Below are 56,121 nucleotides of genomic sequence, written 5' to 3' on the forward strand. Positions count from 1 at the left end.
CCAGTCTACACGACCGCTTCGGATTAAGGTCTTTAACCCGGGTCACGGTCGGGAAACCACACTACGTGATGTAGCAAGTTAAGCGTGTTGACGGGCTTCACCCTCGGGGTCAAGCCCCGAGGCACTCGCCTTTCCCCGCCTGTAGATGGACTGCCCAACCTCCGAGTAGACAGACAGGTGGCTCTACTGACTTTACGACGGTTTCGAGTTCATTTTTAGAGAACTCTGTGACGTCGTTGACGTAGTAATGTCGCACCATTTCAGTTTTCCCCGTGGTATTTAGCTATGAGCTTCTCGGCGGCTTGCGTACATGGACCTCCTTCATTAAGCAAATCAAGTATCAGCTGAGGGGTAGAAACTACTTGGAAATCACCCAATTGCTGGGAGTTGTAGAAGACGTGTTCATCGGTGACACGGATACGCGTATTCCCTCCGCCTATCAATCCCTTGTTCTCTATCAGTTCTTGCCACTCTTCGGTTTCAGTTGGGTCTACGTAGAAATCGGTGGTGGACACGAAGAGAAATCCCTGAACCAGGTTTTCGGCTTTATACGTCGTAAGCCTATACGATAACTCGGTATCTTGGAGAACTTTTTCGGGGTTCTGTAGTGAGACCTCTGTCTGGTTAGGATTGATTCGTATCTCAAGCCATTCCTCATAGAGCTGGGCTGGATCAAGAACCTCTGTGTCTTTGAGTAGCCCATTTTTTTCAAGCTTTTCGGTGTATTCTCTACACCACGGCTCGGATACGTCAGCTTCTTTTGCCACTTGATACTTGGTTATCTCTTCACCGGTATGGCAGAGTAGAACCCGCAGTATCCGTTCTTTCTTGTAGCCGCGTTTGCGTTCGGGTTTCCTGAGGAGCATATGCATAGGTAGTCTCGGATACTTATAAAGTTAGCCTATGCATAGGCAGTTGTAAGCCTTTAAATAGCTAACCTATGGTGGGTTGGGAGAGTTAGTTCAATAGGTCGCCATGATGCATTCAATTTCGACAATGATATTGACGTAACGGATTCAATCAGTCCCGATTATGATCCGCCACAAGCATTGATGGAAATTCGAGGAGGGAGGAAGTCAGGTTTCATCGGTGGTGGTGAGAGGCATGATATCTACTTAAACAATGTTGTTTATCAGGGGGATGTGCAAGAACTTTGGCTAGGCAAGGCAATTTTCAAAAAAGGAGAACACGATCTGAAATACCAGGTTTCCTGTAAGGAGCATGGACCCAGAAGCGGAAAAATCTCATTTAGGGCCACCGACGAGAGCCTTGAGATAACCAATCGAAAATATCCCACGTATCGCCGGGCATTGAAAACCCGCTTGATGGGAAGAGTCGAACGAAGAAGTAGAGAATATTGATGAAGATGACGTTGAGTTTAGTTTTGAGGTTCGCTGACTGCGTCAATCAGTCGATATAGTAGATACTCGGAGACGGCTGTCAAACAGCGGACAAACTATTCACGCAAAAGACTACTCCGCCGCTTCATCGATTAACGTCTCAGCCTTCCTGAGTAGGCTGGCGCTGAACCGCGCCCCGACCTCGTCCATAGCGACGACGAGATCCTTCGCCTCCTCGGGCTCGAGAACCCCTGTCTCCACGGAAGCGACGACAACACCGACGGAACCGGAGAGCGAGATTCCGAGAGCCTTACACGCGTTCCTGAGAGGCTTGTCGTCCGTGACCACGACAGCCTCATCGTACCCCGTGGCGAGTGCGAGGAGCGCGGCGTCCCCGCGCGGCTCTCCGTCCCTGCCGAGTCTCTTCATAGCCTCCTTGACCTGCTCCTCGTCGGCGGATTCGACGCGTATCCATCCGTCTCGTGCCCTCTCCAGTTCGGACCGTGCAGGCTCGTCCTGTATCTCATCGGCGACTAACTCAGGCATCACAACGTCTCCGTCGAGTTCCTTGAGAAGGTAAAGCGCGTCAATCTCAGCGAGGGTTATCAGGACGCTCGCGTCCACAAGTATCTTCATACGAGTGACTCTACGTCGGACTCCAGATCCGTCTCGTCGTAGTTCGAGAGAACGCCGCGGTCGTTCGCCTCAGCCATCATCTCGGAGACTGTCGTCCCGACGAGTTCGGCAGCGTCACGCATACCTATTTCGCCCTCCTGGTAGCGTTGAAGCGCGATACGGACGAGTTCATCCTTCGCGCCGCCGCGTACCGCGATACGTATAGCGTCACTCCTGCTCACACCCATCTCGTCAGCGAGGCGCTCCACCATATTTATCTCGTCCTCGTTCATCCGGGTGGTCACGTTCTCCATATACGATACAATGTAGTGCAACGTATTAAGAATTCGGCTACGTTTACGATTGAGTATGAGAGTGCGCACGCGGAGGTCGAGAATCGGTTTTACCTGAGACACCTAGGAGTCCACGCTGAAAGCCCACCCCTTTAGGGGTGGGTTAGCTTACACGCACAATAGCGCGTGAAGATCCGGGGAGCATACGCGAGTTAGCGCGTCTCGTCGATCGCGACGTGCGACAGGTACACGACGCGGTGACGGAGCTAGGATCGCTCGGTCTTGTCGAGTTCCAAGAGGAGGGACGAGCGAAAAAGCCGACGGTCTGGTACGACAGCATCTCTGTCGACATTCCCGTCGCCGTTTAGGTTTCTGTAAAGAAATCGACGGCCGGTCGGCTTTGAGTCCGTATACGCTACGACGATAGGGGTAACGGGGTATCGCCCTTCATACTAATCTCGAGGTCGTGTAGTGGAGAAGTAGTGGCTACGCTGTTTAAACCAGTAGTGGAGAGCAATTGGGATGAGCTTGTTCGGTTGGTGATTTCAAGTGAAGGACCCCAACCACCTATGTCGATAATTTGGAAGATTGCGGATTGTAAAAAGGTACAAAAACCTTTATTTATTCACGGATACTTAGACATGGTTGAGGACGCAAGTCAAGTCCTTGCCTCTGTGGCGGGGCTTGGCTTGGAAAGCATGTGCGGTCACAGCGCACGTGTGTTGACGTCCGGATCTTTAATTTATAACTGATTAAGTAGGTACTGCCTGACTGTATCGGATTCAAGACGGTCAACGAGCATTTCAAGGTTTCCGCTTCCCCAGCCCTCAGTATCTAGTGGTCGCCTATCTTCAATCCAAGCGGCAGCTCTATCTTCTTTTGTCAGCTGACGACGTCTGTTTCGGGTTCGGAGCTCGTATAGAGGTCGAGGAGGATCATGGTCGGAGACCTTCCAAGATTGATCTATCCTTCCTACCGAGTAATCAACCTCCTCCACTGCTTGGGTAGATGGGTACGTTACCACGGGCGAGTACGAAGAGCGCGGCACGTACAGCCGTTCCCGTATCTATGACCACTGGGAAGGCTGGGAGGAAGCGGTCAAGGACGTTCTCGGGGTTGAGAAGCCGTTGGGTTTCAGCGACGACGACGAGTACCTAACCGCCAAAGGTACGACGAGAACGAGGACAAGGGTCGCTCATATAAACGACGGGGGCGCTCCAGTCTGTGGTAACTATATCTCAAAGGAGGACTTGGTAGGTATATCGGACGAGGAAGAGCTACAGAGGAAGGGTTTGGATGTCTGTGAGAGATGCGAGAGGAAGCTCTGATTAGATCAGTCGCTGATTTCGTGATTGATATGTAAGTGGTACCGAATCATGTCGTAGAAGGAGAAGGCGGTAGAGCGCGTAGCTTACGCGGAGGGACGACGTACGTAGCGCGGTTCGGCGCTTCGAAGAAACCGAGTATACCGTTGCGCTCGGGTTCTACGTTGAGATGCTCGCCGCGCATCGCTTCTTGCATCTCAACGAAGTCATCGATGCTCTTCATGAACCCGACGAACTCCATATGCGCATCCCCCGCGCTCGTCGAGTTGAAGTCTCTGCGTAGAACAGTCGCCTGAAAGTCGTCATCACGGGCGGCGGCGAGCTTCTGTGCGTGTCCCACAACGCCGCGGTCGCGGGCGTCCTCGTCTGCGGCGTCCGCCATCTCCTCGTTCACACGGCTCGACGCGGCGAGCGACTGTCCCGTCTCGCCGACCTTCTCCTTGTCGTGGCGCGGGCTGTACATCATCTCGCTCACGTTCACCGTCGATAGTACGATTCCTACGGGGGCGGAAGTACTGCGCACGTTTCGTGATAGATACGCCGAAGGGCTTTTGTTCAGCCGGAAAGTAGGCGGAGGTATGGAAAGCAGACGGTTGGGTGTGCTTGTCGCTCTTGCGCTGACGGTTTCTGTGGTAGCTGTGGGTGCCGGGTATATCTCAGGCGGAGGTTCGGGCGAGGCTCCGGAAGGCGAACCGCCTGATGATATCTACACAGGTCCTGAGGACCTAAACGCGAGCAACGGAAACGCATCCAGCCTCGGTTGGTTGTGTGGAGCGGGTGCGACGGACGCGTACGGAAACTACTCGCCGGACTCTTACGCGGACTACGACTACGAACTCGCAAACAGTTCGGATGGACCGACCGACGAGAGGTATGTCAACGTCTACGAACCGGGCGAACCGCCCGAATGGATACCTGAGAGCGAGTTCTCTATGGAGAACCACAGAGCCGGAACGTACGAGGTGACGCGTTACCCGAACGCGGAGCCTACGCAGGAGGATCTCGACGCGGCGTGGAGGCTGTACAACCGGAGCTTCGAGGCGGCTAAGGAGAACGGGTGGTTTGAGTTTGAGGAGGCGAAGGAGGATGGGTACAGTAAAGAAGGGGCTCATCGCCATTGGTCAAATGTCGAGAATATTTCCATGCATGCTGAAGAAGATATTATACCTGGGATCCCAGAGAACTTAGTATACTATCAAGATCCCGACGGAGAAGGTAAGATATTAGCCGGATTCATGTACCACAAGCCGATAGGGTCGGATGTGGAGGGGGAACAAGTAGGCGGTTCACTAACCGTCTGGCACTATCATCCACAGAGAACCGCGAGGTATCCTGAATATATGAGGAGGTGGGTTTCCTCAAACGATGACCTAACTGGGGAAGAGGTATTCAATTACCTAGGTGCTGACTTTGAGAGCATCGAGGAGTACGAAAAAGAGCGCGACAGAACATCCGAGATGATGCATGTTTGGTTTGTGAGGCATCCGGAGGGTCCGTTCGCTACCAGTATGTCCGTACCACAGAGTTCGTTAAAAGAACCGGAGAAGATGAATCAGAAAAGATTTAATCGGTATGCTGCGCAGGCGGGTGAAAGCGATAAACAGACAGTGTTAGAAGAGTGATTGGAATTCAGTATGAAGATCCCGAAGGTAGGTATAGGTACGTGGCAGGAAAGTAAGTATCAGAAGAATATAGTAACCAAGCAAACCGGATCTGAGGGACAGTCAATTTATCTTCATAAGAACCCAGATGGTCTCGTAGAGGATCTCCAACAGGCGCTTGAGATCGGATATAGACATATTGACACAGCACAGATATATGGTCTTGAGGATTTTGTAGGGGTAGCTATAGATAATTCTTCGGTAGATAGGGACAAGTTGTTTGTTTCAACCAAGGTCTGGAGCACAAATCTCGGATATAAAGAGGTGATAAGCAGTACGCGTACATCTCTTTCCCGTTTGGGTTTGGAATACATTGACCTACTATACATCCATAAGCCGTCTTCCAGTTACGATCCGTATGAAACCCTTCGCGCTTTTGATGAGCTTTATCAAGATGGCGTTGTACGTAACGTTGGAGTCTCAAACTTTACTCCTGAGCTTGTGATTGAAGCAAAGAACTACCTAACTGCTCCTCTTGTAGCGAACCAGATAGAAGTACATCCGCTGTTACCTCAAGAGGAAATGGTCAGCTTTGCGGAAACGGAGAATGTGACTATAGTCGCATACTCACCCTTAGCACGTGGCAAGGTATCTGAGATCACACAGATAGAAGAGGTGGCGAAAAGGCACGGTATCAGCGAGGCACAAGTTACGCTCGCGTGGCACATAGAACGCGGAACCAAACCCATCCCTAGCTCGTCTAGTGCTGAACATATACGCGAGAATCTGAGCTCTACCAGTATTAGTTTAGATGGCGAAGATATGAGAAAAATAAACTCAATAAGCGAACGCGATCGAATTATCGATACTGACCGCGATCAGTAAATGAGGTAGATATCTTCACTCACACCCCTCTTCCCTTTCGCCACCGGTAACCCTGTTAACATCCTGCAACATCTGATGTCCGTCGTTCAGTTTTTTTATTTTTCCTTCAATACCGCTAAGATATACTCCGGGCAGTCCGTACCCCTCCGTAGCGAACGGTAGATATGCGAATCTACCCTCGCCTTCGTATTTTAGCTCTTCATCATCTTCGTCATATATGAAGTTCATCTGAGCGTCAAACGGTAGATCGAATCCGGTTACCCCCTGTACTGTTCTTTTTGCGGCTGACATCTGTGGATACTCTGTTTCACCATACAGGTCACGGACGGTAGCGGTGTTCCCGATAATCTCCTTTAGATCCCCTGACAAGGGACGACCGGCGTTGATGAACAGATCCAAGTCCAACTCCCCTCTTCTCATTGAGATCCCTACCTTGCCTATGGTAAGTAACTGGGCTGGACCTACGACCACGCTGTACTCCGCCGAGTTTATGTGTTGTATAATGCGCTCCGCCTCTTGTTTAGCCTCTTTCGCACCTCCTGTCTCAATACTCTTTATACTCACCAGAATAGGATCCATACCCACAGTAGTTCTGAACTCTTGAATCGCCATCTTACTCAGCTCTTCGTGTCCACCTTCCATGACGGAAACTGAGTTCGTTCTCTCAGGCTCCAACCCCTCTTCGTCGATGATCTTGTGAACCGTATAGATGTTCTGCATCAGATAGGTGGCGGCGTCGTTTCTGGTCATGCTTCTAACCCATGGGTCGCCTGTTGTCCCTGAGGTATACAGATCAAGAAGAGGCTCTTCACCGTGATCTTCGACCCACCGAGGAACCAAGTAGTTCTGATCTTTTTTCTTTTCGTCTATCCAACCACCCTCGACGCTGTACTCTTCACGTAGGTCTTCTTTACTCAGTACCGGTAGCTTCTTTCTCTCTACGATGCTTTCTATACTCGGTACCTCCTTGTTCAGTACTTCAACGTCAGAGGCATCTATCCGTTTGTTATGCTCTTTCTGATAGTAACTCTCTACTACCTCCCTTGCGCCAGCCGAGTCGGATATATTCGATAAGAAGGTACCGAGCCATCCGTCTGCAATCTTCTTCTGTTCTTCCAAACCGCTCACCCTCAACTCGCTTATCTCGTCAGCATCTTGTTTATCCCTCAGTGTATCCAGATACTCTCCGGGAGAGGGATTGGTGTCGCTGACTAGTGGTTTTGTCGACATAACGCGCTTACGGAGTAGATGGGCATAACACTTACGCTGACCTCAGGGTATGGGTACAGCCATACTGATTGAGTATGGATTAGTATAGACTCACCGCTTGTTCCATAGACATAGCTTCAATGTGTTGTGTTCAGTTATCCGATTCAGGTACCAAGGTTTTTATATAACCGAATCGTAAGGAGTCCGATGGACGATGAGATGACGGAGCGTGTAGACAGTATATCACGCCGTGAATTAATTCTGACGGCACTCGCTTCCGGCAGTCTTTCCGGATGTATAGAGTCAGGCGAGGACACTGGCTCAGATACGGTTGGTGTAGGCTCGCAGGGTGGGACAGAATCCGGAGAGGTTAATCCAAATAATCTACTTCCCGATCTTTCTTGGGAGTTTGAGACACAGGGTAAGGTCATGGGGTCACCTGCAGTTACAGATAGTTCAGTCTACGTAGGTTCGTTTGACGGCTACTTGTACGCACTTGGGGGGGTGAGGGGGGACGGACTAGATGAGGTAGAGTATACGCAGTTCGGTTATAATCACCGGAACACCGGCTCTGTGGACGCTACACCACCGACAGAGTTGGAAGAGAGGTGGAAGATATCGACCGAAGGGGCGGTGTATAACGCACCCGCTGTTGTTCAAGGAAACCTATACTTCGGATCAGAGGATAGGTATTTTTATTCTGTTTCTGCAGAAACCGGAAGAGAAAACTGGAAAATAGATGCTGGAGGTGTCGTGGCAAACGCATCACCTACTGTAGTGGGAGAAGTGGTCTACTTTACTTCCGGTCACTCCGGCGTTGAAGGTGTCAAGCCTAACGGGCGTATTAATGCGGTTAACTCAGACACCGGGGAGTACCTGTGGAGAAAGGAAAGGGAGGGTTCTATAGCTTCGGCTCCCACGGTGCATAACGGAACCCTCTACCACGGGTGTCAAGATGAGAAACTCTACGCTGTTGATGTAGAGTCAGGTAAAGACATGTGGAGTTTTCAGGCGGATGGTGTCTTTTGTGGTTCGGTACCTGCTGTAATGAACAACATCGTGTACGCGGGTTCCGAGGATAACTCGATGTACGCGCTCAACGCCGATGACGGTAGTCTTGTCTGGGAGTTCGAGACCGGTCACATCATCGTGAGTAGCCCTGTTGTGACAGAGGAGGCGGTCTACTTCGGTTCGTACGATGATAACCTGTACGCGGTTGACCCGGAGACGGGCGACGAACTGTGGCGGTTTAACGCCGGGAGTTCTATATTCTCCTCGCCCGCGTACCGCGACGGAGTCGTCTACTTCGGTACCGAGAGCGGCTGGCTGTTCGCCGTAGACGGTCGGACGGGCGAGGAAGTCTGGTCTATAGAGCAGTCGGCGGACAGGCACCACGCGGTAAAGAGTAGTCCGGTCGTCACCGAAAACATGGTGTACTTCGGAACCGAAGGAAACAGCGTTTACGGTGTACGTAACAGGTCGGTGGGCGAGGAGGAGTACGAGGAAAGCGAGAGTACGCTTACTATCAGAAACGGGTAGTTAGTACCAAGCGTTTCTCCGACCTTTTTATCAGGTTGTACCGTAAAGCTCTATCCGCACGGGTCCGTCGTGTCCTTGTCGTCAGTAGTACCCGCGTCTATGGTAAACCCAGTCGGTCCGACAATTTCACCCTCCCCACCGTTGCTTATCTCGGGTTGTCCGCTGTCCTCGTCAATGTCCCAGTCGGGGTTGGCGTTGTCTGCGTCGCCTTGGTAGTCGTCACAGATGGCGGTGTAGGTGAGTGAGACGCCGTTCTGTGTACTTCCGGAGTCTATGGTGGCGGTGGTCGTATCAGAACCAAAGATGTTATTTTCCAAGCCGGGGTCAGCCGTTCCGGTTATATCCAGATCAAGCGCCGTCGTATCACGGACATCGGCGTTGTTGGTAACGTCGACGCTGACGGTGAGGTCGTTGTCGCCATCGTCACCGTCCGCGACCGAGATTCCGTTCGTAACCCCTCCCCCGCTGTACGAGAAGTCCTCGGGGTGGTCGGTGCTGAACGTGCTGTCAGTAACGGTATAGTACGGAGTTTCAATAGTGAACGGGTTGACGGTAGCCGTTAACGTGGGAGCATTCTCGGCGTTGAGTTCATCGTCGGGGTCAAGTGGTTGCCCTGTCTGGGTTACGGATGCGGATTCGTCTGGGGAAAGCGGTCCGAACGACGGTCCGAGCTCCGTCGTAGCCGTCTCAACTATCTCCGTATCCGCAAAGTCGTCCGGACCATCAGCACCACCCTCGTTGCTAATACTGATGTCTATGTCGACGTCCTCAGCATCTGTTCCGGGATCCGTGTTTCCTATCTGGGGTGAGTTGGGTGTTACGCCCGTCACGCTGATCTCGTAGAACGGCGCGTTGAGCGTCGTCGTATCCGTCCCGCTACCCGGAACAACCGCAGGGTCGCCCTGCTCTAACCTACCGCGGACTGACATGCTGTCACCGTCCTCGTTGTTGGGCGCGCCGGAGTCGCGGTCTATGTTCGTCGAGAGCGTGACAGTCTGTGTGCCCGGACTGACGGAGACACCCGTCTGACTGTCGCGCTGGCTGAACCCGCTACCGGTTCGATCTATATCGAGGTAGACGTCGCCCGATATGGCGCTGTTCGCGTTCGATCCCGCGGTGTTCTCTATGACGACATCGGTTCCCAACGCGTTGTTGTTCGTCCCCGCGCCGCCCACGTCGACGCTGTTGTCGGCGTTGACGTTCACGAGCTGTAACTCGGGTGCGAGTATCTCCTGTTCCTTCTGACCAAGCCCTGTGTTGACGGTATCGTTCCCGGTCGAGACGACGTACGCGTAGCTGTCCTGTGAATCGCCGTCGGTCGTCGCCCATTCGAGGTCTACGGTCGTCTCGTCGGGTCCTCCGGCGCTACCGTCGTCGGCGGCGAGTGAGACCGACCGCGTGTCACGCTGTACGACGTTGTCGTTCCCGTCGACGGTCTCGAACACCACGTTCTGTGTACCCGACTGCACACCGACGTTGTTGACCTTGACCGTGACGTTTGCCGTTTCGCCCTCCGTAACCTGACTCTGCTGGTTACCGTTGAGACCCCCTGTGTTCGTATCCTGTATGCTAAGCTGGAAGTTCGGCGTGTTCGACAGCACGGTGAAGCTCCCGGAGATATCCGCGGTGTCGTCCGTGGCTACCTGTGCGGTGTAGCTTCCCGCGTCACCCGAAGATGTCTGCCATGTGAAAGGCGGTGCGTCGGTGCCGTCGAAGTCGCGCGTGTTCCCGCCGGGTATCTGTGCACCCGTCGAGGAGTCGGCGTTGGCTACCTGTACGAGGTTACCCGAACCGTCGAGTATGTTGAGGACGATATCCTGATTACCGGTTATCGTCCCCGTGTTCTGAACCATGGCGTCGACGTTCACCGCGTCGCCCTCTGCGATGTTGGTACTTGTGACCTGTACACCGCTAACGTCGTAGAACGGTGCATCGCCGATGGTAGCCGTGGCTGTCGAACTGTCGTCGGGGCTTTCGACAGTAACGTCGTAGAAGCCGGGTGACGCACCCGCGTCGACGGTGTCGCTAAACGTGACCGGATCTATCCCACTACCGCTTCTCGAAACGGACTGACTGTCCTCCCAGATGATATTGTCGTTGTCGTCACGCATCGTCGCCGTAACCGTACCGTCCGTGAAATCCGCACCCGGATTCTCGATCGTGGTTTCGACATCGAGCGTGTCACCCGGACCGACGCCCGTATCCTGAACATCGTCTATGGTGACGAACAGACCCGGACCGACGATGGGGCACGAGCCTTCGGCGATATCGAGGTTGTCCTTGTCCTGTATATACTCGATGCTCAGGTCGAACTCCCTCAGTTCGTTCAGTTCGCTGAACCTCAGGAAATGTGCGTTGGCGTTGGCGTTCTGAATATCAAGCGTACCTCCGAAGGAGCCGTCGACTATAAACTGACTGCCCGGGTCGTCGCTGGTAAAGAAACGCGAACTTCCGAACCTCGGTCTGTCCCCACCGATGAGGTACTGTCCGAATATCTGCTCGTTGCTCCCATCGCCCCTGTACCTGTCGTTTATGATAAGGTCGAGGTTGAATCCGTCGACCGAACCTCCGCCGAGATCTATCCTGTCCGCCTTTACGTCGGTGAAGCCGATGGTTGCGTCACCGACGGTCAACGGGGTGGAGACGTTCGATTCGTCGCGTGTGATAATGATACGGAACCCTGCCATACCGGGGATAGCATCGGGGACTTCGATATCCTTCGTAAACGATAGCTCGGCGTTCTCCGGTATCTGTGCGTCGAGTAGTTCGAGATAGACCTGTGGCAGAACGCTCTCACCAACCTCAGGGTCGGGGCTTGGGGGATACCCCGCCCTCGTGTCGGGGCAGTTCGACGAGCCCCCTGCACCGGGGTATATGTAGAGACCTTCGCCCGTCGCCTCGTCTATCTGGAGGTTGAACCCGCCTACGTCCGAAACACCGATGGGCTGTATGAACTGCTGAGCGAAGGCGGCGCTCGTCAGAAGGAGGTAGACGATTATGATCACGACGACGAGGCTCGCCGTCGCGGTTACGAGGAACCGTCTGCGCGACGTCTTACCCTCAGGCGGTCTGTCGTTGGAACCCCACCAGCCTCCCCCCTCATCCTCGTCATCGTCGCGCAATCAGACCAACCCCCGGTTAGCGCCGTATCCGTCTCTCCCGGAACGACGGCTAACGGGATACACCGACCGCACACGACCTTCGGTGAGGCGTTCCTGTACCATGGTTATCTATGTACGTCGTCGTACGAGCCTTGCGACTCTGTCCCGCCCGTCGGCTTCTGACCGGGGCTACAGTCGTCGTCGCCGTCGGGATTTCCGTCACACTCGAAACCCTGACCGACGCCGTGCCTGTACGTCTCGTCACCCGCGCGCACAACCGGCTCCTGCCAGTTAGCCGAACCCGACCTCGTGTTCGAAGTATCGAGTACGCGCGACCTGTCCGCCCCTTTACCGTGCCTTATCTCAAGGTATCCGTCCTGGATCGTGAGTAGCTTGTCGTACTCCGTTCCGCCCCCACTGCTCGCCGGGGACTGAACAGCGCGCGCGTAATGCGTTCTCACCATAAAGTTGTACAGGGTCAGATCCAGCTCTTTTATGAAACCTTGTGTAAGGCTACCGTCTTCTATAAGCGAGAGGCACACCTCTATACCGCTAAGGCCAACCCCAGTGCACGTATCTTGCTCCGGGTCGTCGACCCAGTAGTTGGTTGCTGTCGGGCTGAGTTCAAGGTCGGGAAGAAGAGACCCTGTGTTAATACTCGCCGTTTCGACGTTGAACTCACCCGCGCTAACCTCTCCGCCGTACAGGAGTAGGTCACAGCCGTCCCTAAACCCGTTGCCGCCGCCGCATGTAGCCGACGGATTCCGCGCATCGCCCTTGTCAGTACGGCTCTCCGTAACGAGGTTCGCCGTCCCCGTCCCTATCCAGAGATACACGTCGGCGTTGTCTTCGGTCGGCGAAACCGACGTATCCTCGTACTTCCAGCTCTTGTACAGGAAGAAGCTGTCCGCAGGGTCGAGGTTGTTTATACCCAGAGGTACGGCTTCGTCGGTGTCGACCGGTCGTCCCGGCGGTAGGAATGTGTCGGGTGCGTTCCCGACGTTGAACGTCGTAGCTCCCTGACCCGAAAGCCGTCCGACACCCAGAACTATACCGCCACGGTGCGCCTCCGTCGGGAACATACAGTTACCAAGACTCGTGTCACAGTGCGTCGCCTCGGCGTTCTGCACCAACGAGACCTCCGGGAGACCGTACACGGAGACGGCACCTACACCTACGGCTAACCACACGAAGAGCACGACCGTGAGACGTTTCTTCGAGTACGTCATACCCTACCTCCGAAACGTGCGCTCTTACCTACGTCCGGTTTTTCCTTGTACATTACTGATCCTCCACAGGGAGACAGTCGAAGTAACCCTCATCCCTGTCGCTGTTGAAGTTGTTGTCCGTGGGTTCGTCGTACCCGAACAGGTTGTCTCCATCGGGCGGTCTGTAGAAGTTCTCAAGCCCGTTGTCGGTCGGGAACGATATATCCAGCTCTATCGCCGATAAGCCACCCGACTCAAACGTTATCTCACGCGCCGTGAGACCGTGTAGCCAAGCCGCGGCGGCGTAGTCCTCGTCAACCTTGCTGGCTACCAGACCGTCACGGTTCAGGACGGGGGGACCGAACCCCGCCTTGAGGTAGAACTCCCCCGAACCCGGACCCCATTTTTCGTTCGTTACCTGAGTCTGATCCTCCGGTGGTTCTTCAGCCGGTTCAAACGAGCCTACCGGAGGACGCGCCTCCCTTATCAGAACGTTCCTCAGATCGAGCCTGTCGACGAACAACTGCGTTACGAAGAAGGTTATCTCTTCGCCGTTTATACTGCTACCGCTACCCTGACTTATCTCTATACTCATCCATCTGTCGGAAAGATGTGGTAGCTTTATATCCTTCCTCGCCGTGAAACCATCAACGTTCGCCTGCTGAAGGTCGATGGCTATCATAGGTCTGCTCTGACAGACGGGCGTATTCGCATCGATAGGCTGACCCGTGGACGAACCCTTGACGGGGTACGCTTCCGCAACCTCGCCGCTGAACCCATCCGCCTGAAAGTACAAGCCTCCTATACCGACGACATCCGCGAGCGGAAGGTTTGCCAGAACAGCAGGTGTCGCAAACACGTATCCAAGAACCACCACGGATACAATAAAGGATACGAGAAGCGTAGTGGCGAACGCCGACCTGCTATATACCATGTATCACGAGTAGTACGGATTCGTACCAATATAAAACTTCGGTTGGGCTACCACGGTACCGGCGGTCGTGGGAGACGTTACCAACCGCATATCCCACTACCACAGTTTTATATAAAGTTAATCACTATACCCACAAACGATGGATAGTAGGGGCGGTATGGAGGATGATGGATACGGGAACATACCTCAGGTGGAGGGGACAGATAGCCCGCAGTCCTCCGTTTCGAGGACGAGGTTCCTCACAGCATTTCTAACATCTATAGCACTCCTCGCGCTTCTTATCCTCATCGTCTCGCAGGGGTTCGTGTCAGCACAGACGGGTGCCGTCGTAGGCGGAGCAGGCGGTTTCTACGCAGAGATAGACCGTTTAGAGGCTCAGGGGGCGTACATATACCCGGCTGTCGGGCAGACGGCGACCTGTCCGAGAAAGGAGGACGGAAGCATAGTAGAGCGCCCGACAGGGGACGGACGGTTAGGGGACGGGGATACGGCACTCCCGTTACTCCGTGTGGATTTAAGGGACGCGTCCATACCCGCCGGGAACCGGGTACGTTTCATAAAAGCCATAAACACGCCAAACCTCCCCGTGGGGATAAGCTCGTTCTCAATAACGATTGAGCAGGGAGCGAGTCCGGGACGTACAACCCTCGACAACACATCGATTCTGGTCAGGGAGATATCCGGGGACAGGCTTGACTTAGGCGAGGTGTTCATAAACGAATCACGTACAAAGACAGCAAGCGACAACCCGACCGGCAGAAACTCGACGTTCGGTCCATCACCGACAGGCTATCTTGACAGTACGGGTAAACGTAGCATGCCGTTCTTGGGTGAGTTCGTCGTCAAAGGCGAAACGGCTACGATAGTAGGCGGCGAAGCCATAGCCCACTACGTTTCGTTCAGCAGGTTCAGGATAAGCGATGTTAACATAAAGCTTGGATACAACCAGAACGAGGAGTACGCACCCGACGAAGGGTCAGTTGGCGGTCCGGGATGTCCGATCTGAGCTACGAACGCCGTATGTACCCGACGGCTCCAAGCTCCGCCCTTGAGCCTTGACCCGATGCATCGACATCCGTCTCAACACCGTACACGGAGCCGTCGAAAGAGCCGAAATAAACCGTACCGTCGATCAGAACGGGGGAGGAATGTACGTTACCGCCCGTCTCAAAGCCCCATACCTCTTCGCCGTCTTCCGTATCCAACGCATACAGAGAGCCGTCGTACGAGCCTACGTACAGTCTGTTCTCCGCCACCGTCACCGACGAACGTATACGTTTACCACCGTCCATACCGATGTTCTCGGTGGTAAGCTCGTCTAACCCCCCGACAACGCTCCGCCAGACCGTCTCACCCGTCTCCGTATCAACCGCGTACACGGCACCGTCTTCACATCCATGGTATAGCGTACCGTCGTACACCGTAGGCGAGCCACGGACGGAACGGGGTCTGTCAGCCGACCACACCTCTTCACCCGTCTCCGTATCGATAGCATAGACGGTCGAGTCCTCCCAAGACGTCTCTCCGAGGTACATCCTTCCGCCCGCAACCGTGGGTGTGGACGTTGAGGGCTGGCTGTGCTCAAAGCTCCATACCTCCTCACCTGTCTCCGCGTCAACGGCGTGCGCGTCCTCCTCCGAGGTGAAGTACAGGACGCTGTCCTTGAGTATAGGCGATGAGATAACAGCCCCGTCGGAGTCGAACGACCACTTGACCTCCCCGGTGCCTGCATGTATACCGTACACGGAGCCGTACGCTTCCCTCCTAAACTCTGTGTCACCCTCTTCGTCGACGTTGGTGGCGAACGAGTGGGATCCTTCTGTCCCGAACTCAACGGAGCCGATATACAACGTGTTGTCGGATACGACCGGAGATGAACGTATCCCACCGCTCACCTCAAAGCTCCATCTCTCATCGCCATCCCCCTTACCCAGACAGTGAACCGTACCGTCGTTGGTTCCGAAGTATACGAGCTCCCCGTCAACGGTTGCGGTTGAGCCAACCCCTTCGTCGGTACCGAACCTCCATATCTCCTCCCCCGTCTCGGCGTCGAGTGCGTAGAAGGGCGACGGCGTATCGTCAGCCTGAACCGCGCCGTCGAATATGGACTGATACGTACCGATGTACACAACACCGTCCGAAACGGTTGGTGAGGCTCTTATCTCGCGTTCCGTACCGTGTTCCCAGATGGCTGTTCCGGGAGCCGTGTCCCTTTTGACAGACGTCTGAGGATTCTCGTAACCGCCAAACAGAATCTCGTATACTGACTCGGAGAAAGGTAGTGTATATCCGGCTCGTTTGATAAACTCACGTCGCTCCATAGAGATGACTAACGTTCGGTATTATTTATACCTTCTGGCGCTGGAAGACAGGGGTGGTACCCGGCTGAAGTTATGAAGGAGAGGTACCACCAACAACGTTCCCGGTAAAGCGTAGTGAATAGACTTTAGACGCGCGAACCCTTACCGACCGTATGACCGACGAACCCTTCGACGACGTATACGACGACAAGTTCGACCTTGACGACCAAGTCGAGATAGACGGAATAGACCCCGCCGACTCGCGTGTCCTTGACGAGATGGTCGAAGGAATCGACGAGGAGGATGTCGACGTTGAGGGACTCATCGAGGCGGGTGTGGGGTACGTCTCCATAAACCGTTACGAACAGGCGGTCGAGGCGTTCGAGCGCGCCGTCAAGTTCGAACCCGAGAACGCCGAGGCATGGGTCAACAAGGGGTTCGCGCACGCCGAGATGGATGAGTACGACCGCGCGATAGGCGCTTACGACGAGGCTCTGCGCGTCGAAGACGAGGAGTTCGATGTCGAGGCGCTGGTCAACAAGGCGTACGCCGAGTACGAGTCTCACCGCGGTAATCCGCTTGAGACGGTCGAGCGCGCTCTGGAGAAGGACGAACGTAGCTCCGAGGCTTGGTACAACAGAGCGGTCTTCCTCAACGAACGCGGGAGCCACGAGGACGCACTCCGGTGTATCGACAACGCGCTGTCGCTCGGACAGCGTGGACCCCGTGCGCTCCACGAGAAGGCGCGTGCGCTCGAAGAACTCGGAAGGTACGACGAGGCGGAGGAGATACGTGAGACGGCGCGCGAGGCTGAGGAGGAGGAGATAATGAGCGAGGCGCGCGAGGGACTCGAAGGGGAGGACAGCCTAAGCCTGTGATAACGCTGGAGACGTACGAGACGGAGCAGGGTCGTATGGTCGCCTCCGCGGACACGGCGCTCGTCGGCGACGTGTACGAGGAGGACGGTGTACGTGTCGATGTCGACCCCGAGTTCTACGGTGAAACAGCCGCAGACCGTGGTGATGTGATGAAGGCGCTCCGCGGCGCGTCGATAGCCAACCTCGTGGGCGAGGACGCCGTCGAAGCGGGTGTGGACGCCGATATAGTCGACGAGACGAACGTTCTACGTGTCGACGGCGTGCCGCACGCACAGATGGTGCGGCTTTAGCTCCGCTCCTCTATCTTCACCCTGTCTGAGAACGTGTCGTAGGCGTTGTCGCTCGAAACTACGGCGTCGTCCCGCGATTTAACGAGATGGACCGCGTCGAACGGCGTCATCCCTTCGTTTTCGACGTAGTTAGCCGCGGCTAAGACATCGTTCTCACCCCCTCTGACCTCGACGAGTTCCGTGGCGTTCGATACGGTCATAGCGGATACAGCGCGGAAACCCACCCATTCACGGGTGGGAGGAAGCGTATACTGAGGGAACCTCAGTATGCACGCAAATCTCCGATTTGCGAACGCGTAAGCTCCGTGCATACAATCACCAGCCACGACAAGGCCGACTCCCCAACGCTTTTGAAGAACCAAGCATACATATGATATATGGAGAAGCGGCGTACTGTCCCCGTCAAACTTGATGTGGACAGTGACGACGATGCACTTCTCCGCGACACCGTAGACGAGTTTCTGTGGGCTGCCAACTACGTGACACGCCACGCTTTCAAAGGCGAGTACGTCACAACCAGCAAAACGACACTCCACGACGACACCTACGAGGACGTGCGCGACGAAACACGGTTACACAGCAACCACGTCCAAGCCGCCCGCAACAAGGCCGCCGAAGCCTGCAAGAGCGTGGTCGAAAAATGGAAGCAGGGCAAGCAAGCGTCGATGCCCCACTTCACCAGTCCACACCTCGTCTACGACCACCGTACCGCCACCTTCCACGGCGACTACGTGAGTCTTGCCACGGTTGATGGCCGAATCGAAGCCGACTACGTGTTGCCTGATGAGGAACGTGACACACCCCACGCGGAATACTTCTTTTCCGACGAGTACGAAACGACAGGGGCAGAGCTGCACTACACCAACGGGAACTGGATGCTCCACATCCACTGTAAGAAAGAGGTGGAGTCCGTCACTCCAGAACAGGATGCCACCGAGAACAGAACAGTTCTCGGGGTTGACCTTGGCGTGAACAATCTGGCCGTCGCTTCAACGGGCACGTTCTGGACTGGTGCTGAGTTCGACCACTGGCGGCGTGAGTACGAGAAGCGACGTGGAGACTTGCAGGAACACGGCACGCGATGGGCGCACGAGAATATGCAGGCAGTCGGTCGCAAAGAGGAAGGCCGGTTCAAGCAGACGCTCCACCGTATCAGCAACGAACTGGTGGCTGAGGCTCTTGAACACGGGTGTTCGGTGATAGCGTTTGAAGACTTGACCGATATTCGTGAGCGAACTGGTGCGTCGTGGGGGCACAAATGGGCGTTCAACCGCCTCTACGAATACGTCGAGTACAAAGCCGAGGAATGCGGCATCGACGTGAAACAGGTTGACCCTGAGAACACGAGTCGGCGTTGTTCACAGTGTGGATTTACGCACCCGGACAACCGTAAAAGCGAATCGTTCGAGTGCCTGAAATGCGGCTACGAGAACCACGCCGACTACAACGCCGCGAAGAACATCGGTTTGCGGTATCTCCGCCGGAGCCAGACCGACTCCGGTGGAGGCGCACCCGTAGGCGTGCGCTTGAACAGCGGGATGTTGAACGCGAATGGAGAGTATGAACCTCCTGCCGACGAGTCGGTCAGAGCGGGAGTCCACGCTGAAAGCCCACCCCTTTAGGAGTGGGTTAGCTTACCAGAGCGTCTTTCTCCTCCCTGTACGCGACGACCATCAGCTCAACCAAGGTGTATTCGGAGGTCCAGAGCCGATCCCGGTTCTCCTTGTAGACCTCCTCCGCGCCCTCAGACAGCCAGTCGTCGTCCTTGATGAGGGCGAGTAGAAAGTCGGTTTCCGCGTACATTCAGTTACCCGCTTCTTCGGTCATCGTCTCCCGCGCACTCCGCTTCAGCTCCTCAGCCGACCCCTCGGATTCGTCCCATTCCTCCCTGAGTTCTTCGAGCGGGTCCTCGGGAACCGGTACAAGCAGGAGCCTGTCCCCCAAGTCCACTATCTTGTACCTCTCTCCGTGTTTCTCCCGGTACTCCTTGGGGAGGTAGATGCGCCCGTTATCCGTGGTTGTTGTCATTAAACCTGATTAGTTCCATAGAAGGTTATACTTTGCCATCAAATTCGTCGAGGAGCTACACGGAGCGTCGATAGCGAACATCGTCGGCGAAGACGCCGTCGACGCCCGGTTCGACGGCGTGCCGCACGCGCAGATGGTTAGGATGTAGACGGCGACAGGCTTTTACTGATTCCTCATCTATACTTAACCGATGAAACAAAAGAGCCGTGGCATAGTCCGCGACGACGGGGTGGTAGGCGGGGAGCCACGTATCGAAGGAACAAGAGTCACAGTCCTGCGGATAGCCGGACTCGTTGAGGGAGACGGTCTTTCGGCGCAGAGCGTTGCGGACAAGTACGGTGTTGATGTCTCAGACATCTACCGCGCTCTGACCTACTACCACGACAGTCCGGAAGAGATAGCCGAAGTCAGGCGCGAACGGCGTGAGGCGGAGGAGGAAGCCGCTGAGAGGGAAGATACGGTAAGGCTGTCCGAACTCCGCGGCTAAGCATGACGTACCGGGTCGTGTGCGACGAGAACCTTGAACCTCAGGTGGTGCGGTATCTGGGAAAGCAGGGGCATGAAGCTGTCTATGTACCTGATGTCCTCGAAAAAGGTGTGTCTGACGCTGAGATAGCACGGTACGCAAGGGGAAACAGCTACGCCGTCCTTACGAACGACACGGACTTCCTTGATGACGACCGTTTTCCTGAACTGAAGGTGCTGTACTACGGAAGTTTGCAGGATTCAGCGTACGAGATTGCGGAAGCGGTCGACGAGGCTGGCGAATACTTCCCGGAGCACGAGAGTCTACCTCAGGTACTCTGGCTCGATTGACCCGCTCCGTGGTAAGTCTTAGGAAGGGTGCTGTTCAGGCATGCCCGTGACCCGTCCGCTCACGGGGACGGATCTAACCACGTCTCCTCAGGAGCAGATAGACGAAGCCCGCGGGTATGGAGACGAACCAGACGAAAGAGACGGGGACGTAAAGCCACCAGTACGACGGCGGTGCGTAGCCCTGAGAGCCGAGACGTCTGGCGTCGTAGTAGATGCCAAGAGGGAGGAGGAACCAGACCGTGAGGAACAGAAGCCCGAAGACGGCGTCCGACAACGAGTTAACCGAAAGCACGAGAAAGACCCATCCGAACGTCGAGAGGGCTACCGCCTTGTGCCAGCCGTTGCTCGGCGGCTTACCGTCCGCCTCGTCGGTCTTACGCCGGCTTGCGTCGCCGGACGTGCGGTCGTCGTCACCGCCGAACAGCCTTCCCACGGATACCGACCAAAGCCTTCTGAGGATATACCACGGCTTGAGAACGTAACTGCGTACGTACGCTACGGCTCCGTCGGCGGCGGAAGAGCCGTCCGTCTCCTCGCCGTCCGAACGTTTCGTAGCACCGTACCTTTCCATGATCGGGTCGTCATCGTCGGGATCCATCGTATCACCGGATGAAACCGAAGTACACGAGCACAACGATCGATACGAGCAGGAAGATTATAACCAAGGTTGTCAGCCACGGAAAGCTACCGCCCCCATCGGGGTCGACGGTAGGCTCGGTGACCGTTGTAGCAGGGTTCATAGCCGCAGGTGTGGGGTCGTCGTTCTCGCCATCCTCGTCCGCCGAACCGGTCTCCCGCGACGCGGGTTCGAGACCCGAACCGTACGGGTCGGGGGACGGTGAGCCACGTACCGCCGACAGAGCCGTTCCTACGACGGCGGCAACAAAGACGGCGGCGGTAAGAACGATCAGAGACTGCACGAAGACCTGCCAGTAGCTGAACGCGAAAAGCAGGACGCCCGCGAAGACGCCGACGAGCGCCAAGGCGGATACTGCACCCACACCAGCACCGAAGACGGCGTTCTTACCCCGGAAGGCGTCGCGGCTACCTTCGCCGACGGCTACGTTTCGGGGAACCACCCCGGCGAGGAGACGTGTAGCGTCCTCCGAAGAACGTCTCCTCTGTATCTCGGCGAGCGCGTCGACGACCTTGCTTGCGTCGTCACGCACGGAGCGCCCCGAACCGTCACCACCCGGCGTTACGGTTTGTATCACGGAGACGAGACCGTTCCGTACGGAGGAGATACGTAGAACGGCGGAGAGGAGAACGACGACGCCGAGGGCTGTAAGAACCCACCAGCTCTGCACCTCCACGCCGGAGGCGTAGACGGGCTGACCGAGTTCGACCGTCCGTCTCACGGCTTCGGCGAGACGTCCGCCCACGAGGACGGTACCCGCGATGACCGAAAGAGCCGTTACGATGAGGAACGTGACAGCGCCGAAACGCCGGCGCACCTCCGAGGATCTGTCCTTGCTGTAGATCTCGACGCCGAGCCTTTCCGTAACACCCGCGTCGCGCAGACCGTCTGTGATGAAGTTCGCCCGGTTCGCGCGTGACCGGGCTTTCCGTTCGAGAGCACCGTACGCGTCGCGGAACTCCTCTTGCTTGTTCTTGACGACGTTACCGTCAACCTCCTCCTTCGTCGAGCCTACAGGCTCCACCTCACGTCTCATGCTGTCGACCTGTATCAGAACGTCGTCCTCGCCCCTGTGATCGAGGTAGCCGCCTTCGCTTACTGTGACCGACTTCTGGGAGTCAACCTTGTTGAACAGCCACAGCGCGGCTTCCATGTCGGGTACAGCCATCTCAAACTCGGCTCTGGTTCTAAGAACCCGGCGTGCGTCGTCGGATACAGGAGGGTCGTCAACCTTTCCTAACCCGTCGAGCCTGTCGAGTGCGCGTGACTCCCAGCTACTTTCGTCAATCTCGTACCCCACCTTTCGGAGCGCCAGTTCGAGATCCTTCTTGAACACCCTCAACACCTCTTCGCGCGAGGCTGTCTGAGATACACTGTACTCGGCTATGTACTGCTCCGGACGACCGCTGTCCCTCGCGTAGAAGTAGTAACGTACGGTGCCTTCGGGGCTGTAACGGAGGAGCAGACGTGACTCACGGTCGCGTTTAATACCCTCGTCTATACGCGTGTCGGGGCTGTCGACGGCTTCGATCGAGTCTTCTATACGGAACCCGTGTTTCAGCTCCCCGTTCTCGGCTGTGTACAGACGGAGGGTGCGCGACATCAGCCCCCGACCTCCTCAAGAACGTCTTCGGCTCCGCGCATCGGATCCATGCTACCGCGGAGACGCAGGTTTATCTCCTCCTCGCCGTCCTCGTCCGTCTCAACGTCGAAGTAGACGGGGTAGATTATGTCACCTTCACCAAGTCTATTGGAGTCCATGGTGTTTAGCTCAGCACCAAGGCTACCGACGTTATCTCGCATACATTTCTCAACGTAGGCGTTGAACTCACGCCAGCTTTCGGGCTGGTTAGGGTCGACGAGGTCGAACTCGTGCGACTCCTCGGTGAATGCGTCGGTTGCGAGATCCGCCATCGTCGATATGAAGACGAAATCCTTGTCGCCGTACCTCTGCATGAGTTCGACGTACTTGGTCATGTAGTCTCGTTTCTCCCTCGCGGGTCTTTTTGTAAGCCAGTCTTCACCCATGTAGTCGGCTATCTCGTCGTCGTCAAGGAAGTCCTCCGCAGGGAGAAGAAGTATGACGACGTCGGAGTACTCGACCATGTCCGAGATCAGGTTACGTGTTAGTTCGGGTCCCGACGTCGCCCCGTCCTCGTCGACGTACGTTTCGGGGAGGAGATCCTCGAACTCGACCTCGCCCGCGCGTATCTCACGGACGATCGACCGGTACTGAGCCTCCGTCGACTCAAGCGCGTCAGGCTCGTCGTCGCGTTTCGCCGAGTCGTGGTAGATACACGCGAGCTTGTACGCCTCCTCTGCGCTTTCGGCGGGACCGACGCCGCCTATACGGAACTGTGTCAGATCCTGTCCGCTGTGATCCACCGCCCTTACGGTCGAGATCCTCTTTAGGAGGTTCCCCTTCGTAAACCTGAATTTGAACGGCTGCATCCCTTCGGTGCTTCCTATCCTGCTGAAGTTCTTGTCGAACTCTATGTCGTCGGAGACCTGACGCAGAAGAGGGTTGGCGTCGGTCGTTATGTCGCCGTTGCGCTCCGCCTGCTTCCTCTGTGTCATCTCCAGTCCCGCGATGAGGGTCGTCTTACCCGAACCCGTCGGACCTAGAACCACTATACTCCTGTCGTTCGCGTAGTCGCGGAAGCCACGTAACGTGCTGAGGAACACCACGCTGAAGACGGCGTAGCCTACGACCACGGAGCTGTTGTGCGCCAGACCGTTGAACGCGGGGGCGCGGAAGTCGAAGCCGCCCGCCGTGGTGACGATCGGACTCCGGTATGCGAGGCTCGCCTCCAGAAACGCGAGGACGACTGCGACGGCGGAGAGCTTGAATACGAGGCTTATCGCGCGCGGGAACTCACGGAGTTCGGAGCTGAGTTCGTCCCTGGTCAGACCTCCGAGGTACAGACCCGCGGCGACCCCAAGGACGAGGCTGAACAGAACGGTGCCCTCCGTCCAGCTTATACGCGTCACGAAGACGTCGGACAGGTACAGGACGACGGTACCGATGAGTATGACGACCCAGAGGAAGACACCCTGTGGGCGTCTGTAGTCGTCGAGAAGAACGAGGGAGGCGAGACCTACGAAGAAGCCCACGGGGAGAACGAAGACGGTACCGATACCGAGTCCGAGAACGTCGACCGCCCCGTATGCGAGATGCCACGTAATACCTTTCTGTGTCCAGCCGTCGGCTATCATGTATATACAGACCAAACCCGAGACGGCGAGACCCGCGAATATAGCCCCTATCCTTACCCTGTCGTCCTCAAGGTAGTTCATACAGACAACAATTCAAGATGTGACAAAAACCTTATGAGTATCCCGGCTACGCGGGATACAGACGAACCTCATTGTTAGAACGCGGCACGTAGCCGAACACCCCTCGCTCGCGAGAGAAGGTATCGCCGGTCATCGTCTAAGAGAGGCTGTATGGATTCTCTCATCAAGTACCCTCGGAATGCATTAACGTGAATCTGGCTGAGACGCGGTACGTGCTCGCGCGGAAGTCCAACCGGAAACAGCGGATGAGTACATCAGCTGGCTCCTGGATATAGGTATGAAGCCCGTTGACGCCCAAACCTCATGGCAAGCCGCCTCGGGGTTTGTTCTCGACTACAACCCGGCGTTAGGCGACTCCTTCGCTCTATCTACCGCCAAGGAGCTGGATGGGGAGCTACTCGTCGGGTCGGACGATGACTACGACGACGTGACCGATGTTCGTTTGACATCCTCACCCGCCTAAAGTCGGGTGAATCCCACGTTGGGAATTTAAGGTTTCCAACCGACACAACCTTATCAGGTGTTTCCACCGTTCGCGGTTATATCGGTTCGTGGCTGTGCCAAACAGCCGTTACTCCTATCTTCCGTAGGAGGAGTCTGAGTTATCCTTTTACCGTGTTTTGGTGAAGTCTTCACAGTACACTTTTCAAAATGTACCTTCACAACCTCTTTCGGATACTGTCTCGTTGCTTCGAGCGGACAAGCCGCCTCCGTAGGTCAGTTGACCTAACTACAACTAAATTCCTGACTGTATTAACACTAACGGTTAGTTGAATCGTTCGACGGATTCATCACCCGTTCAGAAATCATAGGTTTCCGAGTAAGCAAATCTCTGATTTGCATACACCTGAAGGTGCGGGTATTCTCCTGTACCATGTATAACTCACCAAAATTAGCTCATGTATGGCGGTTCACCAAAGCCCTTCTATCCCTACTCCCCCTCGTCACCTTCACCTGCTGACACGTGACAGTAGCTACCATGCTGAACCTTTATGTCGGAAGCGAATAAGTAGGTAACATGGCAAAGACACCGGACGCTTTGATCGGGATCGGGGGAGCCGGTAAGAAGACACTGTACAAGACGCTCGAACAGGACTGGATAGTCGACGAGGCTATAACCGATGACGGCGAGATGAAGGCGTTCGCCGTCGATACCGACACATCGGAGTCCGGACGCGACACCGACAAGGTCGACGAGCTTCAGGAGGGTATAGACAGAATAAAACAGGAGGGCGGCTACGGGATCTCCGAACAGAAGCCCGACGTGAGCTACATCAACGTCGTCAACGAGACGAGCCGGCGGTACACCTCAGGGTCGAAGCTCACCGCCGAACAGTCGGTGAACGAGATAATGGAGCAGGAGGCTCTCAACTGCTGGTGGCTGAAGAGCCACGAGGATATGCTGACCGAGAACGACAGCTACGAGGGCGGTGTCTTCCGGCGTCGGGGTCTGAGCAAGGCGCTTTACCACGCCAGCCAGATGGGACAGAACAAGCTCAACGAGATGATGGGCGAGGTCGCCGCGGGCGGGGGTGAGGTCGGCTTGGTCGTCGGTCTCGGAGGTGGAACGGGTTCGGGTATGTTCATCGATCTTGCGAAGCAGATACGTGAGAAGTCGGCGGGGAGTACAAAGGTGACGCTGTTCGGCGTCCTCCCCGCGATGAACGAGAATAGCAACGAGATAGCGAACGCGTACGCGGCGCTGTCCGAGATAGAGTACCTTGCTGTCCAAGAGGACAACGAGAACCCGTTCTACAACGTCGTCCTCGTCCCTATCGAACCCGCGTGGGGAAGCGACGACGAGGCGACGGAGGACTTCAACGAAGCCGTGTCGTACGCCATAATGTCGTACTACAACGTCTCGGGCGACCCCGACGACTGGGGCAACCGGACGGCTTACCTCGACGAGAGCGACCCGTCGCGTGGACAGGACAAGTTCGCGCCGTTCACGGTCGCCGTACCGCAGGTTCTGAGATACAGCGCCGACGACCTTCAGGACGCCGAGGAAGGTATGAACGTTATAAAGAGAAGCCTACGCGAGGCGCAGGAGACGGAGTCGAGCCTATGCGAGGCTCTCGAAAGCTACCTCAGAAGCCACTACAAGGAGGTCTACGACAGCACGGTTGACGCGCCTTCGACGCAGGTCGATGTCGACTTAGACCCCGGTACGGTGCTCGACCTCCACGAGGAACGTATCGGGTTCGTCGAGAACCTCGTCGGTATGGACGAACTCGAACCGCTGGGGTACAGGGCACACCGGCGTATACGTGGGAACTTTGAGGATGTGAAGGACGAGGTACGTCTCGATGAGAACGAGATGGAAGGCATGAGCGACGCCGATGTCAGCGACGAGGAGAGGCGTCGTATAGTCGACAACCTACCCGACATGCACGACGACGAGGGCTACTTCAAGCCGCCGGGAGGGTACGACACCGACCAGAACAACGAGTTCGCCGAACTCGTCATGACCGAACTCGAAAACATCGCGCGTAGACGTGACCTCCTCAAGGCGAAGAACAGTATAGACGACGACCACGTCCGCGAAGGTATCGAGGTCGCGCTTAGCCGCGAGGAACGCGGTCTGACCACGGATGTCGACGAGAAGCTCAAGGAGGTGACCGACGAGAACAGGAGCGTGACCCAAAGGAAGGAGACGTACGAGGCGTTCCGTGACGAAGCCGAGTCGGTGTACGGTGACAGGGTGGAAACGTGGAGGAAGGACGTCGAGGACGAGGTCGAGAACCTTATAGATATCTCGCGGAACGTCGACGAAGCCGAGAGCCTCCTGAAAGAGCTGGAGAAACATATCAAGAACGAACTCGGCGCGTTCAGACGTGCCGAAGACCCGGGTCAGCTCTCCGTCGACTTCAGCTTCGGTAGGTTCGACGACCTGAACGAAAAGCTCGAAACCCTCGGCGTCGGGACGGTCGACGAGGGAACCGTGATCGACTCGCTCAACCACATAAAGGAAGCCGGGGACGCGTACATGCGTGCGGAGTCGTCGTCGACGGTAGACAAGCTGAAGTCGTTCGTAGGCTCGAACCCCGACGAGGAGCGCAAGGCGACCTACTTCCGACGCGCCGACAACGTCGACGAGGATATCTTCGAGGTCGGCGGCTGGGAAGCCCCTGACTTCTCGTGCCGTATGAAGGACGGCTTCGTCGAGTCGAAGGTACGTGAGATAGAGAACAGACGGACGAACCTAGTCGCTTCGGTAGCCGGGTCGCTCAACGACCACGTCATGAACGAAGGCGTGACGAAGGACACGATAGCCGAAAGGATAGATGCCGAGCCTGAGGAGGTCGATGAGGTACAGGAGCTGGGCACCGAAACCAACTACAGCCAGAGGCTACGCGACCGGTTACACGAAGCCGATCTGAGCGAAGAGACAGCCGAGACGGTTCTCGAAAGCCTGTGTGCGGAGGAGGGACGGAACAACATCGTACACGAGGCGTTCTACGACGCGTATCTAAGCTCCGTCGACGAGGCGCTCGAAGAGGTCAACGCGGCTCTTGCGGAGTACCGGAAGGAGGTCGACAAGTACAGCGACCTCAGAGGGATAATCGACGAACAGGGTGAGACGTTCGTCAACGACCGTGACGACGTTGGAGACCCGCGCGACATACGTATCGAGGCTATATCGGGAACCGAAAGCAGTCACCGTAGGGACGAAACCGCGGTACAACGTGGACGGCTACAGCGCGTTAACGATATCAAGGAGGCGGGTCTCTGGAGCGAAGACAACCCTGAGGAGAGGAAGAAGATCGTCAAGAATCTGAACGACTTTGCGCGTCGCGTCGCAACACTCGGCGACTACGCACCCCTACGGAACGGTAACATAGAGTCGAACAGGGAGGAGTACGACGAGGTCGAGTACACGCACAGGCTGTTCAACGTCTACATGAGCCGTATGTTCGACGGTAACACGAACAAGGCAACGCTGTCGGAGGAGATAGCTTCGGTCGAGGATACGTTGTCGAGTTCGGTACGTGTCGACAAGACGAACGACCACTGGACTGCGAGCAAGGTGGAGTCGGGAGCGCCCTGGGACGTCTCTATGACGACCTTCATCGGCGGCGTCTTCCTCGACAACCTGAGTATCGTTACGGATCCGAACCAAGGGTACAAGACGACGTACGAGAACGAGTTCACCGGTATGGGTGACAACATCGTCATACGCCACACACACGGTATAGACGGTAACGACAGGTATATCAAGGAGGTCACCGAGCAGGACGGCGGCTGGGTCTACCGGGGCGATATAATCAACACGAGAGCCGACGATCAGCTCGGTCTGATACTCGGCTCGACGGGTGACGACGGTACGGTTCGTGAGTTGCTCGAAGAGTACATACGTATAGAAGGTATCCCCAGCACACAGAACGTGAACTGGGCTGACTAACGGATGTCGGGTTCAGACGGGGACGAGAAACGCGAATGGGCTGTCGTAGCCCTCTCCGCGATCCTCATACTCGTCCTTACGCCTGTCGTCGTCTCCATGATGATAGAGGCGTGGGAGACGGACGGCTTCGTCTGGGAGACAGCCGCATCGCTGACCATCGACAGGGGCTACGACATCGGTCTCGTGGTCGCCGTCCCCGCGGGTCTCGCGCTCGGCTGGATACTTCTGTTCGCACTTGACGAATCGAAGAAGGTACAGGCGGTCGTCGTGCCAGCCTTCGCTGTCATCTTCGCGGGCGTCGTCTGGTCGAGAGGTCTCTGGTTCGGCGATACGGTCGACTGGTCGGCGAACGGTGTGCCGTTCGTCGCCTCCTTCGCCACGGGTCTCGTAACCGGAGGCGGCGCGGAGTACCTCAACCACCGACGACGGAGCTTCAAAAGAGCAGGCTGGCTCCTGTACCTGTCTGTGACGACCGGCACTGCTGTTGCGCTCGTCCAGCTAGCCGTCGAAGGCGGGATGGGTGTCACCGAGGGAGTCGTGAACGCGGGTTCGACGGTGGCACTACTCGTCGTTCTTTCGGTGTTCGTCGAGTACGAGAACGAGAGGAGTATCTCTGTACTGGCTACGAGCGAGAAGCCCCGCGCGACCGTCGTCGGGGGTCTGTGTAAGACGGTACGTGACGAGAACCTGAACCATAAGTTCCGCGGGGAGGGTGCGGAGAAGATGGTGCGCGCCCTCTCGACACTCGAAAACGACGGTGAGATGCTACCCGATCTTGAGGGAACCGTCAGCTTCAGGTACAAGGACACGACGAGCCTTATTTCGAGATGGGTTTCGGTTACAGCTGAGGGTGTCGACGCCAGATACGTACAGCGCCAGATGGATCTGAACACCGAACAGGGAAGCCGGAACCGTACGGTCGAAGGAGCCGTATCGGTAGCCTCCAAGCCTCTGCGGAGCTTGGTTCCGCCGTTCGTCCGAGGTGGAAGCCGACGTACGGGAAGCCTCGCCGACAGGCTCGACGGCTCGGATCTGGTTCTGGTTACCGTCTCCTTCCCCGAACTCGTCTCTGACGACGAGATAGACCAACGGTCGGTGGAGACGGTCAAGGATATACTACGACGGTACTCCGAGTCGGGTCCTGAGACGGTGCTTGCCGTCACGGAAGCCGAGAAGGCGCTCGAACGGTACGAAAACGAGATGGGCGGAAGACCGTTACTCAACGACGGCAAGCTTGAGGACTACATAAGGATGGAGGTTCTGGGAGGCTACCTCGGTGCGGATATAGTCTCGGTCAGCGTAGAGAAGAACACGAACCTCGGGGACGGTAGCCTTTCGTGGGAGGATATGAGGATCCTTCTCGGAAGGATGAGCGGGTAGCCGTTAGGGCACAGACATCGACCCGTCCCAACCTTCTCGTGCGTCGGCGATCGGACGGCTGTCGGATACGCCGGCTTCACGCGTCCCGTATAACGGTGGCGTAAAGTCGTCGCCTAACCTCCGTAACGCATGGGCAGAAGGGTAGCCGTCGTCTTCGTCGTCGCGTCGGGTGGTGTTGCGGCGGTGGCGCAGACGGCGTACGGCTTCTCGCCCCCCTCCTTCGCATGTACCGCAGGCGTGGTAGCCTACACAGCCGCGTACAGCTACACGCACGCCGACGACGTCGGTCCGGGTGACTACGTCAGCCTGCTCCGCGCGGCTCTTCTGGCTTACGTCGCGGGGTTCGTGGCTGTCCGTCCCAACGGAGCCGAGAGGTACTTAGCCCTGACCGCCTTCGTCACCGCGTCGCTCCTCGATACGGTGGACGGTGCGGTCGCCAGAAGGTACGGGGGAACGAGGTTAGGCGACGGACTCGACGTCGAGGTGGACGCGATGGGGATCCTCGTCGGATCCGCCGTGGGTATCGCACACGGCTGGCTACCCGGTGTGTATATCGCCGTCGGGCTGGCGAGGTACGTCTTCGTAGCCGGTCTGAGGATACGTAAGGCGGTAGGAGCCACCGTCTCGGATATATCACGGAGCTACGTCCGTAACCTGCTTTCGGCGTTACAGACGGCTGTCATAGCCCTCGGTATCGCACCCGTCGTCTCGGGGTCGGTAGCCACGACGGTTGCGTACGGTGTGATGATCCCGTTCCTCGTCTGGTTCCTCCGCGACTGGCTCGTTGTCTGCGGTAGGTATAACTGACAAGAGGCGGTGGTTGATCTATGTTCAAGCAGAAGGAGATAGGCGGTGCACGAAACGCCGTAGCCCTGCTCGCACGGGTTCTGACAGCCGTTATTTTCGTAGCGTCCGGGGGAACGAAGATACTCATGTACAACGAACAGGTTGGCATGTTCGTGGACTGGGGCGTGCCTTTCGCGGAGATACTCGTACCTCTCGTCGGTCTTACTGAGCTGGCGGCTGGGGTGGCGGTACTCGTCGGATTTCTCGGAAGGCTCGCCGCCTCCGCCCTAGCCGGTGTGATGGTAGGTGCATTCCTGACCGCAGGTCCCAACGGTCTGAACGTGCTTTCGTTCCTCCTGTGCTTCTTCATACTAACCAACGGGGTCGGGGGGTGGCACGTTCTGACCGAGAAAGAAGCCGGCGGTATGCTCAAACCCGACTGAGGCTACGGGGTACAGAGCCATCCGTCGCCTACCTCCTCAACCGTATAGCCCACGTCGTCAAGTATACGTCTCTCCTCTGTAGACCCACCGTCGTCGGGATGTGTCTCAAAGTAGACCGTCGGCTCCTTCCGTCGCAACAGCCTCTCGGAGCCACGTAGGACGCCAACGCCTTCTCCCTCGACGTCTATCTTGACGTGGTCGGGTTCGGGTAGCCCGTCACATAACGAGTCGAGCCTACGCGTTCTGACCTCTATGCTTTCGACGACAGACCCGCCCGAAACCGTCGCGTTCGCACGGTTTAACGATGTAGTTTCGGGGTACGACGAGACGTGAAGCGTCGCCGTCGCGTCCTCGTCCGAAGCCGCAAAAGGTAGAACGGTCGCCTCGAAGGCGTTGGCACGTAGGTTCTGACGGAGCTTCCCGCGCGCATGAGGGTTCGGCTCCAGCGCGACAACATCAGCTCCGGCGGAGGCTACGGCACACGTGTATATACCGACGTTTGCGCCGATGTCGTAGACAACATCGCCCGGCTCCGTCCTCGTGAGAAGCTCCCTGAGCATCGCGTCGTTTCCGTGCAGACCGTAGGGTTCGTACGTCCTGAAACGCACCTCCCCGGCTGACTTGGGTGTCGACCAGCCGTGGGCGTAGTTCAGGTCACGCGCCGTGTAGTAGGCTGAGTACGCCGTCCCGACGACACCCTGACGAAGACGGCGGAGGACTGACATGGTTACAGTTTAGTCACCCCCGGACAAAAAAAGACATGAAACGAGGTGTAGAATCTGGAAGAAACGGAGGCGACCGGTGTGGAGTTCGTCCGTCCGGGCGAAGTGCGGACGCGGAGCTTCGACGTAAAGGAGCCGGACGAGGGAGAGGTCGTGGTAGACGCCAGCCTCTCGGTCGTGAGTTCGGGAACCGAGAAGCTCGTCTACAGGGGCGACGTACCTGATACGGAGGCGGACGCGCCCGGTGTGGGGGAGCTTACGTATCCGACGCGGTACGGCTACTCCGTCGTCGGTGAGGTGGTCAAGACGTGCGGTGAGACGGGGTTAAGCTCAGGAGACCGTGTCCATGCGATGCATCCCCATCAGAGCCGTTTTACGGTGCCCGCCGACGTGGTAAGGGGCGTACCCGAAGGTACCACCGACGAGGAAGCCGTCCATCTCCCCAACACCGAAACAGCCGTCTCCTTCGTCATGGACGGCTCGCCTACCGTTGGCGAACGCGTCGCTGTCTTCGGACAGGGTGTCGTAGGTCTTCTGACGACCGCCGTCCTTTCGTCGTTCCCTATCGAGGTCGTCACCTTCGATCCCGTCGAGGAGCGCCGCCGGAGATCCGACCGTATGGGTGCGGACGCAAGCCACCATCCTGACGAGGTGGAGACGGTAAGACCCGACGACGGGTACGACCTCGTCTACGAGGTATCGGGGAGCACCGACGCGCTTACCGACGCCGTTACCGTAGCAGGCTACGACGGAAGGGTGATCGTCGGTTCGTGGTACGGCACCGGCGGTTCGCCCGTAGAGACGGGCGGCGGTTTCCATGGTCAGGACATAACCGTCTCGGACAGTCAGGTGTCGGAGATAGCGCCGGAGCTCAGGGGGAGATGGAGCAAGCAGAGACGTATAGAGGTATCTTGGGACTTCGTCGGTGAGGCGGAAGGTCTCATAACCGACAGGTTCGGTATCGGCGAGCCGGATACGGCGTACGAGGCGGTCGGTTCGGGAGCCTTGTGCGCCGTCTTTGAGTACGAATAGCTTTTTAATCGCGGGCACGAACAGGGAGCATGGCTTACTCCGTCTCCGTAGAGAGGTCGTTCGTCGCACAGCACTATCTGACGGTACCTGACTGTGGGGACGAGAACGAGTTACACTCACACACGTACACAGCCGAAACCGTAGCCAGAGGCGGCTCGTTGGACGAGCACAGCTACCTTATCGATGTCGTCGAGCTTGAGGATACAGTCGAAAAGGTCACCGACACGTACACCGACACGACGCTCAACGAAGCGCCGGGTTTCGAGGGTAATCCAAGCGCCGAACAGTTCGCGCGTATCTTCGCACTCAGGGTCTCCGAAGGCGTCGATACGTCGGAGGTAGAAACCATCACCGTCCGTATGCAGGAGGACGACAGAGCAACCGTATCGTACGAGCACCAGGTTTGAGGATAGCATTCGTCGTACCGGGTGAGCTTGGTAAGCCGACGGGAGGGTACGTGTACGACAGACATCTGCTGAAAGCGTTACGTGAAGCGCACGAGGTGGAGGTCATCAAGTCACCGCCGCGACCGTCGGGTGTCGTCGCCTTAGCCCGTACCGCATGTCGTATACGACGCGGTGGTTTCGACGCAGTCGTTCAGGACGGTCTTTGTACCGAACAGCTTACGCCGTTCAACCGTGCCGTAGGCGGTTCAGCCGTAGTGTTCGGTATCGTACATCTACTTGCGAAGGACGACCCAAGGGAAGGCGTTGTGTCGGAGGCGGTCGATAGGTCGTACCTACGTACGGTCGACTCGTGCGTCTACACGAGTCTGTCTACGAGAAGGTCGTGCCCCTCGGATACGGACTCCGTCGTAGCCTACCCCTCGTCGCGTTTCTCGCCGGATACGACCGAGGAGGAGGTTCGGAGGAAGGCTGGGAGGGACGGTCTGCGTATCGCCTTCGTGGGCGACGTATCCCCCGTGAAACGTCTCGACCGCCTCGTAAGGGTCGTCTCGCGTATACACGCCTGTCGTCTCACCGTAGCCGGACGTACCGCCGACGGAGGGTACGCCGAACGGGTAAAGAGTCTTTGCTCGTCGCTCGGTGTCGGTGACAGGGTTGAGTTCGTCGGTGCGGTTGACAAGGACTCCGTGGGATCCCTCCTCCGCGGATCCGACGTGGTGGCTGTCCCGTCGGAGTACGAGTCGTTCGGGACGGCTTATCTCGAAGGCATGTCGTTCGGTCTACCGGCTGTCGCCGCAGGCTCAGGGGGAGCAGGCGAACTCGTCGAGGACGGACGGAACGGGTTTCTCGTGGACGACGAGGCGGATCTCTACGAGGCTATAACAGCCCTCGCAGAGGACCCTGAGGCTCTCGGAAGCATGGGGGTGGAGGCGCTCCGAACTGCGGACGACTGGGTGACATGGGAGGAGACGACGAGTAAGGTGGTCGAGCATATCGAACGGAAGGTGGGTGAGACGGTATGAGCTTCAAAAGATACCTGAACGCGAAGGCGTCGGTCGAAAGGAGATCCCTCGACCCGACGGTGCTGAAAGAGGTGGAAGCTCTCATCAAGGGTCGCACCGAGCCTACGGTACTCGAAGTCGGTGCGGGAACGGGTTCGATGCCTATACATCTCTCGGAGAAGGACGTGCTACCCGAAGGCACGAGTTACACGGCGCTCGACAAGGACGGCGAGGTTCTCGACGACGCACGCCGTCGTCTCTCCGAACACCGCCTTTCGGAGACGGGATCCGATGGAGCCGTAAACATCGACGGTACAGAGGTCGGGTTCGTGGAAGGCGATCTTTACGACGCGGACGGCGGTTACGATCTGGCTGTTGCGCACGCCGTTCTGGATCTCCTCCCGGTCGGTGAGGCTGTCGAGCATCTTCTCGACCTCTCAGAAGCCTTCTACTTCCCCGTCTGTTTCGACGGTGTGACGGCGTTTGAACCGACGTACGATGAGGGGTTCGACCGTCGTATAGAGGAAGCCTACCACGCGACGATGGACGACCGCGCCGGAGCCAGCAGGACGGGGAGACGCGTATTCGGTGCTGTACGTGACTCCGGCGGAGCCGTAACCGCGGCGGCTTCGTCCGACTGGGTACTGTTTCCGGGTGAGGACGGGTACACGGAGGACGAGAGGTACATGCTACGGTATATCGTAGAGACGGTTGGCGACGCCGTCGAGGGTGCGCCTGAGATCGACGCGGACCGTCTACAGTCCTGGGTGGAGGACAGGCTCAGACGTATAGAAGACGAGGAGCTGGTCTATATCGCACACCAGATAGATCTTGCGGGTAGGTCGAACTGAAGCCGTCCGGGGGTGACGGAGTCGAAGACTACGCGGAGTCGGAGGTCGTTTCAGCCGCGGCTATATCCTCCGAACCGTCACGTGTACGGACGTCGGAGAGCCAGTCACGGCGTCTGAACCTACGGTAGTTGGCGATCGCGGGGACGACGTACCCGACGACGAATGCGATGTACAGGCTCGTGACGCCGAGGGGTGTGAGAAGACCCGCGACAGCAACCGGGAGTGCGAACAGGTACTGTCCGACGAGCGACGCGGCGAAGGGCCAGCGTGTGTCGCCCGCACCTAACAGACTACCCGTGATAGCACCGTTCGCGCCGAGTGCTACGGCGCTCACCGCCGCGACCCTTACGAAGACAGCCGCCTGCTGTACCTCGCTCGGCTCTGTGACAAAGAAAGAGGCTATCGGCTCCGCGAGAAGGAGAACGGCGACGGCGGCTGTACAGTACACGAGGACGGAGAGCCTCAGTATCGACGCACCGTACCTAACGGCTTCCTCCGTGTTCCCCTCGCCAAGCTCCTGTCCGACTATGGCGCTCGAAGCCATAGCAAACCCCCAGTTGAAGCTACTGAGCAGACCTCTTATACGCCGTCCGACCTCGAAGCCAGCGACGACCACGGGTCCGAACGTGGAAGCCACCCACAAAAGAGGGAAGATGACGAGCATGTCGGCAACCTTCCTTCCGACGAACGGTAGTGAGACACCGAGTATCTGCTTCGCCGTCCGTATATCGGGCGCGACCGACGACATGGTCAAGGGTGTGGGGCACGGCTTCATACCGGGGAACGGGTAGTCGTGCCCGGTCATACCCCACGAAAGGACGACGGTGACGAAGGCTACCGACAGAAGGGTTCCGAGGGCTACGCCTACGATACCCATACCGAAGCCTAGGACGAAAGCCATGCTCAGAACGACGTTCAACACCGCACCCGCTACGCGCACGACCATCGGTGTGAACGTATCGCCGACGCCGGCGTACGTCCTGCTTCCCGTGAGGTTCAGGAACTCGAAGGCGAGTGCGGGTGCCACGACTGCGAGGTAGACGGCACCCGCTTCCGCAACAGCGGGTTCAGCATCGAAGACGTTTACGAGCTGAGTTGCGAGAGCGACGTAGCCGAGAACGAAAGGCGAGACGGCGATCAGCGATATATAGATGCTCTGCGCAACGGCTGTCGAGGCTTCCTCCTTTTCGTCAGCGCCGTACCTTCTGGAGACGACGCTTACGGTGCCTCCCGCGAAGCCGAGACCGACGAACTTTGCGACCGACCAGTAGGCGAACGCGAAGGCGAGACCCGCGACGGCGTTGGTGCCGACCGCCCATCCCACGATAGCGACATCGACGGCGTGTTTCGACATTATCGAGAACCCCGTGACTATCCGAGGCCAAGCCAGATCCGTCGTGCGACGGAGACGGTCGGTGTCTATGACGCCCGCCCTTTCGAAGCCGGTCGCTACTGCTTCTCTTAGGCTCACCACGTTTACTCGGATCCCGTCCGCTGTATCTTCGACCGTATATGGCGCGCGTGCGGTCTGACAGCCGTCGTGTCGGGTTGGCTCACGACATCGGCGTCGGTATCGCCGAAACACCGAAGAAGTACCGTCATACGTGGGTTACGTCCCACGCGGGTAAGTATATGTCCGTTCGTCAAGCCGTCGTTTCGGGAGCCATCGGAACCGACGCAGTTCCTCGGCTTCGTACCGCCCGGTAGATACATTCCGTGCGGGCGCGTACATCACGTATGCCTCAGGTAAGCTTCGAGGATACCGACGGTAACGTCGAAAAGGTGGTGTGCGAGGAGGGCGAGAACCTCCGTGACGTTCTGCTCAGAAACGACCTGTCGCCCCACAACATACCGACGGCGGTATCGTGCCACGGTCTCGGGACGTGCGCCACGTGTTCGGTCGAGGTCGTAGAAGGAGACTTGGGCGAACCGTCCGTACGCGAAAGTCTGAGGCTGGGTGCGCCTGTGCTGTCACCCGATCTCGACGTGCGCCTCGCGTGCAGGACGGAGGTTACGGAGGACGTACACGTACGTGTCCCCGAAGGCGTCTGGGGTCGGGAAGACGGCTGAGGTTGCGAAGGCGAAGGATGCGCGAAACGTCGCGGGTCGGGGGTGTCGAGACGGGCGTAGATCGGACGCGCCGGTGCCCTACCTAAACGGATATCCGTACGGAGGACGTTGTCCTTGTATGGAGACGGTTACAAGGTCTTCCGCCATAGAGCGTTACGACGACGAGGCACCCGACGGCGAAGAGCTGGAGACGGCTACGTTCGCGCTCGGCTGTTTCTGGGGTCCCGATTCGGAGTTCGGCTCCCTCGAAGGCGTCTACAGGACGCGCGTCGGCTACGCGGGGGGTACGAAGAAGGATCCGACGTACACGAACCTCGGCGACCATACGGAGACAGTACGTGTCGGGTACGCACCCGACGAGGTTTCGTACGAGGATCTTCTGCGTACGATCTTCGACAGCCACGACCATACGAGGAGGGTTCGTAAGAGACAGTACCAGAACGCGGTCTTCGTGTCCGACGAGGAGCAACGTGAGGCTGTCCGCCGCCATCTCGGATCCATGGGCGTCAGCCCCGAAACGGTTGAGACGAGGATAGAAGCCGTCGATCGGTTCTACAATGCCGAAGAGTACCATCAAAAGTACAACCTAAGATCGAGGGACGCGGTAGCCGGCGCTTTCGAAAGAGCCGGGTATACGGACGAGGAGATCAGGGACTCACCCGCCGCCGCCAAGCTAAACGGGTACGCCGGGGGACACGGTGCGCCCGATGCTCTTCTCGTAGACGAAGACTGACAGGGGGCACCGTTTCTGTGGGGAGGTCACGGAGGCACGTACATCGACAGGTTGGCTGACGGGGCGACGCGCCTCTGCTGTACGTCCTTCTGAAGCCTTATTCGGCTCCGGAACGTACCTTTGGCGTGGATATCTCACCCGAACCCGACGAGGAGCCTTTTGAGGAACAGCGCGCACGTACGGGGAACGCTATGAAACGTCTGTTCATCGAGTACGGGAGTCCGAACGCAGGGAAGGCGGTGGTCGGTGTGGTCGCGTCCGTCTTCTCGCGTCTTCTCGATCTCCTTCCGCCTCTGCTCCTCGGTGTAGCCATAGACTCCATCTTTCTCAACGAACGCGGCTTCTCCCTCTGGCTAGTACCCGACGCGTGGCTCCCGGACAGCCCCACGGGACAGTTCTGGCTGATCTCGGGTCTCATCGCGGCTTCCTTCGCGCTCGCGGCGGCGTTCCACTGGACGCGTAACTGGGGCTTCAACGCATTCGCACAACGTATACAGCACTCCGTAAGGACAGACACATACGACAAGATGCAGAGGCTCAACATGGGCTTCTTCGCCGACAAACAGACGGGCGAACTCATGTCGATACTCTCGAACGACGTCAACCGTCTCGAACGTTTCCTCAACGACGGTCTCAACTCCTTCCTACGTCTCGTCGTCATGGTCATCGGCATCGGTGGTATTCTGGCGTACTACAACTGGCAGTTGGCGCTCGTCGCACTTCTTCCCGTTCCGCTCATCGTGATCTTCACCTACTTCTTCATACGGACGATACAGCCCAAGTACGCACGCGTCCGGTCGTCGGTCGGACAGGTAAACTCACGTCTGGAGAACAACCTCGGCGGTATACAGGTGATAAAGTCGTCGAATACCGAGGGTTACGAGTCCGAACGCGTCGAGGATGCGAGCGGTGAGTACCTCGACGCCAACTGGGACGCAATACGGACACGTATAAGATTCTTCCCCGGTCTGCGTCTCCTCTCCGGCTTCGGCTTCGCCGTCACGTTCGTCGTCGGCGGTCTCTGGGTCTTCAACGAAGCCCCGCCGGGTCCTCTGTCGGGTGAACTGTCGGTCGGCACGTTCGTCGTCTTCATACTGTACACACAGAGGTTTATCTGGCCTGTCGCACAGTTCGGACAGATAATCAACATATACCAGCGCGCCTACGCGAGCGCCGAACGCGTCTTCGGTCTCATGGACGAACCCGACGCAGTCGACGAGACGGAGGACGCCGACGAACTCGTCGTCGACGACGGATCTGTCGAATACGACAACGTTACGTTCGGCTACGGAGACGAGAAGGTGCTCGAAGACGTGTCTTTGGAGGCTGACGGAGGGGAGACTGTCGCTGTCGTGGGACCCACGGGCGCAGGGAAGTCGACGCTTCTGAAGCTACTCCTCAGGCTGTACGATGTGAATAAAGGCGCTGTCAGGATCGACGGGAACGACGTGCGCGGTGTCACCCTTTCGAGCCTCAGGCGGAAGATAGGCTACGTCTCTCAGGAGACCTTCCTTTTCCACGGCACCGTCCGTGAGAACATAGCCTACGGCTGTCTCGGAGACAACGGGGAGCCACCGAGGGACGAGGAGATAGAGGAGGCGGCGCGCGCCGCCGAGGCACACGGGTTCGTTCAGGATCTGCCCGACGGTTACGAGACCACCGTCGGCGAGCGCGGCGTGAAGCTCTCAGGCGGACAGCGTCAACGTATCGCCGTCGCACGCGCGTTCCTCCGCGACCCCGAGATACTCGTCCTCGACGAGGCGACAAGCGATGTCGACACCGAGACGGAGATGCTTATACAGCGCTCACTCGACAGGCTCACAGAGGATCGCACCACCTTCGTGATAGCACACCGTCTCTCTACGGTCAAGGACGCCGACGAAATCGTCGTCTTGGAGGACGGAAAGGTCGTCGAACGCGGAGGGCATGACGAACTCGTCTCGCGCGACGGTCTGTACGGTAAGCTCTGGGGCGTACAGGCGGGCGAGATACAGGGGCTTCCCGAAGAGTTCGTCGATAGGGCGAAAAGGAGGCGTGCTGAGGTCGACACCGACGACTGATACGGCGAAAGGCGTAGACGCAACGAGGAGTGAACCGTTCCGTCACCCGTCGGCTTTTATCGCATGAACGGGTCTCAGGCTATCGACAACCTCAGCGGTTTCGTCTATTCTTTCGAGCACCACATCAGCGTCCTTGTACGCCCCCGGACATTCGTCAAGCGTCTCCTCCTTGACCGATGTGGAGAAAACGCCTTCCATCGAACGTTCGAAGGAGTCCAGATCGAACTCGTCGTGCGCCCATCTCCTTGAACCACGTCTTCCCGAACCGTGCGGTGCGCTACTGTTCCAGTCGTCGTTTCCCTTGCCCTCCACTATCACCGAACCTCTCGACATGTCGAACGGTATCACGCCTCTTTCGCCCTCGTGTACGCTTGTAGCGCCCTTACGTATAACGAGGTCGTCGAAGTCGATGTAGTTGTGGGTCGAGTTTATCGTGTCCCGAACCTCACCGTCCAACACCTCCGCGACGGCGTCGCAGATCAGACGCCGGTTCTCCTCGGCGTACGTCTGCGCGAAGACCATATCGACGAGGTAGCCCTCGCGCTCGTCGCCCTCCAGATAGTCCAACGGGCTTCCGTCGGCGTTCTCGACGGCGTACTCCGAGATAGATACGAGCTGACCGTGTACCTCGTCTATCCGCTCCGGCTCTCCCTCGTGAATATCCCTGACCGACTCCATATCCTTCCAGTCCTCCCCCTTGCCACCCAGTACCCAGTTGAGTAGTTCGTCGTCGGATACCTCGTCGAGGTCAAACTTGTAGTATCTTGGGTCGACGCCTTCGAGCCTTTCCCTGATTACGTCGGGTCTGTCGTCACACGCCTCGTGGGCGCGTTCCTGCCAGTACTCGGCTATACTCAGACCGATACCTCTCGAACCCGAATGTACAACCACCCAGTGCTCGCCCGTCTCGGAGGATTCGGATACCTCGATGAAATGGTTACCGCCGCCGAGCGTACCCAGCGAGTAGATCACGCGGCTGACGCTCTCGCCGACGCGCTCACATAGGTTCATGAAGTACCCCTTGCCGTATCCGGGTGACTCTATACCGATACCGAGCGCCTCGTCCAACGACGACAGCTTTCTTTCGCAGTCGTCCCACGGGAAGTCGTCGACCAGATGGTAGCCGTGGTCGAACCCTCTGTCACCGAAGGTTTCCCTGCCCATCGGAACCCTCTCGCGTATACGGCTGTCTATCTCTTCGGCGTCTTCTCGTGACCATACCCCCTTGCCGAGGCTGTACGCCGTCATTCCACAACCGATGTCGACACCGACGGTGTTCGGAGGGACGCGGTTTCCGAGAGGCATCGTGAAGCCTACGACAGTACCCGCCCCTTTGTGTGCGTCGGGCATTATCCTCACGTCGTTCCGGAACGCCTCGTGGTCGACTATCTCCTCGATCTGTTCTACTGTCGCCTCGTCGACCTCGTCGGTCTTTACGTCCGCGCTCGTGTACTCGCCCTCTATCTCTAACCCCGACATTACAGTCTCACGCGTCTACCTAAACCCTCCTACAGCATATACGCTTCGTCGGGAGGGCAGAGAGGTTTTCCCTTGCGCTCTTCCTCGGAGGTAGTACCCACGAGTGCCTCCGTTCCCACTGTTCGGTGGTACAGAGCCTGAGTGCGGTTCAGAAAGCCCCCATCGGATGGCGGTGTTCGGATAAGCTTCCAAGCCGGTGGGTGCTGTATTTCTGTCGTCCCCACCCGTTCAGTATCCCGATACGGCTCCCGGAAGTAGGCTGAGGATCTCGCGTGACGGACAGGAATATCCGGAAGATCCGTCTGCTGAGAACTGACGAGTCGTCTGTCGTTCGCCCGGAGCGGGATTTGAACCCGCGTCACAACCGTGACAGGGTTGTATGATGGGCCCCTACACCATCCGGGCTTGCGCTTATTCGTAGCACCACCCGCCGTATAACTCTTACTAACTTCGCCCTACACCGCCGGGATCCCGAAGTCAGTTATACGGGGAGCGTTAACTCCGTCCATGAAGCTATCCGACGACGACCACGCGCTCGTCGAGGAACGTCTCGGGCGTCCGCCCAACCGTGTCGAGGAGGCTCTTTTCGTCAACCTCTGGAGCGAGCACTGCGCCTACCGGTCGTCACGTCCCGTTATCGCCGATCTGCCGACCGAGGGCGAGGATGTCGTGATAGGTCCGGGCGACGACGCCGCTGTCGTAGGGTACGACGAAGACCACGTCCTCGCCGTCGGTATGGAGAGCCATAACCATCCGTCGTACGTCGACCCCTACGACGGCGCGGCGACGGGCGTCGGCGGCATCGTGCGCGACATACTCTCGATGGGCGCGCGCCCTATCGCGCTTCTCGACACCATATACTTCGGCGGGTTCGACCGCGAGAAGGCGCGTTACCTGTTCGAGGGCGTCGTCGAGGGTATCGGCGACTACGGAAACTCGATCGGCGTCCCGACCGTCGGCGGACAGACCTACTTCGACGAGTCGTACAACGGAAACCCGTTGGTCAACGTCGTCTGTGTCGGCTTGGCGAGTGAGGACGAACTCCTGACCGCCGATCTGAAGGGGGAAGGCAACGCTCTCGTACTCGTCGGTAACGCGAGCGGGCGCGACGGTCTCGGAGGCGCTTCTTTCGCGTCCGAGGATCTGAGCGAGGACGCCGAGAGCGAGGATCGACCCGCGGTACAGGTCGGTGACCCGTACACGGAGAAGCTTCTCATAGATGCGACGTTGGAGATACGTGAGTACGCGAAGGCGGCGCGCGACCTCGGCGCGGCGGGTCTCGCGGGCGCTTCTTCGGAGATGGCGGCGAAGGGCGAACGCGGCGTCCGTCTCGATCTCAACGACGTGCATCTACGCGAACCGCTCAACGCTCTCGAAATACTCCTGAGCGAGTCACAGGAACGTATGCTGTTCGAGGTCGAACCCGACGATATCGAGACGGTTCTGGGTATCGCCGACAGGTACGACCTCGAAGCGAGCCTTATAGGAGAGGTGACCGATGAGGGCTTCGTCGCCCAACACGAGGGCGAAACCGTCGTCGACCTACCGCCGGGGTTCCTCGCAGACGGTGCACCCACACACGACCTCGAACGCAAGGAGCCTGACGAATCCGAACCGCCAGCACCGTACGAGGAGACGCACGACGGTCTGCTCGACGCGCTCGCCGACCCCAACAACGCGTCGAAGGAATGGGTGTACAGGCAGTACGACCACGAGGTTGGGACACGGACGGTCGTAAAGCCCGGCGACGACGCGTCGGTGCTACATATCGGCGACGGCGGTCTTGCGCTCTCGGCGGGATGCGACTCCGAACGCGTCTCTGCGCGCCCGTACGAGGGTGGCTACGAAACCGTCGTAGAGAACGTCGCCAACCTCGCCGCAAAGGGAGCGCGTCCGGTCGCGCTCGTCGACTGCCTCAACTTCGGCAACCCGGAACGCCCGGAGGTCTACGGCGAGTTCGCCGACGCCGTGCGCGGAATGGGAGACGGAGCGCGCGATATAGGTGTGCCTTTTGTGGGCGGCAACGTCTCGCTCTACAACGAGAGCGAGGAGTTCGGTACGGCGGTCAACCCCACGCCGAGCGTCGGCGCCCTTGGTGTCGCCGACGATCCCGACTCCCCGCGTGCGACCGTCGACGGCGTCGGCGTAGGAACGCCGCTCGTCGTACTCGATGCGACCGACGAGCCTTCGGCGTTGAGCCGTATGGCAGAGGATATCGCAGAGGGAGCGGAGGCGGCGCACGACGTATCCACCGGGGGCGTCGCCGTCGCACTCGCCGAGATGGTAGGCGAGAACGGCGTGCGCGCGGAGACGGACGCACCGTTCGACGCACAACCCGGACGCGTCGTGGTCGCGGGCGACCCCGACAGCTTCGACGGTACGTACGAAACAGGACGTATCGGCGAGGTCACCGACGGGGGCTTGACGGTTGAACTCGACGACCGAACCGTCGAACTGTCGCGCGACGAGATAGACGAGGCACGTTCGGCGCTCGAAGACGCGATGTAGGGGTAATTTTTAATACCGTCGCTCTACGAACCGTGAACAGATGTCTGAATCATCGGCGGGACACCGCGAACCGAGTAGGTCGTTAACCCTTCTTGACGCGACTATGGTCGGCATGGGTGCGATGATCGGCGCGGGCATCTTCGTCCTGACGGGTCTCGCCGCCGAGACAGCGGGACCCGCCGCCATACTCGCATTCGCTCTCAACGGTATCGTGACGGGGTTTACGGCTCTTTCGTACGCCGAACTTGCGAGTTCGATACCCAAGAACGGCGGCGGATACGCCTACGTCAACGAGGTTTTCTCCGACATACTCTCCTTCCTCATGGGATGGATGCTCTGGTTCGCGTACATGATAGCGGGTGCTCTCTACGCACTCGGCTTCGGTTCCAACTTTATCGAGTTCTTCCATATCTACGACATCACACTCCCCGGCGGGCATACCGTATACGCGCTGGCTGTCGTCGTAACCTTCGTCGTTCTCAACGCCGTCTCGGCGAGCGCAAGCGGCGGAGCCGAAACCGTCGTTACAGTCGTAAAGATAATTATACTCGTCGTCTTCTCCGCGTTCGGTGCATCGGCGGCGAGCGCAGAGGAGTTCACGCCGTTCCTCACCGAGGGCGGTACAGCGGTTCTGTCGGCGATGGGTCTGACGTTTATAGCCTTCGAGGGCTACGACCTCATAGCGACGGTTACGGAGGAGGTGAAGAACCCGCGCAAGAACATCCCCCGCGCCATCTTCATAAGCCTCGGTGCTACGCTCATCATCTACATGGTGGTCGTCTTCGTCGCCATAGGTACGCTCGGCGCGGAACGTCTCGGCGCACAGGGCGAGACGGGTATAGCCGTCGCCGCGGGTAGCTTCATGCCCGAGTTCCCTCTCATCGGGGGCGGTGAGTCGGTGATAGCCTTCGGTGCCGTCTTCTCTACGATAAGCGCACTCAACGCCGTCATACTCGCCTCAAGCCGTGTCGCGTTCTCGATGGGGCGTGAGGGACAGCTCATAAAGAAGGTTGGTCAGCTACACCACAGGTACGGTACGCCGTTCTGGGCTATCGTTGCGAGCTCGGCTGTTATGCTCCTGTCGGTGGTCTTCATACCTATACAGCAGGTCGGTAACCTGACGAGCCTTTTCTTTCTCGTTTCGTTCGTTCTCGTAAATGCGAGCGTGATACGTCTACGCAGGGAGCGCCCCGACATGTCGCGTCCGTACGAGATGCCTTTCTACCCGTTACCGCCTATACTCGGTATAGTCCTAAACCTCGTTCTCGCCTTCTTCATCGATCCCGAAACGTGGCTACTCGGAGGGGCGTGGCTGTTGTTCGGTGTCTTCGTCTACTGGCTACTGCAGACACCGCGTGTAACCGTCGACAGGCTAAGACAGGGTGTTAACAGATGACAGGAAAGCTAAGGATCATAATAGCAGGGATGGGAAGGGTCGGCTACTACGCGGCGAGGTCGTTGAACGGTCAGGGTCACGAACTCGTCGTTATCGAGGAGAACGAGAAGAGATGCGGTGAGATAAACGACGAGTATATAGCTACGGTCATACAGGGCGACACGACGCGCCCGTCGGTTCTGCGTCAGGCGAGTCCGGAGAAGGCGGACGCCATCGCGGCGCTTACGAACGACACTGCGGCGAACCTTGCCGCATGCATGACGGCGCAGAAGATGAACGAACGTATACGTACGGTGATGCGTGTCGACACCGAACTCGGTGACGAGTACCGCGACATCGTGGACGAGGTTATCTTCCCCGAACGTATAAGCGCGAGAGCCGCCGCCAACTCCGTGGTCGGTGCGGATATACGGACGCTCGAATCCGACACGGGGGATATCGATATACTCGAAGTCCGTGTCGACGAGGGCGCGCCCGCGGCTGGCAGAAGGCTTGACGAGGTGAGCTTCCCCAAGGGAACCCTCGTCATCTCCGACTTCAACGGGAGTAGTATAGCCAGACCTGAGACGTGTCTCGAAGCGGGTAAGAGGTACGTCGTCGCCGTCGAGCCTGACGTTAAGGACGAGGTCATCAACCTTCTGAGAGGTTAGGCGTCGAACGTCTCGACGAAGCCGCGTATGCTCTCGTCCGTACCCGCTATCACCAGTTCGTCGCCCTCCTCGAAACGGAAGCCGGGTGTGAGGTTCGTGACTACCTCACCGTCGCGCTCTACGGCTACGACCGTACAGCCCGTCTCCGACCGTACGTCAGCACCGCCGAGAGTACCGCCCGTCAGACCCGGTGCCTCAGTCTCAACGACCTTGACGTGCGACCTCGTCGGCTCCTCGCCGTTGTCGAGAACCGCGGACGCCATCATCCTACCCGTCATCTCCGCGAGGGAGACGACGTAGTCGGCACCCGCCCTGTATATCTTGCTGACCGCCTCCTCGCGTTCGCATCTCGCGGCTATGCTCGCCTCCTCGTTTACATCTCGCGTAACGAGGGTGGCAAACTCGGCGTCTGTGTCGTCCGGGACGGCGAATATAACCGAGTTTGCCTCCCCAACACCCGCGGTTTCGAGAACGTCGGGGTCGGTTATGTCTCCCACAACGTCGACGCCGTCCGTATCCTCCGTGTCGATGACGGTGTACGGTACGTCAGCCTCGTCAAGGACGGCGACGACGCGTCTACCGACCTCGCCGTAGCCCGCGACCACCGTCTCGCCCCTTTCGTACCTGCGCACCTCCGATGTCGTCAGCCCCTCTAGCTCGTCTATCTCGTCCTCGCCGCCGGTTACGAGTAGAACAGTACCCGCGTCGAGCGACTTCGACGGCGGTACGGGGGAGAGGAACTCACCGTCCGACCAAGCGCCTATGACGTTCACGCCCGTGTCCTCGCGTAACGAACTCGAACCGAGCGTCTCCTCGGTCAAGCCGCTACCACGTGGTATCAGGAGTTCGACTATACGGAAGTCGTCGCCCGCCTTCACGGTACCGCCGACCTCGGTCGTAACGTCAGCCGTAACGAGGCTTGCGAGTCCATCGCCTATCATACGTCTGGGTGAGATAACCGTATCCGCGCCCGCGAGTTCGTGGTACGGCGACAGGTTCGGCTCCTCGACGACGCTGACGACCTTGACCTCCTCGTCTATCTCCTTGGCGGTAAGGACTATGCTCGTATCCACACGGTCGGAGACGTCCGCGACGAGCGCCTTGGCGTCGGTCAGGTTCGCACCGCGGAGAGTGGAAGCCGAGTCGGGCTTGCCCTGTATGACCTCGTAACCGTCCTCATAAAGCTCCCTCGCCCTCTCACGGTCGGACTCGATAAGGACGTAGCCGACATCCCTCGCTTCCAGACGGCTTACGAGCGTCTCGACCCTCGGCGTGTACGTGCATATGACGACGTGATCCGAGACGCCGCGCCCGACGGAGCTAGGTACGGACGTTGAGAGGGCGTCACGTATCGCGGGGAACAGGAAGACGGGTAGCGCGAGGAATATCATGAGAGTCCCCACGACGTCGATGACTATGACGAGTACGTTCATCTCGGTGCTTACCCACGGGGAGTCGGAGCCGTACCCCGTCGTCGTGTACGTCTCGACGACGAACTGGAGAGCCTCGACGTACCTTCTCGGGTCGTTCTCGAACCTCGCCATACCGTACCGGTAGACGTACGCGAAGCCGAATACGGTCGCCAGCAGAACCGTAAGGTAGTACAGGTTCCTCCTGCGCCGTCTGTCCATGGTGGAGCGATGCGCCCCGGTCTCTAAACACTGGCGGGCGCGTCGAAGCGTGGGTTATATGCGTCTCGACGCGCGACGCGTATACATGAGCTTCGAAGAGGACGACAAGGTCATCTTCAGGGACGAGTACCACGAGAAGGACGGCGAGGAAGGAAAGGTCGTACAGGTCAGCGAGACGATGTTCGGCGACGAGACGTACACCGTTGAGGTCGACGACGAGACGATAGGCGGCTTGGGCGAGGATCAGCTGGAAGCCGTCGACGGGTAACGGCTACGTTTCGGCGCTTCCTTCGGTTTCTTCGTCGACGCGGAATATCTCCGACGCCCTTCTTAGAGTCTCGTAGTCCTCCGACTGCGCGGCTTTCTTGAGCGCCTCCGTCGGCGTCGAAAGTAGCTGGCGAACGAGCGAACTCGTCAGGTCGTCGACTATCTCGCGGTCGCGGTCGTCGAGGCTCCTACCGCCGGATTCGAGCCTTCGGAGAGCCTCGCGCGTCTCCTCCTCACGTATCTCCTCCGCGCGGGCGTATATGGTCGACAGCATCTCCTTCGCGCGTTTTTCCTTCAGCTTGTCCTCAAGAACCTCCATCTCCTCGTCTATCATCGCCTCTACCTCGCCCGCGGCGCGTCTGCGCCCCTCGACCGAAGAGCCTGCTATCTCGGAGATGTCGTCTATGTCGATGAGTTCGACGCCTTGGGCGTCCGCGGCGTCGTCGCCAACGTCGCGCGGATTGGCGAGGTCGAGTACGACGAGGTCGTGTCCGCGCAGGTCGGTTCCGTCGAAGATAAGATGCGGCGCACCCGTCGCCGTAACGACGACATCCGTCTCGTCAAGATACGACGATATCTCACCGAAACGGACGGGTTCACCGCCTATCTCGTCGGCGAGACGCGCCGCGGTATCGTACGTCCTGTTGGCGACCAGAATCTCGTCGTAGCCCGCGTTGCGGTCGGCGAGTGAACGCGCGACGAGTTCGCCCATCTCACCCGCGCCCACGACGACGACGTTGATCCCGTCAAGGCTTCCGAGCCTGTCGCGTGCCGCCTCAACTGCGGCGCTACCCATCGATGCGTTCCCTTCGTTTATAGCCGTCTCCGTACGTGCGCGCTCGCCGACGTGCAGAGCCTTCAGAACGGCTGTTTCGAGAGCGCCGTCCAACGCACCGTCGGATGTGGCTCCGTGGTAGGCGTCGCGCATCTGACCGATTATCTCGTCCTCTCCGACGACCATGCTCTCCAGTCCGGAAGCGAGACGCATGAGGTGACGTACGGAGTCGGTATGCGCCATGTACTCCTCGGTACCCTCGCGCACGCCTACGTCTTCGGCAAGTTCATCCAGAACGTCGCGCCCCACGCCGGAGACGTAGAACTCGGCGCGGTTACACGTCTGGAGGACGTACGCCTCGTCGGCACCTTGGCTCAGGAGCCGGTTACGTAGCTCCCCCGCCGAAGGCTTACACAGCTCCTCTAGGTCGCTCAGTTCGGCGCGTTTGTGTGTGATCAGAAGAGCTTCTATCTCCTGCATAGGTAACACCGTTTCGAGGGATACGACCGTGAGGAGAACGACGTTTCCGGCTGTCTGTTTCCCTCTTTCATACATCGATATTACCTTTGTCGGAGTTTAAATCTGTCGAAGGCGCGGAGTCGTCTAAGGAAGGCTTTAATACACAAGCGTTCGCCCATACCGGCGTATGAAGCCACGTCTCCTCGACCTTCTGGAGCCGCCCGACTTCGTATCGCTGATGAACGCGGGGTTCGGGTTTATCGCGCTCATAGCCGTCGCGTACGACGACTTCACGATCGCGGCGGGTATGGTTCTCGTGGGTGCGATCGCAGACGGTCTCGACGGTATCATAGCGAGACGGACGGCTTCGGGCGAGTTGGGCGTCGATATCGACTCTTTGAGCGACATCGTCTCTTTCGGTATAGCGCCCGCGTTCCTCGCACACTACGTCGCGCGCGAAACCTCCTTGCTTCTCTCGCTCGTCCCTATCGTCTTCGTACTCGCCGCGCTCGTACGTCTCGCGGCGTACAACGTTCAGGACGCCGACTCCGTGGGGTTTACGGGCGTGCCGTCGACGTTCGCGGGCATCTTCGTCGTAGTCTTCTTCCTCTCAGGCGTCCCCGAAGCCATCGGTGCCGAGGGTCTCGTCCTCGTAACCTCGACGGTCATACTCGCGTACATGATGCTGGTCGAGATAGGCTATCCGGAGATACGTGACCGCCACGCCGTCGGCGCGGGCGGTGTCGTCGCACTCACCGTGCTGTTCCCTCTGGCTTACGGTGCCGTTCTCGCAAAGATCCTTCTCGCAGTCCTCGTGGGATACATCGTTCTCGCCCCACGTTACTACGCCGGCTCAGGAAAGTAGCTTCGTCGGTACGACCGGCGCGAACCGCGTTTACGGCTCAGATAACGCGGTTCTGTAGGTAGTCGAGGTGCTTGGCGTTGTAGACTATCTTTACGTCCTCCTCGGGCGTACCGATGCACGTAAGACGGACGTCGCGGTCGTCGACCTCCTCGTCGCTCAGAATCTGTTGCATATCCATATCCATCTCGCCCTCAATGATGATACCTGCACAGTTGGCGCACGCACCCGCGCGGCATGAGAAGGGCCAGTCGTAGCCTTCGCGTTCGGCGGCTTCAAGTATGTACTCGCCCTCGTATACCTCAAGCTCTCCGTGATCCTCGTCGCTCAGATCCATATCCGCCGCCTTATCGAAGTTCTCTTCGTCGTATATGTCCCATCCGTTGTCTTCGACAACGTCGTAGTTCAGGTATTCTACCGTCGGCATACACCAACTTCGACCCGTGGGGGCTTAGAACTTTCCGTTCCTCACGGATCTAACCAACTATCATCAAGAAGAGTTATGTGCCGAGCGCGGCTACGCTGAGTATGCTCTGGACGGCGAAACACGCGCCCGAGAGCTTCGACGACCTGCCGCAGGACGAGGTGGCGCGTCTACTACCGCGCGCCGCCGGGTCGGGTCTAAACGTCGTCCTCCACGGTCCAAAGGGTGCGGGGAAGACCGCCGCGGCGCGTCTCTTGGGCGACGACCCGTACGTCCTGAACGCCTCCGACTTCTTCGGTATGACGAAGGACGAGATAGCCGACGACCCGCGTTTCCGGGGCTTCATAACCGCAAAACGGAAACGCGAGACCTCAAAGGCGGATCTCATAAACCACGTTCTCAAGCAGGTGGCGTCGCACTCATCGGTCGGTGAGGGACGCCGTACGATCGTCATCGACAACGCCGAGGATACACGCCGCGACTTCCAGCAGGCGCTCCGGCGTGTCGTCGAACGTTTCTCAGAACAGTGCAGGTTCGTGCTAACGACACGGTCTCTCTCGGCGCTCATCCCCGCGATACGGTCGCGCGCCCTACCCGTCGCGGTAAGACAGGCGACGAAGGAGGAACGCGTCGAGGCTCTCGAACGTATCGTCGACCGCGAGGGGGTAGAGACGAAAGAGGCGGGCGTTGAGTTCGTCGCCGAGGAAGCACAAACGCTCCGCGAGTCCGTCCTCCTCCTACAGACGGTCGCAACGCGCGGGAAGGTCACCATGGGGTCGGTACTCGAAGCCGCCGACGACGTGGAAGGTGATCGCGTACCGGATATGCTCGAAGACGCACGCGCGGGCGGTTTCGACGAGGCGGTGGAGACGCTCGACGACATGATGATAGAAGGCGGATGGTCGGGCGACGACCTTCTCCGCCGCTTTCTACACGAGACCGATAAACCCGGTGAGGTGGTCGCTATCGGAGATGTCGAGCACGCGCTCAAAGAGGGAGCGAACGACAGGATACATCTCGAAAAGCTTATAGCCGAGATTGCGGCGGTGTGAAGTGTTTACTGCCGAGACTCTTATACGAACCCTCCGGTTCTGATTTATAGAAATATACCGCCAAATTAAATATGCCCTGTCGTATACAGTTAAGTGACGCATGAACACAAGCTTAACCGGTATAGACGGCGACGATATGGTGCGCAGGTCGATGGAAGAAAGCGGAGGGGAGCTACGTCTCCTACAGGTCTCGCCCGCCGTACTGAGCAGGTACGTCAAGGTTCTCAGCGAGGAGGAAGGCTCCGTCGAGGTACGCGCGCTCGTGGGCGAAGGCGCACTCAAGGATGTTATGGACGACTTCCTCGTTGCGAGCGCGGCGAGCGACCTTATCAAGCAAGGAAGGCTCGAACTCCTTTCGACACCCGACGACTCGCGCAGGTCACTTGTCTTCGTCGGCGACTCCGAGGTTATGAGCTTCGTCGATGTCGGCGACGAGATCGGCGCTGTTTCGACCGACGACGACGAGATAGTCAGCCGCGCCTCCGACCTTTTCGGGTCGATGTGGGAGAACGGTGAGGAGTTCGGGATACGGACGCCCCCGGCTTCGCGTATACGTGAGACGCTCCGCGAGGATATAGGCGAGGATACTCAGGAGGACTTCGACGGTATACTCGGTATACTCGAAACCGCGAAGGGCGACGGCGAAGGTCTCGACGAGATCACGGTCGCTCTCCTCGCCGCGGCGCGTAACGAGATACTGCTCTACGATATCTCCAAATGGGGTGAGGACTCCGGGGTTGCATCGAAGGCGACGTTCTCGCGCAAGAAGACGGAGATGGAGGACAACGGGCTTATCGATACCGAGAACGTCCCCATCGATATAGGACGCCCGCGTCTACGTCTCAAGTTCGCCGACGAGTCGCTCCACGAGGCTCCTCTCGAAGACGTGGTCGATACGGCGAAGAGGGCGATGGAGTGAGCGGGTAGACGGCTACGTTTACCGGTTCGTCCGTTTTTTTTTTCCTCGGTTCGGCTTCGTGACCGGCTGAACCGCCCCGCGTCTTTGCTGTTCCTTGCGCGTATCACGGTTACGCCGCGCCGGTCACGTCTATAAACCTAACTTCGCTATACGGAACTGCGGCATTCAGATTCGTCCTTGTGCAGTCCCTCCCGATTTTTCTTCGGCACGAGAAATCCCCGTGTCTCTCCGTGTCGACGGCTACGTTCGGCTGTTCCTCCGCGATGAAGACGTACCATCTCAGACCAGCGAGTGAGGCTACAACGGAGCTAACACTTCTGCGATACATAGCTTCGCTAAATGGACACGAAGCCTGCTTTCAGACTGCTCTTTAGATGTGCGTTCTTATGAATCCCAACACCATCGTATGAACCTGATCACCGGTTTCGGCACCGGTAGTTCTCTCACCGGTACTCGGAGATAGATCGATAAGGAACGTAGTAGCCGATATCGTCAATCCACGTCGACAGCCACTCATCAGCGGTCTGTTCATCGATCTTTCCTGCATCGACCGTAGCCAACAGGACACCGACTGATCCGATAACGGTTACGCCTTGGTCTTTAGCAAACGATCGGGCATCCCCATCATCGGTCAGTAGTCGACCGTCGTGTGCGTCCGCCAAGGCAAACGCCTGTGCCTCGCCGGGATCGAGATGGGTACCGGCGACCTCCTCCCTATCTGCGACCGTCTCCGAAACCGTCGCAGTAGGAATACGGTCGTCGAGTATATCAAGTCCTGACCGTACGTACGGATGATTATCGACGCCGTCTTTGAGTTCCTCGCGAACGACCGGCACCGTACAGACACCGGAGAGTCCTGCGACCACCCACAGCTGGTCGATATACGCAAAGTTGGAGAGGAGCGTCGTGTTCAGGACGGTCGGGTTGGCTGGAACACCGTCACCTGTCATTCGGTTCGGAAACCCTCACCGTCCGGATTCTCGTCACCGAATTCGAGTTCGCTCGCCGCTTCCACCTCATACTCTGCGTCTTCTTCGTCAACGAGTCCAAGCCGGAGCTCAGCCCCGTGCTCACGGAGTATATCACGCATCGTCCAGCGGTCGACATCAGCAAGCCTCGCGGCATCGCCGAGCGTGATCCGTTCGTGTTTGTAAAGCGCGACTGCGGCTGAGATGCGCTCTTTTTCGTGGTCTTCGAAGTATTCACGGACGAACTCTCGGAGAGCATCACCCTTACCGCCAAACACACCCGCTTCAACAGCACCCTCGATCAGAAGATCGAGGTCGTCCGGGCAGGAGCCGGTGATCCGTGCCATCGTTGTATCCCAGACTACGTCCGCATACTACTTATGAACTTCGCCAGAAACTCATGGATCGAGAGTGTCTCGAATACGCTCAGAAGATATAGCGGTATGTGATATATCGCCTCAGACGGACGTGCGGGCATCGAAAGCCGTCCAAAGATAAGGGTCGACAACCGCCTACTGCAGGACAGTGTATGTAACGAGCACGAGTACGGCGAACGCGAGGACGATAGAGCCGTAGAAGAACGACGGGCGCGTGCGGCGCGTCGTCGTGTAGACCACGTAGCCGATACGTCCGCCGTCAAGCACCGGATGTAGATTCTCCTCCGAACCTTCGGGACGTTCGCGGTACGTGATACCGACCTTCTCAACGCTGTGTCCCGCTCCGACAGCCTCGGCGCAGATCTCCGTCTCTATACCGAAGCCGTCCTCGGTGAGGTCGAGTTCGCGCGCCGAGTCGAGCGTGAACGCGCGGTACCCCGTAAGGATGTCGCCGAGGTACTCGCCGTGCGCAACCGCGAACTCGGCGTTGAATATACGGTTGCCTACGTAGTTGAGACGGGTGAATGCGTCGGGGTTGCCCAGCCTGTTTCCGAGTACGTGATCCGCGCCTTTGTCAAGGGGGGCGAGAACGCGGTCGACCTCGCCGGGAAGGTAGGTACCGTCGCCGTCTATCATAACGACGTACGGCTTTTGGAGATGTTCAGCGATCGCCTCGCGCACCGCCTGCCCCTTGCCGCTTCCCGACTGTTCGACGACACGCGCGCCGGCTTCCTCGGCGACGGCTTGTGTGTCGTCGTCGCTCCCGCCGTCGGTTACGAGAACGTCGTAGCCCTGTTCGGTGAACCCGCGTACCACGTCGCCGACGGTCGGTTCCTCGTTGTATGTCGGGACGAGTACGGTAACGTCCTCCTTCGCCGGCGTCACAGCACCACCGTCTCGTCGGGTTCAGGTACGTGGACGGTCGCATCGTCGACACGGCGTGCGAAACCGTCGGGGTCCTGCTCTATGGGCGGGAAGGTGTCGTAATGCATCGGGAAGGCGTCGTCGACGCCGAGCCAGCCGACCGCCTTCACAGCGTCGCCGGGATCCATCGTGAAATGATCTCCGATAGGCACCGCCGCGGCGTCGGGCGCGTAGACATCACGTATCACGGTCTTCATATCGCCAAAAAGGGACGTGTCGCCCGCGTGGTAGAAACGAGTTTCGCCGTCGTCGACGACGAAGCCCGCGGGCGTCCCTGCGTACCTGTCGAACCCGCCGTCGTCGGGCGCTCCGGACGAATGGAACGCCTTCGTCATCGTAAAGCCGACGCCCGCTTCCTCGTACGTTCCTCCGATGTTCATACCTGTCGCATCGACGCCGCGTTCGCCGTAGCACTCGGCGAGTTCGGGCTGACAGACAACCGGTGCGTCGAACAGCGGTGCGTCGCCCGCATGGTCGTGGTGTCCGTGTGTGACGGCGACAACGTCGGCGTCGAAGTCACCGGGTTCCGCATCCGTGCCGGGGTTGCCTTCGAGAAACGGGTCTACGAGTACGGTGGCTCCGCCGGCTTCGAGTTCGAAGAACGAATGTCCGTGCCAAGTTACGCGCATACCGGTAAACGCCGCGCCTACGTTATAACCCTAACCCTCGTTTCGCCTCACTCTTCTTCCTCTATCGTCTCGGGTTCGCTCACCGCCTGTGCGAGAGAGTCGAGACCGTTGACCCATTCGCTCACGAAGCCGTATTCGAGGTCTTCGAAGGCTTCGGCGTCAAACCCTTCGTCGTCGAGTATGAGCGCACCCGCCTCGGCGGTGAGTGCGAGCGCGCGATCCATGTCGTCCTCCTTCTCGGCGCGCCGAGCCTCTCGGACGTACTCGTCGACCGTACCGTCGTCCGCCGCGGAGCCGTTGTTGGTGACGTACGCCTCACACGAAGCCATGACGCCTATAAGCGAGGTCTGTACGCCTTCGAGAACCATCGCCTTGTTCTCCTCAAGCTCCTCCTCCGCCATCACGATCCGGCGTATCTCGTCTATCTCCTCCATGAAGACTTCGTCGTCTATTTCGCCGTCCTCGTACGCCTCGACAGCCTTCGTGCAGGCTATGGTGATATCGTCCTGGAGGTTGAAGAACAGACGCGCACCGTCGCCGTCGTCGTCCTCCGGGTCGAACTTCTCGTCCCGCAAACGCTCCATCCAGTTGTTCCAGCGTTCGCGGCTGTAGAACCCT

57 protein-coding genes and 1 tRNA gene (1 of these 58 only partly in view) are annotated in these 56,121 nt (G+C 58.2%); 30 read left to right on the forward strand and 28 right to left on the reverse strand.

Going from position 1 to position 56,121, the window contains the following annotated elements; all coding sequences use genetic code 11:
* Positions 1–260: 260 nt before the first annotated feature.
* From EGH25_RS08505 to EGH25_RS08515, 3 genes are all read right to left on the reverse strand, one after another.
* Positions 261–866, reverse strand: a complete 606-nt coding sequence (locus tag EGH25_RS08505) for a hypothetical protein (protein ID WP_266087593.1) — start codon at positions 864–866, stop codon at positions 261–263.
* Positions 867–1,472: 606 nt separating this feature from the next.
* Positions 1,473–1,976 carry a PIN domain-containing protein gene (locus tag EGH25_RS08510; RefSeq protein WP_266087595.1) on the reverse strand — a complete coding sequence of 168 codons (504 nt, stop codon included), beginning with the start codon at positions 1,974–1,976 and terminating at the stop codon, positions 1,473–1,475.
* Entirely contained in the window at positions 1,973–2,269 is a 297-nt protein-coding gene (locus EGH25_RS08515) for a UPF0175 family protein (protein WP_266087597.1), read from the reverse strand. Before EGH25_RS08515 ends, EGH25_RS08510 begins: the two co-directional genes overlap by 4 nt.
* 158 nt (positions 2,270–2,427) lie before the next feature.
* Here EGH25_RS08515 and EGH25_RS08520 point away from each other — a divergent pair, with 158 nt between their 5' ends.
* Positions 2,428–2,616 carry an HVO_A0114 family putative DNA-binding protein gene (locus EGH25_RS08520; protein ID WP_476729813.1) on the forward strand — a complete coding sequence of 63 codons (189 nt, stop codon included), beginning with the start codon at positions 2,428–2,430 and terminating at the stop codon, positions 2,614–2,616.
* Positions 2,617–3,375: 759 nt separating this feature from the next.
* Positions 3,376–3,576 (forward strand): hypothetical protein, encoded by a 201-nt coding sequence (locus EGH25_RS08525; protein ID WP_266087601.1) that lies wholly within the window; start codon positions 3,376–3,378, stop codon positions 3,574–3,576.
* 46 nt (positions 3,577–3,622) lie between these two features.
* Here the strand turns inward: EGH25_RS08525 and EGH25_RS08530 are convergent, their stop codons facing one another.
* A complete protein-coding gene (locus tag EGH25_RS08530) occupies positions 3,623–4,039 on the reverse strand; it encodes a DUF7405 family protein (RefSeq protein ID WP_420841096.1) in 417 nt (138 codons plus the stop codon).
* Positions 4,040–4,151: 112 nt separating this feature from the next.
* Here EGH25_RS08530 and EGH25_RS08535 point away from each other — a divergent pair, with 112 nt between their 5' ends.
* The gene (locus EGH25_RS08535; RefSeq protein ID WP_266087605.1) at positions 4,152–5,195 is read left to right on the forward strand and encodes a hypothetical protein; all 1,044 of its coding nucleotides are present in this window, start codon (positions 4,152–4,154) and stop codon (positions 5,193–5,195) included.
* 12 nt (positions 5,196–5,207) lie between these two features.
* Positions 5,208–6,059: an aldo/keto reductase gene (locus tag EGH25_RS08540; protein WP_266087607.1), complete on the forward strand. Its 852-nt coding sequence runs from the start codon at positions 5,208–5,210 to the stop codon at positions 6,057–6,059.
* A 15-nt stretch (positions 6,060–6,074) separates the two neighbouring features.
* On the opposite strand, the gene EGH25_RS08545 is transcribed toward EGH25_RS08540, so the two are convergent.
* Positions 6,075–7,289: a hypothetical protein gene (locus EGH25_RS08545; RefSeq protein WP_266087609.1), complete on the reverse strand. Its 1,215-nt coding sequence runs from the start codon at positions 7,287–7,289 to the stop codon at positions 6,075–6,077.
* Positions 7,290–7,475: 186 nt separating this feature from the next.
* Here EGH25_RS08545 and EGH25_RS08550 point away from each other — a divergent pair, with 186 nt between their 5' ends.
* Positions 7,476–8,807: an outer membrane protein assembly factor BamB family protein gene (locus EGH25_RS08550; protein WP_266087611.1), complete on the forward strand. Its 1,332-nt coding sequence runs from the start codon at positions 7,476–7,478 to the stop codon at positions 8,805–8,807.
* Positions 8,808–8,857: 50 nt separating this feature from the next.
* On the opposite strand, the gene EGH25_RS08555 is transcribed toward EGH25_RS08550, so the two are convergent.
* From EGH25_RS08555 to EGH25_RS08565, 3 genes are all read right to left on the reverse strand, one after another.
* Entirely contained in the window at positions 8,858–11,929 is a 3,072-nt protein-coding gene (locus tag EGH25_RS08555) for a hypothetical protein (RefSeq protein WP_266087613.1), read from the reverse strand.
* A gap of 104 nt (positions 11,930–12,033) precedes the next feature.
* Entirely contained in the window at positions 12,034–13,137 is a 1,104-nt protein-coding gene (locus EGH25_RS08560) for a hypothetical protein (protein ID WP_266087615.1), read from the reverse strand.
* 52 nt (positions 13,138–13,189) lie between these two features.
* Entirely contained in the window at positions 13,190–13,975 is a 786-nt protein-coding gene (locus EGH25_RS08565; protein ID WP_266087617.1) for a hypothetical protein, read from the reverse strand.
* Positions 13,976–14,189: 214 nt separating this feature from the next.
* On the opposite strand from EGH25_RS08565, the gene EGH25_RS08570 reads away from it, so the two are divergent.
* Entirely contained in the window at positions 14,190–15,056 is an 867-nt protein-coding gene (locus EGH25_RS08570) for a hypothetical protein (protein ID WP_266087619.1), read from the forward strand.
* A 1-nt stretch (position 15,057) separates the two neighbouring features.
* On the opposite strand, the gene EGH25_RS08575 is transcribed toward EGH25_RS08570, so the two are convergent.
* Positions 15,058–16,371 (reverse strand): outer membrane protein assembly factor BamB family protein, encoded by a 1,314-nt coding sequence (locus tag EGH25_RS08575; RefSeq protein ID WP_266087621.1) that lies wholly within the window; start codon positions 16,369–16,371, stop codon positions 15,058–15,060.
* A 152-nt stretch (positions 16,372–16,523) separates the two neighbouring features.
* Between EGH25_RS08575 and EGH25_RS08580 the strand changes: the two genes are divergently transcribed.
* Together EGH25_RS08580 and EGH25_RS08585 are read left to right on the forward strand one after the other, a co-directional pair.
* Entirely contained in the window at positions 16,524–17,228 is a 705-nt protein-coding gene (locus EGH25_RS08580; protein WP_266087623.1) for a tetratricopeptide repeat protein, read from the forward strand.
* Positions 17,225–17,518, forward strand: coding sequence for a DUF424 domain-containing protein (locus tag EGH25_RS08585; RefSeq protein ID WP_266087625.1), 294 nt, complete (start codon positions 17,225–17,227; stop codon positions 17,516–17,518). Before EGH25_RS08580 ends, EGH25_RS08585 begins: the two co-directional genes overlap by 4 nt.
* On the opposite strand, the gene EGH25_RS08590 is transcribed toward EGH25_RS08585, so the two are convergent.
* Complete coding sequence (locus EGH25_RS08590; RefSeq protein WP_266087627.1) at positions 17,515–17,718, reverse strand: hypothetical protein; 204 nt, start codon at positions 17,716–17,718, stop codon at positions 17,515–17,517. The genes EGH25_RS08585 and EGH25_RS08590 overlap by 4 nt on opposite strands.
* Positions 17,719–17,895: 177 nt before the next feature.
* On the opposite strand from EGH25_RS08590, the gene EGH25_RS08595 reads away from it, so the two are divergent.
* A complete protein-coding gene (locus EGH25_RS08595; protein ID WP_266087629.1) occupies positions 17,896–19,140 on the forward strand; it encodes an RNA-guided endonuclease InsQ/TnpB family protein in 1,245 nt (414 codons plus the stop codon).
* A 7-nt stretch (positions 19,141–19,147) separates the two neighbouring features.
* Here the strand turns inward: EGH25_RS08595 and EGH25_RS08600 are convergent, their stop codons facing one another.
* Entirely contained in the window at positions 19,148–19,321 is a 174-nt protein-coding gene (locus EGH25_RS08600) for a hypothetical protein (protein ID WP_266087631.1), read from the reverse strand.
* A complete protein-coding gene (locus EGH25_RS08605) occupies positions 19,322–19,546 on the reverse strand; it encodes an AbrB/MazE/SpoVT family DNA-binding domain-containing protein (RefSeq protein ID WP_266087633.1) in 225 nt (74 codons plus the stop codon). It lies immediately after the preceding gene.
* 190 nt (positions 19,547–19,736) lie between these two features.
* On the opposite strand from EGH25_RS08605, the gene EGH25_RS08610 reads away from it, so the two are divergent.
* Both EGH25_RS08610 and EGH25_RS08615 read left to right on the forward strand, forming a co-directional pair.
* Positions 19,737–20,033, forward strand: a complete 297-nt coding sequence (locus tag EGH25_RS08610; protein WP_266087635.1) for a DUF433 domain-containing protein — start codon at positions 19,737–19,739, stop codon at positions 20,031–20,033.
* A 2-nt stretch (positions 20,034–20,035) separates the two neighbouring features.
* A complete protein-coding gene (locus tag EGH25_RS08615; RefSeq protein ID WP_266087637.1) occupies positions 20,036–20,362 on the forward strand; it encodes a DUF5615 family PIN-like protein in 327 nt (108 codons plus the stop codon).
* Between the two features lie 73 nt (positions 20,363–20,435).
* On the opposite strand, the gene EGH25_RS08620 is transcribed toward EGH25_RS08615, so the two are convergent.
* From EGH25_RS08620 to EGH25_RS08630, 3 genes are read right to left on the reverse strand one after another with little or no spacing between them, the layout of a single operon-like run.
* Positions 20,436–20,960 (reverse strand): hypothetical protein, encoded by a 525-nt coding sequence (locus tag EGH25_RS08620; RefSeq protein WP_266087639.1) that lies wholly within the window; start codon positions 20,958–20,960, stop codon positions 20,436–20,438.
* Between the two features lie 4 nt (positions 20,961–20,964).
* Entirely contained in the window at positions 20,965–22,602 is a 1,638-nt protein-coding gene (locus EGH25_RS08625; protein ID WP_266087641.1) for a hypothetical protein, read from the reverse strand.
* Positions 22,602–24,296 (reverse strand): hypothetical protein, encoded by a 1,695-nt coding sequence (locus EGH25_RS08630; RefSeq protein ID WP_266087643.1) that lies wholly within the window; start codon positions 24,294–24,296, stop codon positions 22,602–22,604. Before EGH25_RS08630 ends, EGH25_RS08625 begins: the two co-directional genes overlap by 1 nt.
* Before the next feature lie 277 nt (positions 24,297–24,573).
* Here EGH25_RS08630 and EGH25_RS08635 point away from each other — a divergent pair, with 277 nt between their 5' ends.
* From EGH25_RS08635 to EGH25_RS08655, 5 genes are all read left to right on the forward strand, one after another.
* Positions 24,574–24,759: a hypothetical protein gene (locus EGH25_RS08635; protein WP_266087645.1), complete on the forward strand. Its 186-nt coding sequence runs from the start codon at positions 24,574–24,576 to the stop codon at positions 24,757–24,759.
* A 555-nt stretch (positions 24,760–25,314) separates the two neighbouring features.
* Positions 25,315–28,698 carry a tubulin-like doman-containing protein gene (locus EGH25_RS08640; RefSeq protein WP_266087647.1) on the forward strand — a complete coding sequence of 1,128 codons (3,384 nt, stop codon included), beginning with the start codon at positions 25,315–25,317 and terminating at the stop codon, positions 28,696–28,698.
* Between the two features lie 3 nt (positions 28,699–28,701).
* A complete protein-coding gene (locus EGH25_RS08645) occupies positions 28,702–30,078 on the forward strand; it encodes a hypothetical protein (RefSeq protein ID WP_266087649.1) in 1,377 nt (458 codons plus the stop codon).
* A gap of 129 nt (positions 30,079–30,207) precedes the next feature.
* Entirely contained in the window at positions 30,208–30,885 is a 678-nt protein-coding gene (locus tag EGH25_RS08650) for a CDP-alcohol phosphatidyltransferase family protein (RefSeq protein WP_266087651.1), read from the forward strand.
* Between the two features lie 20 nt (positions 30,886–30,905).
* Positions 30,906–31,307, forward strand: coding sequence for a DoxX family protein (locus EGH25_RS08655; RefSeq protein WP_266087653.1), 402 nt, complete (start codon positions 30,906–30,908; stop codon positions 31,305–31,307).
* A gap of 2 nt (positions 31,308–31,309) precedes the next feature.
* Here the strand turns inward: EGH25_RS08655 and EGH25_RS08660 are convergent, their stop codons facing one another.
* On the reverse strand, positions 31,310–32,032 hold the full coding sequence (locus EGH25_RS08660) for an FkbM family methyltransferase (RefSeq protein ID WP_266087655.1): 723 nt from the start codon (positions 32,030–32,032) through the stop codon (positions 31,310–31,312).
* Between the two features lie 78 nt (positions 32,033–32,110).
* Between EGH25_RS08660 and EGH25_RS12135 the strand changes: the two genes are divergently transcribed.
* Genes EGH25_RS12135 through EGH25_RS08680 form a run of 4 tightly spaced genes read left to right on the forward strand, consistent with a single transcriptional unit; the run spans position 32,111 to position 35,320 of the window.
* Entirely contained in the window at positions 32,111–33,061 is a 951-nt protein-coding gene (locus EGH25_RS12135; RefSeq protein ID WP_266087657.1) for a zinc-dependent alcohol dehydrogenase, read from the forward strand.
* 29 nt (positions 33,062–33,090) lie between these two features.
* On the forward strand, positions 33,091–33,468 hold the full coding sequence (locus EGH25_RS08670) for a 6-pyruvoyl trahydropterin synthase family protein (RefSeq protein WP_266087659.1): 378 nt from the start codon (positions 33,091–33,093) through the stop codon (positions 33,466–33,468).
* A complete protein-coding gene (locus EGH25_RS08675; RefSeq protein WP_266087661.1) occupies positions 33,465–34,490 on the forward strand; it encodes a glycosyltransferase family 4 protein in 1,026 nt (341 codons plus the stop codon). Before EGH25_RS08670 ends, EGH25_RS08675 begins: the two co-directional genes overlap by 4 nt.
* Positions 34,487–35,320 carry a class I SAM-dependent methyltransferase gene (locus EGH25_RS08680; protein ID WP_266087663.1) on the forward strand — a complete coding sequence of 278 codons (834 nt, stop codon included), beginning with the start codon at positions 34,487–34,489 and terminating at the stop codon, positions 35,318–35,320. Before EGH25_RS08675 ends, EGH25_RS08680 begins: the two co-directional genes overlap by 4 nt.
* A gap of 28 nt (positions 35,321–35,348) precedes the next feature.
* On the opposite strand, the gene EGH25_RS08685 is transcribed toward EGH25_RS08680, so the two are convergent.
* Both EGH25_RS08685 and EGH25_RS08690 read right to left on the reverse strand, forming a co-directional pair.
* Positions 35,349–36,791, reverse strand: a complete 1,443-nt coding sequence (locus EGH25_RS08685; protein ID WP_266087665.1) for an MATE family efflux transporter — start codon at positions 36,789–36,791, stop codon at positions 35,349–35,351.
* Positions 36,792–36,796: 5 nt separating this feature from the next.
* On the reverse strand, positions 36,797–36,922 hold the full coding sequence (locus tag EGH25_RS08690; protein ID WP_266087667.1) for a hypothetical protein: 126 nt from the start codon (positions 36,920–36,922) through the stop codon (positions 36,797–36,799).
* Positions 36,923–37,057: 135 nt separating this feature from the next.
* Between EGH25_RS08690 and EGH25_RS08695 the strand changes: the two genes are divergently transcribed.
* The 3 genes from EGH25_RS08695 (at position 37,058) to EGH25_RS08705 (ending at position 40,183) form a co-directional block, all read left to right on the forward strand.
* The gene (locus EGH25_RS08695) at positions 37,058–37,390 is read left to right on the forward strand and encodes a 2Fe-2S iron-sulfur cluster-binding protein (protein ID WP_266087669.1); all 333 of its coding nucleotides are present in this window, start codon (positions 37,058–37,060) and stop codon (positions 37,388–37,390) included.
* Positions 37,391–37,508: 118 nt separating this feature from the next.
* The gene (gene msrA / locus EGH25_RS08700; protein WP_266087671.1) at positions 37,509–38,123 is read left to right on the forward strand and encodes a peptide-methionine (S)-S-oxide reductase MsrA; all 615 of its coding nucleotides are present in this window, start codon (positions 37,509–37,511) and stop codon (positions 38,121–38,123) included.
* Between the two features lie 125 nt (positions 38,124–38,248).
* Positions 38,249–40,183 (forward strand): ABC transporter ATP-binding protein, encoded by a 1,935-nt coding sequence (locus EGH25_RS08705; protein WP_266087673.1) that lies wholly within the window; start codon positions 38,249–38,251, stop codon positions 40,181–40,183.
* Between the two features lie 42 nt (positions 40,184–40,225).
* Here the strand turns inward: EGH25_RS08705 and EGH25_RS08710 are convergent, their stop codons facing one another.
* Together EGH25_RS08710 and EGH25_RS08715 are read right to left on the reverse strand one after the other, a co-directional pair.
* On the reverse strand, positions 40,226–41,662 hold the full coding sequence (locus tag EGH25_RS08710; protein WP_266087675.1) for an RtcB family protein: 1,437 nt from the start codon (positions 41,660–41,662) through the stop codon (positions 40,226–40,228).
* 332 nt (positions 41,663–41,994) lie between these two features.
* A tRNA-Asp gene (locus EGH25_RS08715) sits at positions 41,995–42,067 on the reverse strand.
* Positions 42,068–42,169: 102 nt separating this feature from the next.
* Here EGH25_RS08715 and purL point away from each other — a divergent pair.
* The 3 genes from purL to EGH25_RS08730 are packed head-to-tail and all read left to right on the forward strand — an operon-like array spanning position 42,170 to position 46,216.
* Positions 42,170–44,170, forward strand: a complete 2,001-nt coding sequence (purL, locus tag EGH25_RS08720; RefSeq protein ID WP_266087677.1) for a phosphoribosylformylglycinamidine synthase subunit PurL — start codon at positions 42,170–42,172, stop codon at positions 44,168–44,170.
* Between the two features lie 40 nt (positions 44,171–44,210).
* Complete coding sequence (locus EGH25_RS08725; protein ID WP_266087679.1) at positions 44,211–45,566, forward strand: APC family permease; 1,356 nt, start codon at positions 44,211–44,213, stop codon at positions 45,564–45,566.
* A complete protein-coding gene (locus tag EGH25_RS08730) occupies positions 45,563–46,216 on the forward strand; it encodes a potassium channel family protein (protein ID WP_266087680.1) in 654 nt (217 codons plus the stop codon). Before EGH25_RS08725 ends, EGH25_RS08730 begins: the two co-directional genes overlap by 4 nt.
* Here EGH25_RS08730 and EGH25_RS08735 read toward each other — a convergent pair.
* On the reverse strand, positions 46,213–47,847 hold the full coding sequence (locus EGH25_RS08735) for a potassium channel family protein (protein ID WP_266087682.1): 1,635 nt from the start codon (positions 47,845–47,847) through the stop codon (positions 46,213–46,215). The two genes, EGH25_RS08730 and EGH25_RS08735, sit on opposite strands and share 4 nt — an antisense overlap.
* Positions 47,848–47,932: 85 nt before the next feature.
* Here EGH25_RS08735 and EGH25_RS08740 point away from each other — a divergent pair, with 85 nt between their 5' ends.
* The gene (locus tag EGH25_RS08740; protein WP_266087684.1) at positions 47,933–48,115 is read left to right on the forward strand and encodes a DUF1918 domain-containing protein; all 183 of its coding nucleotides are present in this window, start codon (positions 47,933–47,935) and stop codon (positions 48,113–48,115) included.
* Positions 48,116–48,118: 3 nt separating this feature from the next.
* Here the strand turns inward: EGH25_RS08740 and hemA are convergent, their stop codons facing one another.
* A complete protein-coding gene (hemA, locus tag EGH25_RS08745; RefSeq protein WP_266087686.1) occupies positions 48,119–49,444 on the reverse strand; it encodes a glutamyl-tRNA reductase in 1,326 nt (441 codons plus the stop codon).
* Positions 49,445–49,535: 91 nt separating this feature from the next.
* Between hemA and EGH25_RS08750 the strand changes: the two genes are divergently transcribed.
* Positions 49,536–50,213, forward strand: coding sequence for a CDP-alcohol phosphatidyltransferase family protein (locus EGH25_RS08750; RefSeq protein ID WP_266087688.1), 678 nt, complete (start codon positions 49,536–49,538; stop codon positions 50,211–50,213).
* Positions 50,214–50,250: 37 nt separating this feature from the next.
* Here the strand turns inward: EGH25_RS08750 and fer are convergent, their stop codons facing one another.
* Complete coding sequence (fer, locus tag EGH25_RS08755) at positions 50,251–50,637, reverse strand: ferredoxin Fer (RefSeq protein ID WP_266087690.1); 387 nt, start codon at positions 50,635–50,637, stop codon at positions 50,251–50,253.
* A 101-nt stretch (positions 50,638–50,738) separates the two neighbouring features.
* Between fer and EGH25_RS08760 the strand changes: the two genes are divergently transcribed.
* Positions 50,739–51,686, forward strand: coding sequence for an AAA family ATPase (locus EGH25_RS08760; protein WP_266087692.1), 948 nt, complete (start codon positions 50,739–50,741; stop codon positions 51,684–51,686).
* A gap of 100 nt (positions 51,687–51,786) precedes the next feature.
* A complete protein-coding gene (gene tbsP, locus EGH25_RS08765; RefSeq protein ID WP_266087694.1) occupies positions 51,787–52,605 on the forward strand; it encodes a transcriptional regulator TbsP in 819 nt (272 codons plus the stop codon).
* A gap of 443 nt (positions 52,606–53,048) precedes the next feature.
* On the opposite strand, the gene EGH25_RS08770 is transcribed toward tbsP, so the two are convergent.
* From EGH25_RS08770 to EGH25_RS08790, 5 genes are all read right to left on the reverse strand, one after another.
* Positions 53,049–53,555: a PIN domain-containing protein gene (locus tag EGH25_RS08770; protein WP_266087696.1), complete on the reverse strand. Its 507-nt coding sequence runs from the start codon at positions 53,553–53,555 to the stop codon at positions 53,049–53,051.
* Positions 53,552–53,920 (reverse strand): UPF0175 family protein, encoded by a 369-nt coding sequence (locus EGH25_RS08775; RefSeq protein WP_266087698.1) that lies wholly within the window; start codon positions 53,918–53,920, stop codon positions 53,552–53,554. The genes EGH25_RS08770 and EGH25_RS08775 overlap by 4 nt, the downstream gene beginning before the upstream one ends.
* Positions 53,921–54,085: 165 nt before the next feature.
* The gene (locus tag EGH25_RS08780; RefSeq protein ID WP_266087700.1) at positions 54,086–54,835 is read right to left on the reverse strand and encodes a glycosyltransferase; all 750 of its coding nucleotides are present in this window, start codon (positions 54,833–54,835) and stop codon (positions 54,086–54,088) included.
* Positions 54,832–55,503, reverse strand: a complete 672-nt coding sequence (locus EGH25_RS08785) for a metal-dependent hydrolase (protein ID WP_266087702.1) — start codon at positions 55,501–55,503, stop codon at positions 54,832–54,834. The genes EGH25_RS08780 and EGH25_RS08785 overlap by 4 nt, the downstream gene beginning before the upstream one ends.
* 47 nt (positions 55,504–55,550) lie before the next feature.
* Positions 55,551–56,121, reverse strand: the 3' portion of a protein-coding gene (locus EGH25_RS08790) for a DUF2150 family protein (protein WP_266087704.1). Its footprint extends 14 nt past the window's final position; 571 of the gene's 585 nt are visible here — the last part of the coding sequence; the start codon falls outside the window, past its right edge; it ends in the stop codon at positions 55,551–55,553.

It is taken from the genome of Halorutilus salinus, from assembly GCF_026242195.1.
In the GTDB taxonomy this organism is placed as follows: Archaea; Halobacteriota; Halobacteria; order Halobacteriales; family Halorutilaceae; genus Halorutilus; species Halorutilus salinus.

Bases quoted from the DNA above. Each gene is read 5' to 3' on its own strand.
- EGH25_RS08530 (WP_420841096.1), bottom strand. From the start codon at position 4,039: ATGATGTACAGCCCGCGCCACGACAAGGAGAAGGTCGGCGAGACGGGA.
- EGH25_RS08510 (WP_266087595.1), bottom strand. From the start codon at position 1,976: ATGAAGATACTTGTGGACGCGAGCGTCCTGATAACCCTCGCTGAGATT.
- EGH25_RS08545 (WP_266087609.1), bottom strand. From the start codon at position 7,289: ATGTCGACAAAACCACTAGTCAGCGACACCAATCCCTCTCCCGGAGAG.
- EGH25_RS08535 (WP_266087605.1), top strand. From the start codon at position 4,152: ATGGAAAGCAGACGGTTGGGTGTGCTTGTCGCTCTTGCGCTGACGGTT.
- EGH25_RS08730 (WP_266087680.1), top strand. From the start codon at position 45,563: ATGACAGGAAAGCTAAGGATCATAATAGCAGGGATGGGAAGGGTCGGC.
- fer (WP_266087690.1), bottom strand. From the start codon at position 50,637: ATGCCGACGGTAGAATACCTGAACTACGACGTTGTCGAAGACAACGGA.
- EGH25_RS08635 (WP_266087645.1), top strand. From the start codon at position 24,574: ATGAAGCCCGTTGACGCCCAAACCTCATGGCAAGCCGCCTCGGGGTTT.
- EGH25_RS08680 (WP_266087663.1), top strand. From the start codon at position 34,487: ATGAGCTTCAAAAGATACCTGAACGCGAAGGCGTCGGTCGAAAGGAGA.
- EGH25_RS08620 (WP_266087639.1), bottom strand. From the start codon at position 20,960: ATGGATCCCGACGATGACGACCCGATCATGGAAAGGTACGGTGCTACG.
- purL (WP_266087677.1), top strand. From the start codon at position 42,170: ATGAAGCTATCCGACGACGACCACGCGCTCGTCGAGGAACGTCTCGGG.
- EGH25_RS08725 (WP_266087679.1), top strand. From the start codon at position 44,211: ATGTCTGAATCATCGGCGGGACACCGCGAACCGAGTAGGTCGTTAACC.
- EGH25_RS08560 (WP_266087615.1), bottom strand. From the start codon at position 13,137: ATGACGTACTCGAAGAAACGTCTCACGGTCGTGCTCTTCGTGTGGTTA.
- EGH25_RS08785 (WP_266087702.1), bottom strand. From the start codon at position 55,503: ATGCGCGTAACTTGGCACGGACATTCGTTCTTCGAACTCGAAGCCGGC.
- tbsP (WP_266087694.1), top strand. From the start codon at position 51,787: ATGAACACAAGCTTAACCGGTATAGACGGCGACGATATGGTGCGCAGG.
- EGH25_RS08710 (WP_266087675.1), bottom strand. From the start codon at position 41,662: ATGTCGGGGTTAGAGATAGAGGGCGAGTACACGAGCGCGGACGTAAAG.
- EGH25_RS08650 (WP_266087651.1), top strand. From the start codon at position 30,208: ATGGGCAGAAGGGTAGCCGTCGTCTTCGTCGTCGCGTCGGGTGGTGTT.
- EGH25_RS08740 (WP_266087684.1), top strand. From the start codon at position 47,933: ATGAGCTTCGAAGAGGACGACAAGGTCATCTTCAGGGACGAGTACCAC.
- EGH25_RS08505 (WP_266087593.1), bottom strand. From the start codon at position 866: ATGCTCCTCAGGAAACCCGAACGCAAACGCGGCTACAAGAAAGAACGG.
- EGH25_RS08625 (WP_266087641.1), bottom strand. From the start codon at position 22,602: ATGTCGCGCACCCTCCGTCTGTACACAGCCGAGAACGGGGAGCTGAAA.
- EGH25_RS08775 (WP_266087698.1), bottom strand. From the start codon at position 53,920: ATGGCACGGATCACCGGCTCCTGCCCGGACGACCTCGATCTTCTGATC.
- EGH25_RS08645 (WP_266087649.1), top strand. From the start codon at position 28,702: ATGTCGGGTTCAGACGGGGACGAGAAACGCGAATGGGCTGTCGTAGCC.
- EGH25_RS08550 (WP_266087611.1), top strand. From the start codon at position 7,476: ATGGACGATGAGATGACGGAGCGTGTAGACAGTATATCACGCCGTGAA.
- EGH25_RS08605 (WP_266087633.1), bottom strand. From the start codon at position 19,546: ATGACAACAACCACGGATAACGGGCGCATCTACCTCCCCAAGGAGTAC.
- EGH25_RS08640 (WP_266087647.1), top strand. From the start codon at position 25,315: ATGGCAAAGACACCGGACGCTTTGATCGGGATCGGGGGAGCCGGTAAG.
- EGH25_RS08655 (WP_266087653.1), top strand. From the start codon at position 30,906: ATGTTCAAGCAGAAGGAGATAGGCGGTGCACGAAACGCCGTAGCCCTG.
- EGH25_RS08690 (WP_266087667.1), bottom strand. From the start codon at position 36,922: ATGACGGTACTTCTTCGGTGTTTCGGCGATACCGACGCCGATGTCGTG.
- EGH25_RS08580 (WP_266087623.1), top strand. From the start codon at position 16,524: ATGACCGACGAACCCTTCGACGACGTATACGACGACAAGTTCGACCTT.
- EGH25_RS08630 (WP_266087643.1), bottom strand. From the start codon at position 24,296: ATGAACTACCTTGAGGACGACAGGGTAAGGATAGGGGCTATATTCGCG.
- EGH25_RS08595 (WP_266087629.1), top strand. From the start codon at position 17,896: ATGGAGAAGCGGCGTACTGTCCCCGTCAAACTTGATGTGGACAGTGAC.
- EGH25_RS08615 (WP_266087637.1), top strand. From the start codon at position 20,036: ATGACGTACCGGGTCGTGTGCGACGAGAACCTTGAACCTCAGGTGGTG.
- EGH25_RS08735 (WP_266087682.1), bottom strand. From the start codon at position 47,847: ATGGACAGACGGCGCAGGAGGAACCTGTACTACCTTACGGTTCTGCTG.
- msrA (WP_266087671.1), top strand. From the start codon at position 37,509: ATGGAGACGGTTACAAGGTCTTCCGCCATAGAGCGTTACGACGACGAG.
- EGH25_RS08570 (WP_266087619.1), top strand. From the start codon at position 14,190: ATGGATAGTAGGGGCGGTATGGAGGATGATGGATACGGGAACATACCT.
- EGH25_RS08600 (WP_266087631.1), bottom strand. From the start codon at position 19,321: ATGTACGCGGAAACCGACTTTCTACTCGCCCTCATCAAGGACGACGAC.
- EGH25_RS08515 (WP_266087597.1), bottom strand. From the start codon at position 2,269: ATGGAGAACGTGACCACCCGGATGAACGAGGACGAGATAAATATGGTG.
- EGH25_RS08575 (WP_266087621.1), bottom strand. From the start codon at position 16,371: ATGGAGCGACGTGAGTTTATCAAACGAGCCGGATATACACTACCTTTC.
- EGH25_RS08695 (WP_266087669.1), top strand. From the start codon at position 37,058: ATGCCTCAGGTAAGCTTCGAGGATACCGACGGTAACGTCGAAAAGGTG.
- EGH25_RS08610 (WP_266087635.1), top strand. From the start codon at position 19,737: ATGAAACAAAAGAGCCGTGGCATAGTCCGCGACGACGGGGTGGTAGGC.
- hemA (WP_266087686.1), bottom strand. From the start codon at position 49,444: ATGTATGAAAGAGGGAAACAGACAGCCGGAAACGTCGTTCTCCTCACG.
- EGH25_RS08590 (WP_266087627.1), bottom strand. From the start codon at position 17,718: ATGACCGTATCGAACGCCACGGAACTCGTCGAGGTCAGAGGGGGTGAG.
- EGH25_RS08750 (WP_266087688.1), top strand. From the start codon at position 49,536: ATGAAGCCACGTCTCCTCGACCTTCTGGAGCCGCCCGACTTCGTATCG.
- EGH25_RS08660 (WP_266087655.1), bottom strand. From the start codon at position 32,032: ATGTCAGTCCTCCGCCGTCTTCGTCAGGGTGTCGTCGGGACGGCGTAC.
- EGH25_RS08760 (WP_266087692.1), top strand. From the start codon at position 50,739: ATGCTCTGGACGGCGAAACACGCGCCCGAGAGCTTCGACGACCTGCCG.
- EGH25_RS08770 (WP_266087696.1), bottom strand. From the start codon at position 53,555: ATGACAGGTGACGGTGTTCCAGCCAACCCGACCGTCCTGAACACGACG.
- EGH25_RS08540 (WP_266087607.1), top strand. From the start codon at position 5,208: ATGAAGATCCCGAAGGTAGGTATAGGTACGTGGCAGGAAAGTAAGTAT.
- EGH25_RS08670 (WP_266087659.1), top strand. From the start codon at position 33,091: ATGGCTTACTCCGTCTCCGTAGAGAGGTCGTTCGTCGCACAGCACTAT.